Raw genomic sequence first — 56,372 nt, forward strand, 5'->3', positions numbered from 1 at the left:
TGTGGAACGAATAACCAAACGAGGAGACACCGGTATGATTCCGCGATCTTTGGAGCTTCTCCATCAGCTGGAAAATAAAGAGAAAAACGCGCCTCATTTGTATGATACGACCAATAAGGAACCGAATGTCATTATAGAAGAAATCGCGAATAACATTACGCGTTATTCTTCTTGACAGACCCCTTAAAAATTCTTACCATAAAAGAAAGAGATGAACGGAAGGGGAATCGAAAGTCTAACAATGTGGAATAACCTTTAATGAAAATTGAGTAACTGGATAGTGTCAGCAGTTCCGACCAAGGAATCAGTCTGTCCGTCCATCATTTCATTAAAGGGATACACATGTTGTGGAGTCGATACCCCACTTGAAACAGGTGCCTTTGGTGCACCTGTTTTTTTATTTTGGAAAAACATCTCTTTTATCGGACCATACTTGTTTCTACCCTAAAAATTGGAGGGTTATTTTATGAATAGAATTGCAGTAGTAACTGGCGCGAGTCGTTTAAAAGGAATTGGAGCAGCGGTGTGCAGGGAGTTGGCAAAAGCGGGACACCCTATATTTTTTACGTACTGGACGCCTTATGATGAGGAGATGCCGTGGGGTTCTGAAGCTAGAGAACCGCAACTTTTAAAAGAAGAGCTGGAGAGATTTGGCGTGTCAGTGGGCATGATGGAGCTTGACCTCACAAGTGTGGAAGCGGCTGATGTGTTGTTTCAAAATGTGAGGGAGGACCTTGGTGAGCCTAGTATTCTGGTGAATAACGCGGCCTACTCCACCAATGATGATTATAGCAAGATAACAGCGGAGGATCTGGATAAGCACTATCTTGTAAACATCCGGGCTACTGTGCTGTTGAGCAGTAGATTTGCTCAGCAGTTCACCTTTGGCAGCGGTGGACGGATTGTTAATCTCACATCCGGTCAATTTCGTGGGCCGATGCCAGGCGAGCTGTCGTATGCGACGACAAAAGGTGCGATTGACGCCATGACGATAACGTTAGCGGCAGAGGTTGGCAAGCTTGGAATCACAGTCAATGCAATTAACCCGGGTCCGACTGACACAGGGTGGATGACAGAGGACATTAAGCTAGGTCTTTCTGGCATGTTCCCATCCGGACGTGTAGGGTTGCCAAGTGATGTGGCACGGACCATAAAGTTTCTTGTCAGTGAAGAAGCAGAGTGGGTGACAGGACAGATTATCCATTCAGAAGGTGGATTTAGGAGGTAGGATTATGGGAGAGACGAGAGTACGATTAGAGTTGGTTGAGAGTTCGGGTCGCTTGAAGTACTTGCCGTATTTGATAATGGCGGATGAGAGCGAGACCGTGGTGAAGGAGTATATTGCGGAGGGGCAAATGTTTGTGATTATTTTGGGAGGCGGCATGGTGGGTGGTGTGGCCTTGTTTGTAGAAGAGTTGGCAGATGTGGTTGAGCTGAAAAACATCGCGTTGGATCCACAGTTTCGCGGGCTCGGACTAGGGAAGCAGGTCATTGATTTGTCTTTCGAGATTTTCAGAGAACAGGGTTTCCGCAAAATGATGGTCGGCACCGCCAACTCCAGCATTGCCAACCTTGCATTCTATCAGAAAGCTGGATTTAGAATGGCGGAAATAAGGAAGGATTTCTTTTTGAAGTATCCGGAACCGATATTTGAGGATGGGATTCAGGCGGTGGATATGGTGGTGTTTGAGCGGGTGTTGCAGTAGGGGGATAGCTGGGTAGGTGCTCTATTTGCCCGAAGTGGTAGTGAAATAGGTGAAAAGGTCATATAGAACGGGTCTATATGCCCGAAGCGATGACGAGATAGGTGAAAAGGTCAAATAGAACGCGTCTATACGCCCGAAGCGATGATGAAATAGGTGGAAAGGTCAAATAGAACACGTCTATACGCCCGAAGTGGTAGTGAAATAGGTGGAAAGGTCAAATAGAACGCGTCTATACGCCTGAAGCGGTGCCGAAACAGGTGAAAAGGTCAAATAGAACGCGTCTATACGACCGAAGCGATGATGAAATAGGTGGAAAGGTCAAATAGAACACGTCTATATTCCCAAAGCCCCGTTTACAGCACTACAATAGTACAATAAAACATGTTATAAGTAACACTCCATTATTTTGGAGTGTTTTTAGTTGTTCTCCTTAAATGTGATGAATTGTAAACAACCTCTAATTCGCTTTAACAAAATTTTCAAAAATCAATTGAGTATTACGAACTATTTTGAAATAATTGGAGATAGACAAAGGTAAAAGACTGAATGTTAAAAAAAGGGGGATCCAATGGAACTAAAGAAAGAATCAATTAAGTTGTCTGTTTCCGTTATTTTAGCTTTAATTTTCACTATTTTGCTCATTTTTTTCCCAAGAGGGGGGTACTATGGGGAAATCCCTATGAGTCTAGAAGATGGTGCATTTCAAGGGTTTCAACTTTCTCTGTTTTTTGAAGTGTACAAATCAAACATCGTACAGTTCTTTCAGCATATATGGGAGCACCAGAGTCTCGGCGGAACAATGTTCTCGCAGACTTCGGTGGAAAAAGAACTAATCCGATACTATCCGAAGAGTTTGCTAATCATAATGATTGGATTTGTGGTCAGCATAATTTTCGGCGTATTAAAGGGGATCTTTGATTATCGCAATACATACACGAAAAAGAATCTGCTTGGGAACGGAACGACGTGGCTTTTTCAGTCGATTCCTGACTTTTTCGTCGTGATTATCGCTTTTTATCTAGCATTCTATTATTTGCCGATGGGGATGATCTTCAGTAATAAAAACTGGTACAGCTTTGCCGCGCCGGCCTTGCTGGTTTCCATTTATCCAACGATGTACGTCGCGCGTATGACATGTGTGTCGCTCCTGAATCAAGATGGTCAGGACTATATCCGAACGGCTTTTGCGAAAGGATTTAAAGCCAGGCAGGTTATTAACCGTCATATAATGAGGAACAGCGCGCTTGATTTAATTGCCCACCTGCCGACCATCATGATGGTGGTGATCTCGAATATGCTGATGGTGGAGTACTTGACCGGCTATGCTGGGGCAGGGAATCGGATGTTTGTGGCATTAGGTGGACGACAGAACACAGTTGGATTCGGCACTTCCGACATTGAAGCGGGACTGGTTTTTGGGTTCGCGCTTTGTTTTATAGCAACCGTGCTGGTTGTTCATATTGTAAAAATGATTATGCTGACAAAGCTCAGCCAGAAGGGAGCGTAGGGGATGCGGAAAAATACAGCGCTTTGGACCGGAGGATTTTTTCTAATTCTGTTAATTCTAGTGGCTGCATTCGGATCCTCTTTCTCCTATGTAAAAGAGGGATTAGAAGGCAAACGATTGATCTTTCCAGAGGCTGGGGGTATTGTTTCAGCACCTTTCCCTCCATCAGCAGACTTTCCGCTGGGCTCTGACCATGAAGGCAGAAACATGGTAAGTCTTCTTGTCATGGGTGCAAAAGATACATTGTTGCTTATTTTTTTAATTACTAGCATTCGTTATGTTGTAGGTGTAGTCCTTGGTGCAATTGCATCGCTCGGGGGACGTGTTATCTCCAATTTCCTTAACGTGTGGGATCAGATTTTTTCTAGTATGCCAGTCATTTTCTTTGCCATTTTAGCGTTTAATCTACCACTTTTGATTTATGCAGAAAATAGGTTCTGGATTGTTATTTTCAGCATAGCATTGGTGGAAGTGGGACGTGTTGGCGTGACAATTCGGGATCAATTGATTCATGTGAAAAATAAACCGTATGTTGATGCGGCTCGCACGGTTGGGTTATCGAATTTTGGCATTGCCAAGAATCACTTCTTGCCAACGTTACTGCCAACCATGTTGGTTAATTTTTGCTTTGATATCGGAAGAGTGGCGCTGATTATCGGCCAGCTTGGGATCTTCTCGATTTTTATTACGATGCAATTTGTGGAAGTTCCGCCTGGTGGTATGTATGACCTAGTCAATACAAGCTTCAACTGGCCGACGATTTTAGGAGACGCCCGCAAAGATATTTACACAGCTGTGTGGATTCCAGCCGCTGCAGCGTTTGCGATTATGTATGTTATTTTGACTTTCAATATTTTAGGTGAGGGATTGAGAAGGCACTTTAGCCGGTTTGGGATGTGATGTAAGTGAAGAAATATAGTTTATTGTTTTTGGTGTTTACCTTGCTGGTGGTTGCTGTACTCACAAACCCCAGCGAGGAAGAGTACCTAGAGATGACAGGGGAGCCAACTTATGAAAAGCTTCCTGAAGGATTGGAAATGGAAGTGGAACGTGTGAACTTCTTGCTCTTTTCAGCCTACACCCCTGTAGTGGCGGGGGAGCACGGTATTACCCACTTAGGGGCATATGGAAGGTTCTTTCAAATATCTAGCGGACAATTCGATTATCCAGGTTGGTTAGAGTTGTTCAATTAGTCCTTTGAGGAAGGGGGATGTCATTGGATTACAATGATTATAACTACAAACAACCACATTTTGATAGCCGCGACCACACTCCACCTCGCCACAGCTGGGATACGAGTGAAGTAACCATTGGGACTTGGATTGTTGTTTTAATTCTTATCGCAATCCCATTTGTCGGGTTCATCGTTCTACTGGTACTAGCATTTGGTGATCACAACGAAAGCTTGAAGAACTTTGCTAAGGCAACACTGATTTTATTGGTGATAGGATTTTTCCTTACTATGCTGGGGGTAGGGTGTAGTATTTGAGGATTTTACTTAATCGAGCGTGTTCCTCTGTTACTAAACTTGGATGTTAAAAGGGAAAACGGTAACAGAGAACGCCTCTCTAAGCCCGAAACCAACATATGAGAAGAAAAACGGTAACAGAGAACCGTATCCACATAATCCCATCAACAATTACCTCCAAAAAGGGACAAGCATGGAACTTTTTCTTAATCATTTTCGTATTATTACTAGAGATATAAATCACAAGAGGTGAAGTTTAGTAGGAGTGTGATGAAGTGGGTTTGTTTTTTGAAAAAATAAAACGGACGAAAAGTTCGAAGCCGATAGTGGCGATTAGGATTATATTATCTATAGCAATGATTGCTCTATTTATTTTGGGATACAGGGATGATTTTAATGGCACGTATTTAGGATATGCCTTTTTGATAGTTGGACTCTTGAATGTTATGAATGGTGTAGAATCGCATTATCATCGAGATGAAAAGAAGGTCTATGTGATGGATTACTTACTAGGGATTTTGTTTATATTTATAGCAATCACAGAGTTGGGAATAGGTTAATGTGATGTGAATGAACGGATAAAACTCCGGGATTTCATTAGCGAAAATGCAGTGTCTGGGAAGGTGGAGCTAAAGAAGGCGTGAGATCAGGCAAAAATAAATCATGAAATCAGGCATGGAGATATCTGGAATAGGGAAAAGGATACTAGAAAAGTAGTGGCGTGTTGTAGCTGAGGAGAGCTATAATGCAGTAAGAGTCTAAATAATTTATCTTCTAACATTCAGTGGATTAGAATGGTAGGTGCAAAAAATGAATGAATCTGTTTCACATTCCGAGACGGGAAAGCTTAATAGTAATGCTATTCTTTCTTTAGTACTTGGTATCATATCGATAGTATGTTGTGTTATTAGTTTTTTAAGCATGCTTTTTGCAGTTCCAGGATTTGTCCTTGCTGTGATTGGGTTGAATGAGATTCACAAAACGGATCAATCGGGTCGAGGTTATGCAAAGGCAGGATTAGTTTGTAGCTTGGTCGGAATCATTCTGCCTCTCATAATAATTTTAATTAGCCTATTAATCTTTGAGTCGACGGATTTCATTATGGACGTGAGTTAAGTAGAAAGAAAAGGACGGCCTTTTTGTTAAAAGGGATTGTCCTTTTCTTTTTTCTATTATAGTAATTTTTAAACCAACGTTTGATTAAGAAAATCTCAAAGCTTTGGGGCTGTAGGGAGGAAATGGATTTTTCGAAATTAACTTTTCAAAAAGGTGTAGTGATATAATTCACAAACCTGCCCTCGTTCCTGTTAAAACGACAAATTTCCCGGGAAACCTTTATTTTAAAATAGATCTTTTTAAACAAACGTTTGTTAAAGAAAAAATGAACCCCTTGTGAGAGAAGGGGTTCAGCGAAAAAATCAAAATTAACTTTTGAAAAAGGTATGCTGGGAAATTGTTCGTTTTCCAATTAGGGTGATTCCGCGTTTCTTTGTCGAATACGAAGGTGCTTGAAAAGCGATATCGCTACAGAGAGTAATAGTGCCCTTAATGCTAACGGCGGAAAAAAATGGTGGATCAAGGTGCCCGTCCCCATAACCTGCTAAGCCCGCAAGATTTTCTCCATCTTTTTTCCTTTTGCTAGTTCATCTATGAGTTTATCAAGGTAACGGATTTCTCGCATGGTGGGTTCTTCGATGTTTTCAACTCGTACTCCGCAAACGACCCCTTTAACCAGGTTCCGGGAAGGGTTCATTTGGGGCGCTTCCTCAAAGAAGGTTTCGAAGTCTGTTTTCTTTTCTAGCACCATTCCTAACTCATCTTGGCTATAGCCTGTCAACCAGCGAATGATTTCATCGACTTCTTCTTTTGTTCTGCCTTTTTTCTCTGCCTTTGTAACGTAATGGGGGTATACACTTGCAAAACTCATCGTATAGATTTTGTGCTTTTCCATCATTCATCCTCCTATAGAGATTCTTTCTTTTATTGTATCATGCAAAGTTTAGAATGATGTACAAACCATTATCAGTATATATAACATGTGAAGATTAAAGAAAGGTGGAGATGTTTTGTTTTTTCATATGAAGGAATTACAATATGAAGCAAAGCCGGATAAGCCTGATCCCATATTTGCCGCAAGGTTGCAGGAAATTTTGGGAGGGCAGTTTGGAGAGATTTCAGTTGCTGTACAATACTTGTTTCAAGGGTGGGGTACAAGGAGGCATGATAAGTACCGTGATTTATTAATGGATACTGGGACAGAAGAGCTTGCCCATATTGAAATGCTTGCCACAATGATTGCACGACTGCTCGATAATGCACCGGTAAAAGCTCAGGAAGAAGCGGCTCAAAATAATCCTGTAATGGCTGCAATTATGGGTGGGATGAACCCGCAACATGCTATTGTCTCAGGACTTGGAGCTTTACCTGTCAATAGTGTTGGTGTACCGTGGACCGGAGGATATGTCATTGCCAGTGGGAATCTGCTCGCCGACTTTAGGGCAAACCTAAACGCCGAAACACAAGGGCGTCTGCAGGCAGTCAGATTATATGAACAGACGACAGACCGTGGAGTAAGAGATATGTTGTCGTTCCTCATTGCCAGAGATAGAATGCACCAAAATCAGTGGCTGGCAGCGATTCAAGAATTAGAAGCACAAGAAGGAGTAATCGTTCCAAGTACATTCCCTACGACAAAGGAAAAATCGGAAGTTTCACATACGTTTATTGCTTTATCGGAAGGAGAAGAAAGCAGCAAAGGCAATTGGGCAAGTGGCCCTGCGCCGGATGGTTTAGCAAATTTCCAATACTTAAGTATGCCAGGTGCATGGGGTGGCAAACCAATACTTAGTCCTGCACCTCCAGCGTTGCATGATACACCGCCCTCTGTAAAATAAACAAGGAATGCTCGGTTGCGATAGTTGCAATCCCGAGCATCCCCTTTTATCTAACCTTTAGATATCTCCACAATTCCTTCTTCTTTTAAAGATACTTCACCTTGCTTGTTCAACTTCACCTTTTCATCATCCTTCAAGTTGGTGAACACAATCGGTGTCATCAATGAAGGAGCATTCTTCCCAATGAAGTCCAAATCAAACTTTAGAAGTTCTTGCCCCTTCGTTACGGAATCACCTTGGGCAACTAATGCTTCAAATCCTTCCCCTTTTAAATTGACGGTATCAATACCTACGTGGATCAGAATTTCATGTCCTTCATTGGACTCAATCCCAATCGCATGCTTGGTTGGGAACAGGTTGACTATTTTTCCGTCAACAGGAGAGACGACAAGTCCTTCTGAAGGTTCAATCGCAAATCCATCCCCCATCATTTTTCCGGAGAAAACTTGATCTGGCACATCGTCTAGCGGTTTGATTTCTCCTTTGATAGGAGCGATAAATCCGCCTTCAGTTGATTTGGTCTGCATCGCATCTGGATTGATCTCTTCAATTTGCTGCTCAATTTCTTTGTTGGAGTCGGTTTTAGCAGGACGAGGAGTTTTGCCATCCATAATGTCCTTGATTTGTGATTTTAGCGTATCTGATTTTGGACCAAAAATTGCTTGGATATTGTTGCCGACTTCTAAAACGCCAGAGGCACCAAGTTTTTTCAAGCGAGCTTTATCGACCATTGAAATTTCGTTCACCGACACGCGAAGTCTTGTGATACAAGCATCTAAATGGGAGATGTTCTGTTTGCCACCCATGGCCTCCAATACATCATGTGGGAGGTCGCCTGCTGTTGTTGGAGAGGCTCCGTCTTCATCCTCGTCCACATCCTCACGACCTGGTGTTGCAAGGTTGAATTTTGTGATAGCAAAACGGAAACCGAAATAGTAAATCACCGAGAACACAAGCCCAACAGGTATCACCAGCCACCAAGCGGTTCGGTTTGGCACAACCCCGAACAGCAGGTAGTCGATGACCCCACCGGAGAAGGTCATCCCTATTTTCACATCTAAAATATGCATCACCATGAACGAAAGTCCAGCAAACACAGTGTGAATCGCAAATAACACTGGTGCGACAAACAAGAACGAGAACTCAATTGGTTCCGTTATACCTGTTAAAAATGAGGTAAGGGCAGCAGACGCCATGATTCCGCCAACCACTTTTTTCTTTTCAGGACGCGCCGTGTGGTAGATCGCGAGCGCCGCAGCAGGAAGTCCAAACATCATAAACGGGAATTTACCTGTCATGAATGTACCGGCAGTAGGTTCGACCCCATCACGAAGCTGCGCAAAGAACATAGCCTGGTCCCCACGGACAATGTTTCCGGCTTCGTTCGTATAGGAGCCGAACTCAAACCAGAAAGGTGAGTAGAAAATATGGTGTAGTCCGAATGGAATTAAAGCACGTTCAATCACACCGAAAATAAAGGCAGATAACGTTAAGTTTGTGTTAATCATACTTTCTGAAAGGGTGTTCAATCCGCCTTGAATGGGCGGCCATACAAAGGACATCAGGATTCCAAGCACAACTGCAGAGGCAGCTGTTGCAATCGGAACGAATCGCTTACCCGCAAAGAATCCAAGATAGGATGGAAGCTCGATATTGTAGTACTTGTTGTACATAAAAGCCCCGAGGATTCCGACGATGACCCCGCCGAAAACTCCACTCTGAAGCGTGTTAATCCCAAGCACATTCGCGTATGCCGGATCATCAAGCATCCCGTCATCCACGCCAAGCACAACACCCATGGTCGCATTCATGATGAGGTAACCAATGATTGCCGCCAGTGCAGCAACCCCTTCACCACCGGCTAGTCCAACTGCAACCCCAACAGCAAAAAGTACAGGGAGGTTACTAAATACAATACCCCCGGCAGCATCCATCACGCTTGCCACTAACTGAAGCCAATCCGCACCAAGGAACGGCATCAACTCTAACAAATTTTCCTCTTTCAACGCAGCTCCAAGTGCAAGCAAAATCCCCGCCGCCGGTAGGAGCGCCACCGGAAGCATTAACGCCTTCCCGACTTTCTGCAACACACCAAATAACTTCTTCAAAGGCAGTACCTCCTAAATATGTAATAGTTCAAAGTGGTTTTAATTTCCCCTAAATAATAAGTTTTAAACAAGGGCGGGTCCCCGTGCCTGTCCCTGAACGGAATCGTGTCTTCGCACGAACTAAGGGCTTTTTGGCACGAACTTGGCTGGTTTTGGCACGAACTTTATATAAATGTATAAAAAACAGCATATTATTTTGTTTATCCTGCTGATATTTACATATATTGGCATATTTTTTTAACGAGGAGGAGATATAGGTGGACATCGCAACGTTGTTTATTGATTTATATCGGGATATTAAAGGTTTTTTCTTTAACGAATACAGAGTTCTTGATAGAAAGAGATTTATTAGTTCTGGGGTTAAGTATCCATAATGAAAAATGACATTTTGTTATTTTATAGAAATCGGTGCAAGTTTAAATTGTTAAGTGTTAAACTATTAAAGAGCGTAAATAATTATTAAAAGGGGGGAGAACATGCCCGATAAATTGGATATTCTTTTAACGGCATTAACGGAATTCAGAAGTGATTTTGAGGAGTACAAGAAAGAAAATAAAGTGCAGTTTGAGGAGTACAAGAAAGAAAATAAAGTGCAGTTTGAGGAGTACAAGAAAGAAAATAAAGCGCAGTTTGAGGAGTACAAGAAAGAAAATAAAGTGCAGTTTGAGGAGTACAAGAAAGAAAATAAAGTGCAGTTTGAGGAGTACAAGAAAGAAAATAAAGCGCAGTTTGAGGAGTACAAGAAAGAAAATAAAGTGCAGTTTGAGAAATACAAGAAAGAAAACAAAGAACAGTTTGATCAGTTCAAAACTCAGTTAACAAGGGTGGAGGCTACATTAATTCGTTTAGAGGAAAATCAATCGCAAGACATTGTGGCAGTTCTGAAACAGATCGATAAGAAGCTAGATGATCGTGATAATGAACTGCAAGTTTTAAATAAGAGATTGTTCAAGAACGAAAGTGATGTGGAGAGATTAACTCGTCAGTTGGAGTACTAAAATAAGAACAAACCTCACACTCTACGCTTGCTTTTTTTATTGCATACCTGGACAGAATTAAAGTTAAACTAGCATAGAAAAAGTAGAATGGAGCCACACCAATGACAAAACTCCTTTTATTCAGCCTGCTAATGTTAGCGCCTTTTCAACCTCTACACAACGAAGTCGATTCTATAACCTCGAGCTATTTAGAATCTGGATTTACTACCATCGAAAAAGCCACAACTCAATATGAGAAACAGACCAATCTAGACGCCACGCCCCCTGATAACTTTCCTTTCAAACCGACACATTCTTTTGGGAGATATAATGACAGAGGTTATTTTAAAGGGAGTTTAGAACTCGAATATGTTGATTCAAGCAATATGGATGTTTTGGTAGTCTGGGTTACGGAAAAAGAGCAGGAAGTGCTTCCCCAAAATATTGCTAAACAAGTTACTCTTAAGGATGGCATTAACGGTTCATACGTTGAAGGAAAAGAACACGCGTCAATCTCAAAACTAAAGTTTGAATACGAAGGGAATTACTACATGATTGAATATATTCGCGAACTTTCAAAGCCATATGTAAAAGAAGAATTGCTTGTGAAAGTTGCAAATTCTATCATTCATTAAACTGTAGAAATTATTACCATCTCCACAACCGTATGATAATATGGAATAAAGACGGAATATTCCTTCATTAAAGAGTGGGGAGATGGGAAAATGGAGTTATTTCAAAGTCAGTACGATTGGATCAAACGAACAAGGGAGACGTTATTTCAGTATTGTGAAGGTATATCACAACCAGACTATGTCAAGGAATTGGAGAGTTTCGGCGGGGATTCCATCCGAAATCTTCACGTACATATTGCCACCTGCTTTCATTTTTGGCTGGGGACGCATGGTCTTGGAAAAACAGTCGATAATACAGAACCGGAAGATATCAAAACTGTTAAAGATATGAGAGAACTTTTCCGAAAAACAGACGAGCTTGTTGAGGAATTTTTGCTGAAATATGAAGGCAATTGGGAGCATACCATTCCATACACATTCAAAAGCGGTGAAACATCGGACTTCAGCACACTTTGGCTTTTCACACACACCACCACCCATGAATTTCACCATAAAGGGCAGATTGTAAAAATTGGCCGCCAGCTAGGTTACACTCCGCCGGATACGGATTTGATCGCGCCGGAGGTAAACACATGTCAAATTTAATGAAAAATCAATGGTGTATTGTGGAACAGTCAGAAATAGATGTGCTGGAAGATAGATTGAATAGAATTGCAACCCTTAACGAAAATGCTATGGGCGTAGAGCTAAAGCGGTTTGGTAACGCTGTGGCATTCTCTGTGAAAAGTATCCCGGGACCATCTTTCAATACGGTGAAGGGAATAAGCGGAGAGAATATCGATGATTTGGATGAAATAGTAGATTTTTATACCAGTAGAGGTATGCCGGCGCGATTCGAAGTAACACCAGGCAATGCTTCAACCGACCTTTTTAGGAAGCTCAGTACGTTGGGCTTTTTTCAAAGTGGTTTTCATACGGCGCTTTACCGCCCGTTGTCGCCGGTAGAGCCGGTGATGGGTGGTGCGGATACCGCTGTCCAGATTGAAAAAATCAGTCTTGAGGACTTTGATATTTTTGGTGAATTATATACAAGCGGGTTCGGGATGCCTGTAGCATTTAAGGACTATGTGACGGCTAATAATAAGGTGCTTGCGGAGAGCAAACCTTGGACATTTTATTTGGCGAGTGTAGGCGGCGAGCCAGCCGGAATAGGTGTTTTGTATGTGAAAAATGATGTCGCAACATTGGCTGCGTCGGCGACTGTGCCTGAATTCAGGAACAAAGGGGTGCAGACGGCGTTGATACAAAAGCGTATGCAGCATGCGGTTGATGAAGGTTGCAGATACTTGGTTGGACAAGCGGCTTTTGGCAGCGTGAGCCAGAAGAATATGGAGCGAGCTGGGTTGAAGATTGCTTATACGAATGCGGTTTGGGATAAGCTTTGATGTGGAACGCCGGGGTAGGTGTGGACCTTCTCGGCGTTTGTCGTTCTGTGTCGAATGAAGGATATATTGGCCAAAGTCGCGGATAAAATGAAAAGTTAGCGGATAAAACGAAAAGTTAGCGGATAAAACGGAAACTTGGCGGATAAAACGGAAACTTGGCGGATAAAACGGAAACTTGGCGGATAAAATGAAAACTTTACTGATATATATTGCGCGGAGGATGGGAAGTGTGTAGATTACCAGAAATTTAAGCAGATTGGCCGCATTTAAATTACACAAAATATTGCTCTTTCCTATGCCTCGTCCCCATCTTCAGTATAAAATGTACTCATCCAGAAGTGAAAGGAAGAAATTAATTATGTCCATAGCTGTAATATACGGGGGAACCCGTCCACATGGAAATACAGAAACCCTTACCAAACATGCTACCCAAGGCGTTGAGGTGGAAGAAATATACCTGAACAACCACAACATCCTTCCAATCATCGATATGCGCCACGATGTCGAGGGGGTTCAAAATAGAAATGATGATTATAACGCCATTATAGAACGTGTACTGCAGCATGATACGTTAATTTTTGCCACGCCTATCTATTGGTACAGTATGTCAGGCACTATGAAGAATTTCATTGATCGCTGGTCCCATTCGATTCGTGACAATAACTTTCCGGATTTCAAAGCCGACATGTCAAACAAAAAAGCGTACGTCATTGCAGTTGGAGGAGATAATCCCTCTATCAAAGGATTGCCAATGATAGAGCAGTTCAAATACATTTTTGAGTTCATGGGATTGGAATTTAAGGGGTACGTGATTGGGAAAGGAAACCAGCCTGGGGACATCCATGCGGATAAGGTTGCATTGTTTCAAGCGGAAGCACTAAGGGAAGAACTACGTGTAAAATAGAATCTAATACAAAGAAAAACTTCCTTTTCTATATAGATAGAGAGGGAAGTTTTTTCAATTTGAGAATAGGCTGAATTTGTAGTTCTCCTAATTACTTGTGAATATCGACCGATTAAAGCTAAAGGAAGCCCCCCTGCCTTTACTTCACTCTAAGAATGGTTGCTAACTTGAGCAGGAGAGCGGTTCTCCTGTATTTTTCTTAAATAAATAATCCACCATACCACAATATATAAGTGTCCAGCAGCAACGAAAATAGCCCATGTCTCTCCTTGACCAATACTGAAAAGTAAATGTTCTAGTTCATTATGATCAGAAGCTCTATCAATGCCATTCAATATCGAAACTACTGGAACCGAGAATAAAAGTACAATGGTGAATACGGATGCAATTACTATTCTCATCCTGATGATGCAGGTAGTTGCTATAACAAAGGTTGTTAAGAAGAGCAAATAGTAGATTAACAGTATCCATGTAGGAAGATTTTCCCCGTACATTGAATCAACTCCCTTTATTTATGTTTAAGCAGCGATTAAAAAGCTAGAGTAACAAACCAAAGGTAGCGCAATTTTGTTACCTTTTTTAATGCAATCTCCCCCTATCAACATTAATTTTACCACAATAATCCAATTTATTTAGCGGAATTAAAAGGGATTACCCCAACAAAAATAGAAAAAGTTAGTAGGTAGATAATTTTATAAAGTATGTGAACTTGTTTGACGGGAGTGGAGGATAATTAAAAGAATAAGCAAGTTTTTAGTGTTCTCGATTGCGGGTACGTTATTGGGGCTATTAGGATATATGATATTCTTTAGCGGAGAAGTGAGTTTTGGGCTTGGCGTCTCTATATTAATTGGGAACCTAATTGGGGCATATATTGGATATAAATTAAGAGGTGAATAAAATGTATATAGCCACTGATATCTGATTGGAGGAAAACTTTAAATGGAGTTTTTGCTTATCTTCGGCGTTCATTTTTTTATCATGGGTTCTGCATCAATGTTGTTAAGTTTAGTTGTTAGTTCTGTGGCGAAGAAGATTCCTTTTTTAGTTACGATCTTGGGTTGTATGCTCTTAGGTGTCATGTATGCGAGTACGATTGGCTTTTCAGAGCTTTTATGGTTGACCGCTTTGTTTAATGGTGTGCTTTCAGCTGTTGCAGTGGGATTAGTGAAATTGAGTGATTATGCTGGGGAGAAGGCGGAAAGGTTTGATGGATGAAGAAAAGCAATAATAGTAGGAGAGTGAAAATGAGAAAGTCATTTTGGGTACCACTTTCAATAGCTTTTGGGTCTATGGTTTTCCTGTACTTGTTGGGGTTTTTAGCTGATATAAATTTTCTTATTTTTAAAGTATCTTCTACTTACTTAGAGATAGCATTTCTACCTATATGTGTTGGGTTGATTCTGGGGGTTGTTAGTGAGCAAATTATTAAGCATAGAACAAAAAGCAATATATAAAAATAATCTGGTAGTTTACCTCTTAAATCGTTTTTGGCCACTACCGTAGCAAGGGGATATAAAATTGGAGAAACAGAGTGTTTTGCAACCATTTTTAGGTACTGTTTTAATTTATTTTGCATTTTTGTACTTATATTTGTTTGATCATCTCACTGGGATGGATTTTGCTTTATTGTTGTTATTGCTGACAGTAACTAACATAATGTTCGTTTTTGTTACCTTAAAATTAAAAGAGTTGAGACGTGCATTTATATATTCGGCTTTATTGACCTTTATACTTTTTAACTATGAATTTTCTACATTTATCCTCGATGAAACAGAGTCAATTGTAACTTTTTATCAACCGTCAGAAGAAGTGGTACCTAACACCGGCATATATGTTTTGGGAGTTGGAAGTGCAGAGTTGGGGAAGGGAGCAACCTTACACTTTTATAATGAAGCAGACAGATTTGAAAATATTACTGCTACTAATATTATTCGCTATCGAAGTAAGAATACTGGGATTTTTGAGCTTTTAAACTTGAAGCTGAATCCAGTGGAGGATATGAGGAACAGTGTACAACATTACTTAAGTGACACTTCCCCAAAAATAAAAGAGTTCTTAAATAAAGAGGGACTTGACGGTAATAGTGCTGGATTAGCGTTGGTGTTGTCATCCATTCTACATGAGAAAACAGAGACTAATAATCTTGCGATAGGTGTGACGGGCGCTATTAACAAAAGAGGTAAAGTGAAAGAGATAGGTCTTGTAAAAGAAAAAATACAAACCGCATTCAGGGATGGGCACACGCACGTGATTGTTCCTCAAGGAAATTTGAAGGAAGCGTTGAAGGCGAAGAAAGATTTAAATCTTGATATTGAGATTGAAGGAGTAAGAAGTGTAGAGGAGGCACTTAGGGTTATTGAGAGTTGGAATGCTCCAAGAAGTTAAAGTAAGTGTAATTCTGTTGCACAAGATAAATGAGAAACCTAACTAGGAAGAGTGTATTTTGCATGTGTAGGAAAAAAGGAGCTGCTATAAAGACCTCTGAGCCGTGAAATCTAGAGTGGAGAAGTCATTAGAAGGGTTATAAGGACCCTCTTGAGATGAAATGTAGTAAAGAGTGGTCTTTATAAGCACTCTAAAGACCTTCTTCCTAGTGGAAAATTAAAAAAGAAGTCATAAGAACGCCTGTAAAGACCACTGCAGCGGAAAAATTATCAGACTTTGGTCTTTAACCTAAAAACTAGTTGCACGAGGAGGAGAGTTCCCTAGCCACCCAAAACAAAAGCGGGTCGCGGTGCCTGCCCCTCCAACGCCCCTCCAAGCAAAAAATGGGCCACGGTGCCTGTCCCCACGACCCACCCCATCAACTATACTTCAACTTCTTCCCGCCGCCTTTTTTCCATTTCCGTTGCATGATAAGGGTAACGATTCCAATCAACGCTACAAAGAGAATGCTGATAAAGAAGCCATTCCGGACGGTCTTTTCGACGACGGTTCCGCTTATGGCTAAGAGCAACAGCAGCAGCCCCACAACGGAGACCACTTTCCCTTTTTTCTCCAATTTAAAGGACGACAGCAAGATGAATATCCAGTTATACAACAATAATAATCCGGCAGCGGTGGTGATGTATTCGAACACCTTGCCTGGCAGCGCAAAGGCACAAAGTACGGAGGCTGCCAATCCCACCACTCCAAGTAACAGAGAGGGAAGAGGTAGCTCTCTAAACTGTAATTTTTTCTGAAATAGTTTTGGTGCGTCTCCATCTTTAGCCAGTGTAACTAAAAGAGTCGTTACTCCAAACAATGCGGCGGTCATGGTAGAGAAACCGGCGATGATGATGGCCCCGTTGAACACATGTGGAAAAAACGAAAGATCGTAATTGGTTAGGGCGGTCACAAACGGACTTTCCTTTTCATTAAATTTTTCAAAGGCAGCAAGGCTAACGGCAAGTCCAAGGGAGCCTACATAGAGAATCATTAAAAAGAACATCATGATAGTTCCGGCTTTTAATGTGTCTTCTTTCTTTTTCAGCTGCATGGCCATGAGTCCGATGACTTCGATGCCGCCGTATGCGTAGAAGGCATAAATAAGCGAAGACCAAACCCCTTTCAAACCTAGAGGCATCCATTCTTTGATAGTGTTCGGCATATTGCCCCCGCTACCGCCATCTCCCTTAATCCAGCCAAAATAAATACCCAACGCAATAGCGATAAACATCACAATGGCTGCGACCTTAATAATAGCGAAAAGGTCTTCCATTTTATCAAAGCCTTTGGTCCCAAGCATCACTACGAAAAACGACAAAACGGCGTAGCCTGCTGAGAAGATCCAAAGCGGCACGTCTGGAAACCAAAATTGAGATAACAAGCCTAGGGCAGTCAGCTGACTACCCATGATTAGGATGTTGGAGCACCAGTAATTCCAGCCACAGCTGAATCCAGCCCATTTACCAAATGCTTTCCCAGCGTAATAGCAAAACGAACCTTCCTGTGGATCTTTAACGGTCATTTTGGCTAATCTGCTGTACACGATATAGGTACCGGCGGCTCCAATTAAAAAGGAAAAGATGATGGAAGCGCCAGCAAGTTTGACTCCAAGAGAAGATCCTAGGAAAAAGCCGATGCCAATTGTGCATCCGATTCCTATTAGTGACAGTTGCCACCAGGCTAGATCACCTGTTGTTTGTTTGGAACTGCAAGAGGCTTTTGACATGTGATTCTCCTTCTAACCAGCTACCAGAGTGTGCTTTTCTTTGGCTTTACATTTTGGACGAAAATAAAAACTAGAATCCCAATAATGATTGCCAACGCACTAGACAGATAAAGACTTATTAGTAGATGGTTTTTCATTACGACTGACATGATTGGTGGACCTGCAGCGACTCCAATGAACCTGGAAGAGCTATAAAGGGATGAGATGGTGCCTTTCTCTTCCTTTTCTACATTTTCAGTAATCAATGCATCAAGCGTGGGCAACATTGCCCCTATGCTAATACCGATAAAACTCGAGATGGTGAGCAATAAAAAAATCTTTTCATTTTGATATTCAACAAAAACAATGGTTAATGCGATGACCCCAAGGGATACCAAAAGAATTTTTCTCATCAATTCGATATTCCCTTTGATGACTTTTCCTGTGATATAGGAAGAGACGCAGAGGGTAAACAAAGGAACCGCTAAATATAATCCTTTTTTCACACCATGCAGGTCATGCGTTTTTTCAAGAATATCTGATAGATAAAATAATAAGCCAAATAGAATCAGCATGGCATATATACCGATAACAAAGGTGGTATAAAGCCATTTTCCTTCTTTTTGAAAAATCTTTTTGGTGTTCTGAATAAATATATTCAGGGCGAGTGGCTTATCTTTTTTCTTAGGTACTTTGATAAAAACAAGGACCATTAAGATGGAAATCAAACTGAAAATAGATATTGAAAAGAAAGGAAGGTACCATAGGACAGCCGCCAATAGCGAACCTAAGATGGGACTAAGAACCTTCCCAAATGTATTGGACGTTTCAATGATTCCGAGACAAGAACTGGTCTTCTCGTCGTCATCCTGATATAGATCTCCGACAAGCGGCAAAATGATTGGGGTCGCGCCTGCTGCCCCAACGCCTTGTATGATCCTACCGATGATAATCCAAGTATATGGATCATCTATTTTCCAAGAAGCAAATCCGGAAATTAATCCCCCGATAAGCGCCAGTATTAAACTGGGCAATATAATCATTTTCCTGCCAAACCGGTCAGATAAATAACCCGCAATAGGTATTAAAAAAATAGAAGCAACAGAGTAAGAAGTGATGATCATACTCGATTGGAAGGAGGAGATGTCCAATTCTTTTTCGAGCATTGGCAAAACAGGAATAAGCATAGAATTGCCCAGCGTCATAATAAGAGGGATGGAAGCCATGCTTATTATGCACCAAGCACTGACTTGTCCGATTTTCTTGTTTGTCACCTCTACCCCTCCATCGTTTGGTCTACAATTAATAAGTTCAAATGCTTAAAGCTTAAATGAAAACCCATCAATGGAATCAATTCTTCCACGCCACCATGCATGACTTTTGATAGGAGATTGCGTGTTCGCAGAGATATACGCAGCATCTTTTAAATGAATAAAAGTAGCGATCATATCCTGCTTTTTTTTCTCTTCTTCCTCTTGACGTTCACTAATATAGGCCTCTTTAAGATCCGTGAATTTTTTATGTAGAACGTGCTTGAGGGTGCTATTTTCCACCTCATCTGCCGAGGCAATGATACCTTCATAATAAGTATGCGGTCCTACAAGCGTTCCCGCTACCACTGTTCCACTAATATTTAACGTGATTCCTATCTCTACACCATCTTTGTCCGTTAAATCAAGCAACATTTGCATTACCGCATCATCGGTGGATACGTTTTCCTCTTTTTTCGCCAAGTTAACCCCTCACTTTTTAATCCTTTTTGACGCGCACATAGTTAGTATAGGTTAATGGGGGGAGGTTATTCTGGAAGTTTGTGCAAGTGGTTTTACATAAACAACAACCTAAATGCCTCCACTCCAAAATAAATGCCGAAACCAATCATCGACAAAGAGGAAATAATAGATATCACGACAAGGAAATTAGTATGCAACAGGTTCCTCGCAATACTTGATATCGTAGCCATGAACAAATCCCAAAGTAGAATCCCGCAGATGATGGCCGCACTATAAATTGCCAGCTGGTTACTTGAAAAAGAGGAGGCTGTTTTTGCAAGAACGGATCCATAAATACCAAGCCAAAACAGGATCGTAAGTGGGTTAGAGATGGAAAGCAGGAAGCCGGAAGTCCAAGATCCAAGCAATGTCGTCTTTCCTTTTGGTCCATCCACAAACGTGGATTTCCCGCTTTTCACCAAGCTTTCTATCCCGGTGTAGGTAAGCACGAAAAAGCCGAAAAGCCAGAGAAACGCCTGCATCATCGGCTGTTCAATGAAATGGATCATCCCCATATAAACAAGCAACATATAGCATATATCAGCGACAAGTGCCCCGACACCAAAAATCCAAGCATGTCCAAAACCGAGTCGCAATCCTTTATCCAACTGCGCAGCATTGACCGGTCCAATCGGTGCTGCGAGTGACACTCCTAAAAATATGTAAGTAAAAATGGAATTCATTTAATAGCCCTCCCCATCGTCTCCTTACATTTCTATTCACAGAGGGAGGGTTGTACCACATTTTTTCATCTAAAAAAGAGCCCCGAACTTGGAGCCCTCGTTAGTCATTCTGTATCGCATTTACAGCTGCTTGCGTCTCTTTCAAACGCCTTAACATATCTTTTGCATGTTGCTCATCAGACGTGGGCGAGGAATTTTCAGGTGCACCTTTTAGCGCTTGTTCCACGCGTTCAATCGCCTGATGAGAGTATCCTATGTTATCCGAATTGCTTTCCAGTTGTGAAGCATAAACAGCCTTATCTGCTTCTTCTAAAGCTTTTTTTAATGTTTCATCTTGGTGCTGATTCATGTTGTGTCTCCTTACTACTTTTAATGTAAAGTTATTCTATGCAATTTACCCTAAAATTAAAAACGTTCCTGAGGCAAATTAAAAATCCTTCTACTAGGTAACAATATAAACATTATTTTGTGATGGGGGTATTTATTATCATGTCGTTATTTTCTAAAAGCCCAATGAGGCCGCATGCAAGCAGTGAGTATGATGTGTTGCAAAAAGTGATTCTGTGCAAACCAGAATATATGACGATTCGTGAAGTCATCAATGAAACACAGAAAAAGTTTAAGAATGAAGGAATTCACATTGAAATCGCCATGGCACAACATAAAAAATTCGTAGAAACATTGGAGGACCATGGGGTGGAGGTCATTCTTTTGCCTGCCATCAAAATGTTTCCAGAGCAAGTTTTTACCCGTGATATCGGCTTCACACTTGGAAATATTCTGTTTGTCGCGGAAATGGCCAATAAAATCAGACAAGGCGAAGAAGAGGTCCTAAAGAGCATGTTGGAGGAAAAGGACATTTCCTATTTGAATTTAAAAGGGGACATGATTGAAGGAGGCGATGTCATCATCAATGGAGAAACGGTGTATGTCGGCGTGAGTAACCGGACAAACGAGGTCGCCATCGAACATCTACAAAGCATCCTGCCCCATTATGAAGTAGTGAAAGTTCCATTCGAAGAAAAATACTTACATCTCGATTGCGTGTTCAATATCATTTCACCAACCGAAGCGCTATACTATCCAGGAGCATTCACACAAAAAGAACTAGACATCATCTCCTCGCGGTTTGAACTAATCGCAGTAACAGAAGACGAACAGTTCACCCTTGGCACAAACGTACTCAACATTGGCAACAAAAAAATCTTCAGCCTCCCCGTAAACCCAAAAGTGAACGCCGAACTCACCAAAAGGGGATTCGAAGTAATAGAAGTCGACATCATCGAAATCATCAAATCCGGAGGGTCTTTCCGCTGTTGTACCCTGCCTATACTACGTGGGTAGAGGGGACATGCACCGTGGCCCACGGTGTTCCAGTGGGTTGAAGGGACAGCGTATAATGGCAAATAAGTCAAACGGTTAATATCATTAAAAAAATCCAACTTTAAGTAAACTTGCTTAATTTCCATTTTTTTCAGGTTCAACTATCACAGAAATGTATAAAGGGCTTTTCTAGGGCGTGAAAGGATCCTGCTTTTTCATCCTACAGGGATACCGCCTAGCGAATATAAACTAAGAATTTCACGTATTATTCGTATTTATAGGACAAGATCCATAACGCTGTCCCGCGAGGTCTAATAGCCTCATGCACGAAATACAATGTAATCTAACGTCCTAGAAAAGCCCCATTTTATAGCTCCTTTAACTAGTCTTGCTAACCATTTTATTAATTCTTATCTAGCGCAATTACTGGATGGATAAAACATGAGCTTTAAAGAATTTCTCTACATTTGCTTTCCGTATTTTCTTGCTTATTTCATCAAAGAGAGTGTAATTCTCTGCCTTGGTTTGGTAAAGCGTTTGGTTGCGGATCATAGAGAATGCAAGTCTAACCATTCTATTGCCTAAGGCAATATAGGCTTGACGCGAATGCTTTCCTCTTTCTTTCAATGCTAGGTAGCGTTGATGCATCTCAGGGTTATTAACAGCTAGCGATTTTCCTACTTGATAGACAATATTCCTGAAAGGCCTCCTGCCTTGTCTAGAAACCCCATAATAAGCAGGTTGGTTTCCACCAGATTGTTTTACGATTGGATTCGTTCCAGCGAGCTTAATAAGTTGACCAGCTTGATCAAAATCAGAAATGTCTCCCATTTCTGCAGCCAGTTCCGCACCAGTTACTAACCCAATCCCTTGAACGGAAAGGATAACGGCTCCGTCCGTAGTAACAAATAACTCCTCTATTTTCATCTCTAACCTTTTGATTTGCTTCTCTAAGAACTCCAATCTATCTAACTTCTGGTTTAGTAAATAAATATCTGCTTCTACTTGTTCCTTTGGTAAAGTGATGGAATCCTTGGCAAATTCAATCAAGGTTTGAATTGTCTTATCACGAATTTTTAAATTTTCTCGTTGAGAAATCTCTCTCAACCCTTTTACGCCTAACTCTAAGATGTCAGAAGGATGGGGATGATGCCTCATCAAGTAAATAGAGCCTTTCCCAAATACTTTTGAGAAGGGTTTGGATAGATATCTTTTTCCTTTCATCCACACCGTTTTCCCCTGAAATTCACGGAAAATATGATCCATATGCATAAGAATTAAGTTCTTCGTTTTCGTACGCTCCGAGACTAATTCCCGTCTAGCTCTAGTCAACTTCCGAAGGTTATGAATATCACCGGATGGTAGCTCGTTAGAGGTACCCCTACCATGGATGACAGATTGTATGATGGCCATCAAATCTAAATTATCAGTCTTAGACCAGTTTAATAATGTTTCCCTTTCTTTTGCGGTAGTGGCCGCATTAACAGTTCGAACGTGATACCCTTCTAAATGGCATTTATAGACGAGATGTTCGTAATAGTGTCCTGTAGTCTCAATACCAATAACCACTTTCGTCAAATTGTGACTACTCTTTGTACTCTCTATTAGCGATTTAAGCTTATGAAATCCTGACATAGAGGAATCTATATCAAATGGTTTTACCAATATATCCCCGTAGAACGAAGTTATAATAACTTTAGGTGTATATTTGGCTGCATCGATCGCCACTAACAATAAGTTTTCAGGTCCAGTCTCTCTCACCAGTTGCGCCCATCGACTTCCAATCTTTCCTTGAATATGATTAAATGTTGAATATACCACTGTTTTCATCTCCTTTGGTCGGGAATGTAATTTGGAAGTTCTGTGATAGGTCCTTCTATTTTACAATGAAAACGGTGGTTTTTTTATTGTTGTATGACTATTTACTATACTAGGCACGATGCCCCACTTTTAACAGTGGGTCTCTGCCATACCCGCATCCAAAATTGGAAAATGTATTTTTCGTATAAAGCGTGATAGTTATCCTTTTACCCACTATAATGAAAAGAGGAGGTGATAACATGGAAAAGCGAATTTTGGAGCTGCTAATAGGTTTGGACTCGGAAGTAAAAGACTTAAAGTCGGAAATTGGCAGTATGAAGTCGGAAATGGCAGGCATGAAGTCAGAAATGCATGAACGATTTAATACTGTAGAAAAGCGATTTAATACTGTTGACGAGCGATTTAATATTGTTGATGAACGTTTCAATTCTGTTGACGCACGTTTTGATACTATGGAAGCAAAGCTTGATGGAATTGGAAATCAATTTGAATTAACGAACGAGTCCAGGAAAAATGTGGTAGACTTCCTAGACAATAAAGTAAACAGACTTGAAAAAGAGATTTTCATCATGAAAAGTAAAAGTAAAAATTAAGGTGGCCCCTGCATAATCCTCTAATAAAACCTCTAAGTGCGTACTTCCATCTTGCTTGCCTCAGGAAAAAAATACTCAAAGTGAAAAGACGCTTCCTCTTACAACAGAAGGAAAGCGTCTTTTCCAATGTCTTAATTATTTTTAAACACCGTCAATTTGCTCTCTGCGGACTTTCGTTCACGTTGTGGTGGCATTTGTTCAAAGTATCCCATATGCAAGAAACCGGCTATTTTTTCACCAGGCTGTACGCCTAAAATCTTATGAACCTTAGGGTCGTATATATGCGGATTGGTTTTCCAGACAACGCCAAGCTTTTTCTCCCAAGCTAGCAGCTGGAAGTTCTGTATAAGGCAGCTCACAGCCCCGAAGTTTTCCTCCCATTGCTTTTGCCTCGGATCTTCCTCCATCACCACGATCAAGATAGCGGCTGGTTGATTAAAATAATTTCTTCTGTTCTCTTGCATCTCTTGGGGGAATGTCTTCACCAGTTTTTCCACAAAACCATTCTTCTCACTTGAAGAAACAAAAATAAACCTCCAAGGTTCGCGCAATCCATGATTGGGTGCCCAGACTGCATCGTCCAGGAGTTCTAGCACGGTTTCCTGTGTCACTTCTTTGTTGGAATAACCAGCTTTTATAGAACGTCGCTCCCGTATGATTTGAGCTAAACTTGATATGTTAGATTCCATTAGATCGTCCCCTTTGTTATTACTGAAGTTGTTATTGTATGTGATTATCATTCTCAATTACATTGTAGTATAGATTCTTATTTAATTCCATATCTATGGGTGAAAAGAGAAAGTGTAATTTATATTAGAGTGATTTTATTTAGAAAGTTGTAACATTTTCTAAGTCTATTCGTAATTATTAATATAGGAAGGGGATTTTCTCATGTCTAAAAACATATACATAGTCAGGCATTGTGAAGCTGAAGGGCAACCGGCGGAATCAAGGCTTACAGAAAAGGGAAATGAGCAAGCACAAGAGTTAGCGGGTATTTTCTCCAACACGCCAATAGCCCGTATCGTTTCAAGTCCTTTTATGCGCGCCATTCAATCTATTGAACCATTAAGCAAGGAAACGAATATAAAAATAGAAGTGGATGATCGCTTGGCTGAACGCACACTAAGTTCCATAGATTTACCAGACTGGATGGAAAAACTGGAAGCGACCTACGAAGATTTAGACCTGAAATATGAGGGTGGCGAATCAAGCAGAGAGGCGATGGACCGGATTGTACAAGTGGTAGAAGAAGCTCTAGAAACTGACGCCGAAAATACTATAATAGTGACACATGGAAATATCATGTCGCTGCTTATTAGAAATTACCAAACTAACTTTGGATTTGAGGACTGGAAGAACCTTAGGAATCCTGATGTGTACCTTTTGCGGAGAGTCGATGAGAGTGGTGGGGGTGACCACTGCCTGTCCCCTCACCCCCGCTCCAACACCCTAACAAGCATACGATGAACAACCTCATGATCCCGCAAATCGTGAAGGCGGTACTCTTCTCCAGGAAGCGTGTACCATTCTGCCGCACCTACATAAGTTATTTTGAGTGAAAGCACGCCATCTTCATGACATGTAGTGCGCAATTCTAGTTCACCGCTAATGACACCAACCTCGGCTGTCATCACTCCGTGTGATGCAGTAAATGTAGATGATAGTTTTTCCATAGATTTGACTCCTTTTTATATAGCGAGACTGCAAGGCACTAAACCTTGCAGTCCCACGAGTATTTAGTAAACACAGCCGTTAAGCATTGTTTGCAATGCAGTTTTTTCTGATGATTGAAGGTGTAAGTCCCAACGATATTTCGTATTTATCCACCACTTCGCATATGCGCAGCGAGCTCCAGTACGAGGTGGCTGCCATGTAGATGGATCTTGGTCCCCTTTGGACCGATTGACGCTTGCTGTCACGGCAATTAACTGAGGTCCGTTGAGATCGTTGGCAAAAGCACGGCGCTGTTCTGTGGTCCAGCTGCTAGCCCCGGAACGCCAAGCTTCAGCCATTGGGACAACGTGATCAATATCAATTTCCGATGGAGAATACACAATAACACCATCAAAGTAACTATACCATTTTCCAGAAGTGACTGGACAATCGCCACTGTAATAGTCGGCATCGCGTTGCAGGACAATTTGGCGTGTGTCGCATCCATTTCCTTGACCTATCCAATGTGGGAATTCATCTCGTGAGTACCCGGTCATTGGGCCTTCTGATTTCACTGTCAATGAGTTCAATTGAGATTGAGCTTCTGATTTGGACGGTGTACCAGGTGGAAGGGCTGACACGGATGGTGGATCAAGCTGTAGAGCTGTGAACGACAGGATAAATGCAAAAACAATCAACATGGACTTCTTAATCTTCAGCATATGTATGCCTCCTACTATTAATTTTTTATATCAAAATCTCGATGGTGTACGAGATTTTAATAGTGCACTATGTATCTACTTGAAATAATAATATATAAAAGTGCTTTAATAAGTTAAAATATTGTAAATGTTAAGAAAAGGTACTATTCGCCTGCGTCTTGAGTCGAGGGGGCAGGCCCGTTGACCCGGATGTTTAGTGGGTCGTGCTGCCCAAGCACCCAATTATGCAAAAAACGGTGCGAATTATACAAAAAAGCACATGAAATAAACGAAAAACAACTAAAAGTATGCAAAAAACTAATTGAAATTATCGACAATCCATATTTTGTAAGGCTGAGCAGCTAGATTCAACTAATTGGGTCGCCGTGCCTGTCCCTACAACACAAAAGGAGAATGCCGATGTTAAAAAGAAGACACGGAGACCGCTCAGAATGGAAGCGGATCTTTAAACGGCAGTACACACAGAAGTTTATGGATACAGATGACTTCAAAGGGTACGTCACCTTACTTCAAATACATAAAGTGACGGAGCCGTTATTCGTAAACTATGAAGAAAAGAGTCTATGCATTGTAGATGATGGGTATATGTGGCTTCAGCATTTTCCAAGCAATGAACATTACTCTTTAACGACTATGTTTGATGCTAATGGCGAAGTTGTTCAATGGTACATAGATATAACGAATGAAAACGGAGTAGAGAACAATCTTCCGTACACAGACGATCTTTTCTTGGACATCATTGTGCTTTCGACAGGGGAAGTCATCCAGAAAGATGCGGACGAATTGGAGGAAGCACTCATTAGAGGGACGATTAATCAGGCCCAATATCAACTCGCCTGGGCAGAATCAAACAAAATTAATCAACAGATTGAAAATAATGAATTTAATCTGATGGAACTGGCAAAATCACATTTGAAGATTTTATTGGAGGATTAGATGGATATAGTTATCAGGCAAGAAAGACAAGAAGATTATAGAATCACAGAACATGTTGTTCGACGTGCTTTTGAGCAAGCTGAATATAGCGACAAAAAGGAACACTTCCTTGTACAGCGGCTTAGGAAATCAGATGCATTTATCCCAAAGCTTTCTTTGGTAGCGTTAGATGAGAAGAAGGAAATTGTGGGCCATATTCTACTGACTAGCGTAAAAATAGTAAATCAAAATGAAGAGAATGAATCTCTTGCTCTAGCTCCTGTTTCAGTTGCTCCAGAGTATCAAAGTAAAGGAGTTGGAAAAACCCTTATTCGTGAGGCCATTCAAAGAGCAATTGCACTTAGACATACCTCCATCATTGTTCTCGGACACAAAGACTACTATCCCAAATTCGGTTTCAAACGTGCAGATTTATGGAACATTTCTGCACCATTCCCAGTGCCAGCTGAATCTTTTATGGCGCTAGAGTTAACTGAAGGTTCACTACAACATGTACAAGGAACGGTTGTTTATCCGAAGGAATTTATGGAGTGAAAAAGATAGTCGCTATATAAACACAAACTATAGAGGTGTAAAACATGCTAACTAAAGAACAGCTACAACAAGTTAAAGAACTTCAAACCGTTTGCGAAAAAGTAGGTGGGTTCCAGCTGAAACTGAATGAAGATATGCTCGAAACCCGCAATGAGGAAAGTAAAGAGGACTTCTTTCATTATGAAGATGGACGTCTTGTCGGATTCCTTGGCTGCTATGGTTTTGGAAATAAAGTAGAGATGACAGGAATGGTTCACCCGGACTACCCCAGGAAAGGAATTTTTAAAAAATTATTTAGTGCAGCGGTGGCAGAGGTGAAAAAGCAGGAGAATACGACAATATTATTGAATGCGCCAAGCACCTCTCAAAGCGCAAAGAAATTCTTAAACCGTATTCCGTGTACATTCGAGGTGGCAGAGTACCAGATGAAATGGGAAGCAGGCGAGTTGCATGACGATCCTGCTGTGACCATTAGACCATCAACGTCCCAAGAGGATTTTGAAGCGGAAATTCAACTGGAAGTGGCTTGCTTTGGTTTTACAGAACAAGAAGCCCGAAACTTTAATCAGCGGATGAAGGAACTCAACAGTGAGGACATGTTCATCATTGAAGCGGAAGGCCAAACTGCTGGAAAAATTCGTGTATCTGAAACAAACGGAGAAGCTTGGATATATGGGTTTGCCGTTTCTCGTGAGCTGCAAGGAAAAGGAATAGGACGAAAAGCTCTATCCAAAGTGGTGAAAATAGAGTCGGAAAAAGGGCTGCCAGTCTTTTTGGAAGTAGAAGCGAGGAATGCCCATGCGCTGAAACTCTATGAATCTTGTGGATTTAGGAGTTATCATTCTCAGGATTATTATAAGTATGAAAGTTAGAAAGGAAATTAGGAAAGAATTAGAGGTGTTAGAGACACTAAATTGGGGAGGGTATTTCCGCAAATCTTGGGAATATAATTTCGCTGGTCATTTGTCTAAAGAAGAAAAGAATGCTATTTACCTAGACAGTTTCTTATGGCACTTATGTAGTTGGGAAGCGGTAAAATGTTCTACTAAAGGGGAAGCTGTTAGGTTTTTTCATGCACAGGAAAAAGATAAATGTTTAATTTTTTATCAGCACCTGGATACAGTCTATAAGGTGGAAAATGCGAAAAGTTTGATTGTCCGGGATCTTCTTTATAATCCTTCTCATTTGCTCTATGGCGATATATATGTGATGGACTGGGAGAAGAAATGGACATTTATGATGACGCACGAAAGAGAATGTGGCCCATATTTTATTTGTACTTGAACATGCCCTTAGTAGGATACCTATGATAAAACGCCTCACTATTATTGAAGTTATACTAGTAATAGTCGCCTACAATACTAGATTTTACTATGCGACACTACCAATAGAGTCCGTAAATAAAAAGGAAGTATTGCAGTCCATCAATGAATCCCCAGAACCGATCGTAAAAATTGTAAATGAAGATGGATATGATTGGTTTATTACACGATCGAATCAAGGAGAATACAGGGAGACCTTTAAAGAAATGATGGGTGAAAATGGATGGGAGTTTGAATATCAAGACGGTAGTGGTTACTTCTTTGAAAAAGAGGGTGAGACACTAATTGTTACCACGCAAATGTGGACAGGGGAGTATGTGATTGTGCAGGTGCCTGAGAATTGGGAGGGGTAACAATCACAAACATTTATAAAATGGGGCAAGTGGGAGTGCATAGCAAAACCGGGTCATAGTGCCTGTCCCCTCAATCCAAAAAAGAAAGGAGTTCAACCAATGGGAAAATTGCTATTCCTCTTTATCATAGGAACAATTGGCATGACTCTACGATTCTTCATTATGGGAGAGTTTGATTGGAATCAGGTATTTATTTTATTCATGTTTCCATTGGGAGCTGCCGTGGTTTGGTATATACATAGATGGATGGTACGAAGAGATGTTAATTATACACCTGCGAATACGGATGAAACCTGGAATACTCACATAGGTGAAAGGTATTCAACTGGCGTGAAGCAGCTCTTTAAAGGAAGTGAGAAAGTTGCAAGGTACCACCGGTTCTATCAACATCGTTGGCAGCATTGGGTCAACGAAGTGGTGGAAGGGGACGGTAGTTGGTATATGAATCTTTCCTTCGAGGTGGCTGCCGGGGGTAAAGTCAAATTTGTGGAGCAGCGAAGCAGTTTAATCAAAAATAACACTAACTGGAAAATCATGCAGGATGGAGAGCCGATTGGAGAAGTGAAAACCGAATACTCCATGAAGAATGCTGTTAAGCTTAAAGAAGCATTAAAGGTAGAAATAGACGAGAAAGTGATAAACTATCAATCTTTTGGAATCGGATCCGCAACAGAAGTTCGAATAGACAATCATGTAGTTGCAAAAGGAAAACGGTCTGAAGTATTACGGTCAAAATACAGTTTTGAGTTAGTGGATGACCAGTATGCGGAACTGGAACAGATATTGGTGATGGGCTTTATTTTGTTTAATTATGTGCATAAACAATAGAGGGAGAGTAAAAATGACCAACACAAAACCAATCTAAAAAATTTCCCATCAGAATTCACCACAGATAGACTATTAATCCGAATGCCGCTGCCAGGAGACGGTCCGGCGGTACATGATGCTATCATTCATTCTCTTCCTGAGCTTAAGCCGTGGATGATCTTCGCGCAACATGACCAGGCAGTGGAGGATGTGGAAGCGAATATTAGGGAGAGTCATGCAGAGTTTCTACAGCGAAAAGATTTGAGACTCTTAGTTTTCTTAAAAGAAACCGGTGAATTCGTGGCGTCGTCAGGCTTGCATCGGATCGACTGGTCCATCCCGAAGTTTGAGATCGGTTATTGGATCGATTCCAGGCATAGTGGCAAGGGCTACATAACAGAAGCGGTGGAAGGAATCAGCCAGTTCGCATTTGAACAATTGGAAGCAAATCGCGTGGAGATTCGCTGCGATTCTAATAATGTGAAGAGTAGGGCGGTTGCAGAAAGAGCGGGATATACGCTGGAAGGAATTCTTAGGAATAGTGAGCGCAATGTGAATGGGGAATTACGGGATACGTGTGTGTTTGCTAAAGTAAAGTGATGCTTTAGTTTGAGGAGACAAGAGAGTAAGGTGCTTGTCTTTTTTTGTGTAGAATTGGGTCGCGGTGCCTGTTCCCTCTGCCTTTATATCATTAATAAATATATTTTTATTGAAAAACAATAAATATAATGGTAAATTTTATTTATCACGATGAAGCGAGGTGCTTTTGATGAAGCATGGTTCTACACTTTTTTTGAAAATAGCGGTATTCCTTATTGGGACACCAGTTTTTATTTTAACTATAGTCGGCTTGTTTTCGCTGATAAGAAACCCGGCAAGCCCTGAATACGCGTATATTCTCTATCCCATCGTAACTGGGATGTTTTTGACCACCATTCCGTTTTACTTTGCATTGTATCAGGCGCTGAAACTTTTGGGGTATATTGATAAAAATGAGGCTTTCTCGCAATTTTCGGTGGAAGCGTTGAAGAAAATAAAAGTTTGTGCCCTTACTATCAGTGGAGTGTATGTTGTCATCATGCCATTTATCTTTCTTTTAGCAGATAAAGATGATGCGCCTGGAGCGATCATCATAGGCGGAGTTCCTATCTTTGCCTCTATTGTAATTGCCGTATTTGCTGCGGTCCTTCAAAGGCTTTTGCAAGTAGCCATCGACATAAAATCCGAAAATGACTTAACAGTGTGAGGTGAAAACAATGGCCATAATTATAAATATTGATGTCATGTTGGCAAAAAGAAAAATGAGCGTCACCGAACTCTCCGAAAGAGTAGGAATAACCATGGCAAACCTTTCCATTCTCAAAAATGGCAAGGCCAAAGCCATCCGTTTCTCCACGCTCGAGGCAGTCTGCAAGGCTCTTGACTGCCAACCGGGAGATATCTTGGAGTATAGGCCGGATGAGGAGTAGTTTGGAACGTATGGTGAGAGTTATTGCGATGCCGTTGATTGTTGTACACCTTTTAATAGCATACTTTTGGATTTTCAATTGGGAGAAGTTAACGACAGATGTAGGTTTGATTAGCTGGATGGGGTCGATAATCTTAGGACTTGTTATTTTTACCATGAATCGAAAATCAAAAACCTCTAACCAGAAGCTAAGCTATAAAATAGTCACTGCAACAACTTTTATGACCATATTATTGGGAGTTTTTGCACTGATGATTGAGTTTATTACTAGTTCGATGCCTTAGCATTGGATGTGACTCAATAATGAAGGTTTCTATCGCTTGAGCGGAGCGGTAGAAACCTCTTTTTTTATAAAAGTGTAGAAAGTCTTCGCAAAAAGGTCGAAGTTCGTTTGGGAAATGTAGTAGCTGACCGTAAAGAGGTACGGTAGAGAGGCTAAATCGTAGAAACCTTAGAAACCATTCTTATCCTGCTATCCTAAATATCAAACGGATATTGCCCCCGGAAAAATAAAATCAAATCTCCAATAACACCGATGCAAAAGAATATAAAGTAGTAGCTAGCATTGGAAACTTCCTTATTGAACAGTTCTTTTAATGCTTGCACAAACAGGCGATTAAAACCGAACCAGCTTAGTACCCAGGCGATAATTAAAAATGCAACAATGGTCATTTGGCAACCTCTCCTCCATAAAACTACTTTAATTTTAACATATTCAACCAGCACTATCCCACTACCCCAACTGGTAACCCAAACATCCATGTGGTACAATCGGAACAGCGATTTTAACGTGAAGGAAGAGAAAATACATGACTGTACCCGTTCAAAAAAATGAATACTACGATGTCACCGTCCAGGACTTAACCCATGATGGCGCCGGCGTAGCAAAAATAGATGGCTTTCCGATTTTCGTTCAAAATGCCCTGCCTGATGAGGAAATCAAAGTCAAAATTATAAAAGTAAAAAAAGGCTATGCATTCGGCCGACTGGAGGAAATCCACAAGACAAGCCCTTTTCGCGTGGATGCACCGTGTCCGATCTATAAGCAGTGCGGAGGTTGCCAACTTCAGCATTTGAGCTATGAAGGTCAGCTTGTGGCGAAGCAAAAGCAGGTCAAGGATGTTCTCGAACGCATTGGACACTTAAAAGACGTACCGGTTCATCCGGTGCTCGGCATGGACCACAACCCTTGGCGCTACCGCAATAAAGCGCAGGTTCCGATTGGGGAGCGCGAAGGAGGCCTGATTGCAGGCTTCTATCAACAGCGCAGCCACGAAATCATCGACATGAAGGAGTGCCTCATACAGCAGGAAATTAACGACCGTGTGGTTCAAACGGTCCGCGAAATCTGCGACAAGCATGGGGTTCGTGCTTATAACGAAAAAACGCATAAAGGTGTGCTTCGTCATGTGATGGCCCGCTATGGTCTAGTTACTGGTGAAGTGATGATTGTCCTTATCACCCGCACACCAGACATTCCGAACCGCAGAGCGATTGTCGACGAAATAACCGAAGCTTTACCGGAAGTGAAATCCGTTGTGCAGAACGTGAACACCAAGAAAACGAATGTGATTTTCGGAGACGAAACGCGTGTGCTTTGGGGCAATGAGTATATCTATGATTTTATCGGTGACATCAAATTCGCCATTTCTGCCAGATCCTTTTATCAGGTCAACCCGGAGCAAACGAAGGTTCTTTATGATAAGGCGCTCGAGTATGCGGATCTTACTGGCGAAGAGTCGGTCATTGATGCCTACTGCGGTATCGGAACGATTTCGTTGTTTCTCGCTCAAAAGGCGAGGAAAGTGTTCGGAGTTGAAATCGTGCCAGAAGCAATTGAAGATGCAAAACGCAACGCAGAACTCAATGAAATTACCAATGCCGAATTTGCAGTGGGTGAAGCAGAAGTCGTAATTCCAAAGTGGTATAAAGAAGGTAACAAAGCCGACGTGTTAGTGGTGGACCCACCGCGCAAAGGCTGTGATGAAGCTCTGCTTAAAACCATTCTGGAAATGAAGCCGAAGAAGGTTGTCTATGTATCCTGTAACCCGGCGACACTTGCGAGAGATTTGAGAGTGTTGGAGGATGGGGGATACAAAACGGTTGAGGTGCAGCCTGTGGATATGTTTCCGCATACATCTCACGTTGAGTGCGTATCGCAGATAGTTTTAAAAGAAGCAGCAGACCTTAAATAGGGAAATCCTGCTGCTTTTTATTCTAATTATTGTGGTTTAGCAAAGCTGTAGATGATATTTGGTATTCCATCCTCCATGACCTCGATTCGAATAACAAACCGGTGTAAGAGTTCAGGTGTTAACTCTTCGAATTTTAAGAAATGGAGTAGCTCTTGCTTTAACTCTTCAATATTAACGACAGTTTGTTCATTTTCTAACTCTGATAGTAACTCGTTTTTCTTTTCGACTAATTTATTTTTCTCAATATTATTAAACTCAACACTTTCACGATAATCCTCATGTGAAATGATTTCCTCGGCTAACATATTGATGTACTTTCGCTTTCTGCCTTTTATGATATCGAGTTGCTTATCAATCTTTACAAGTTGTTTCTCCATGTTTTGCTTTGCTTTTTTGGATTGAGCTTCAACTTTCTTCATATATGGTTCTTTGTCGATTTGCTTTACTATTGCTTGAATATCAGAAAGAATTGTAACCTTAAGTGATTCCTCACTGATAAGATGGCTACTGCAAGCCTTTTTGCCATGACGTGCATAATTCCCACAAATGTATCCTTTTCGGTTACTTCGATACCACAACCCTTTTCCACAATCAGCGCAGAAAAGAACGTTTGTAAAAAGGTGTTTCTTAGGTGCCGTAATATACTTAGTTCTAATCTTTATTTGCTTTTGAACGGCATCGAACATCTCACGGGGGATTATTGCTTCATGTGTATCCTTAACAATTATTTGATCTTCGTGGGCAATTTTTTTTCTTTTCTTACTAGTAACACTAACTGTTGTTGTTCGACCTTGTACTAAATCACCGCAGTAATGCTGGTTTGTTAGAATTACTTTAATGGTTGAGTCGTTCCACTTGTCTCCAGCATTCTTCTTCCCTGCTATTTCAGCAGGTGTTGGAATACCTTCATTGTACAACCTTCTAGCAATGCTTTCCCTACCACTTCCTGCTAAATATTCTTCAAAAATTCTTCTAACTATATCAGGTGTATTGTCATCTCTAATGTGCAACTTCCCATCAATAGCATCATATCCATATGGGGGATTAGAACCTTTGAAAAGTCCTTTATTTGCTCTCGTTCTTAATGTCTCTTTCACACGATTGCTAGTGTTTTGGGACTCTTGTTCATACATCCATGCATATAAGCCAAACATGTTAGTGTTACCTGTTAAGGTATTGATCGCATTGTCTAATGTGATAATGTGAATCCCTTGATTTTCGCAAAGGTTTTTTATTTTATAGGATAATTCACCATTACGAGCCAAGCGAGAAAGTTCTTTTGCTAAGATGATATCAAATTTTTTCTCTTGAGCATCCTGAATCAGTTTTTGTAAATTCTTTCTCTTTGCAGTAGTTCCAGTTTGGACATCTACATAAATTTCAAAGATATCCCATCCTTGCTCTTGAACGTATCTGTAAAACAATTCTTTCTGGTACTTTAGGGAAGCTTTTTGTTCTTCTTTATCTGTCGAAACTCGAATATATATTGCACATCTCATTCTTCTAACCATTCCTTCTGTAGAATATAGAGATGTAGCAGTGTTTACCTGTCTTTCATTATTAGCAATTTCTTCAATTTTATAATCAATCTTTTCTTTGCCAATTACATTATTGTAGCTTTTTGTAAGGCTTACACTCTCATAAATGTCATTTTTATTATGCATAATCTATTCCCTACGGCCAAGTTCAATTAGTTTAATGTTGTTTTGCTTCAACAAGCTAATAAAATCTATTAGCTGTTCTCCTTTACGACTAACTCTGGAGAGTGAGTCTACAATAACAGTGTCAATCGCTCTTTCCTCTATTAATAGAAAGAGCTTTTGCATACCAGTACGTTTGTTAAGTGGTAACATTCCAGATGTTTTTGCATCTACAATAATATTAAGCGAGTGGGCAAGGTGTTCAGCATACTTCTCTGCTGCAACTTTTTGTGAATTTAGAGATTCTTCATGATTTGCACAAATATAGAACACAGATTGATTATTTTTACCCTGTGTATGTTTCATAATTATTCAAACTCCCTTGTTACATATTTAGTTGCAGCATCAGTTGGCTTGCTATTAGCAGAATTAATTAGTTCCTCAATCTTTCCGTTAATAAATGGATCTAATATATCTGTAAATGATATTTTGTTTTTAGAATAAACTCTGTTTGCTTTCATGTTTTTCCCCCTTAAGTTCATCAATAGGTTTTGTGTTTAATAGATTGTTATTTGTTATATCATTATTTGGTGTAATGCCTCCTTTTAGACCAATAGAAAAACCCCGCAGAAGTAAAAGAAGGCACACTGCTCCCAAGGGAATAAGATAGTTTTTGATCTATCTTATTGCTCTTGAGATTGCAGGTCCTTCCTCCAATCTACGGGGTTTCCCCAATGATTCTATTATTATTTGATTTTTAAGTTTGATAGGGAAATTGATAAGAATTCTTCTAGACTACTAAGCAAATCAATTTATGACACTTAGTTTAATTATATATTTTTAGTATGTCAAGCATTTTTTAAAGAACGTTTCATGAACTAGATAAGTTTCCTATAGTGAGTTTGAAGATGATTTACTAGAAATAAAATAAGAGATTTAATTTAAAAAAGTTAACATTATGATTGACAGCGGCCTTAAAAGTTTATTAACATAGGTGCTAATAACAAAAATATAAGGGAATAAACCCGCAGATAGATGACGGAAGCACCGTATCTAATGAGTTAAGCACGCCTTTTGGTGTGGTTAAATCTTGATACACGTGCGTCCGTTTTTCTTGTTTGCGGGTTTTTCATATTTCCTAATTTGTAGGAGGGGACATGATGCATCAAAGGACTTTCAATGAAGGTGATAGGCTCTTTCAATCTAAGAGTTTGCAATTAAATAGAGTGGAAGACAAGAAGCACACAGCAAGACAGTACAGTAAAAAACACCTTTTCTTTCTTAAGCTTCAATATCATCAAGTTAGGAACATGAACTAATATAACTCTTACTTACTAAGGGGATGAGAGGATAAGATGTCGCAAATAGAGAAAATGAATGGCAAGGTTAGTGGTAAAAAGTTAAAGGTATTAGCTGTAAATTATAATATCTCAACCGAAATCTTAAAGATGTACGACTTGATTATTAGGGGGAATAAGATGTGAATGAGATCATAAAAGAGTATAAGATTCCAGGGCATAAAACATTTACTGTAATTGTCCCAAGGTCCGGGAGCAGAAAGCAAAAAGCAACCAATGCACTGCAGCTAGAACTTAACTTTAAATCTGATCTTTAGAGAATAAGGGAATAAATTGCTAAACTCCAGTCGATAATGGAAAAAAATCGATTGGAGGTAAATGTGATGCAGAGGAAAATTGTAAGTGTAAGCTACTGTCATGATAAACAGAAGGAATCTTCAATCTGGTTATACAGGATAATTGAAAGAATCTTACTAGATCAGCTATTAAACGCTGATCCTTGTATAACTAGTATCCTTCTGTCTGAATCTCTTACAGAATTTGAAGAAGAAAATACTAATGTGGAGGACTTTTATGACGATGTTTCTAACTAAGGACTTTCTTGCGGAATATCTCCGTGTTTCTACTGGTAATCAAGACTTACAAATGCAAATAGATGCAAATAAGGAATATCTTAAAAAGTATGAAGTAGAACAAGTGATGCAATTTAAGGATTATGATGTTTCTGCTACAAAACTTAAGATGAATGAAAGGCCAGCACTTAGAAGGTTACTGAAGTTAATCCAGGGAGGAAAGTTGAAAAAGATATTTGTTTACGACCGAGATCGATTTGCTCGTGACGTTTATGAATATGTTTATATTGTGAAGTTGTGCTACAAATATGATGTTGAGTTGATTTTCACAGCTGATGGAGCGGCACCATTCTCCAAAGATATTGTACAGGAAACTTGGTATGGATTATTTGCTCAGATGGAGGGACAAAAGATAAATACGAGACTTCATGATGTAAGAAGTCGCTATCCCCAAAGTCTAATAGGATATAAAAAAGTACTAGACAAAAAGTCTAGTACATATAAGGCTGATAAAGATGTATCGAAGCATATAAGTGAACTTTTCAAAGAAGTTTCTAAGACAAGTTCATTAGAAGCATTGATAGATATAGTTGTACGCTATTGTAAGATTCTAAACAGGGATGCAAAGCGAATAGTTGGTATTTTAAATACAGCTTTTTTTTCTGCGCATGGAAGGACGAGAGATGGCGACTATTTTGAGTTAGCGCATGTGGATGCAATCATCTCGCTTTCTTTGTTTCAAGAAGTGCAAGTGGTGTTAAAAAGATATGGACAAGCTTATGAGGATGTTGTCAGAAATACTTTGAGAGAGTCCTTTATTATTCCTACGTGTGGCAAGTGTGGTGAGCAAATGATATTTAAAAAGGGGCGACTTGGAAACTTTGGTGAATACATTTGCAAACACCATAAAAAGATTCGGATAAGTAGTGAAGATGTTGACATAACCCTTAGAAAAACAGTGCAAAGTATAATAAAAAAGATGAATGTTAAAAAGTTAGAGAACGTATGCCGAAAAAACATTACTAAACAAGAGAAAGTGTTAAAGGGAGAGCACATTTTTCTATCTGAGAAGGTTGAAGAATTGTGTGTTAACGTGTGTGCGAACCTTACTCCTTATACGGACCCTATTTTAATAAACAAACCTGTGAAACAGATTGTAAAGAAGAAAGAGGAATTATTCTTAGTGGAGCACAAGTTGAACAAGTTAAAAGTGCTGACAGACGAAGTTAAAAGAATTGCTAGATATGTAAAGTATTCACTTCAAAATAGTTTGTCTTTAGAAGAACTAAGCGAGTTGGTCGATCTTATGGTAGCAGGCATGGAGATAAATGTGGATTACGTCCAAGTAACCTTATACTTTGAGGATTTCTTTGAATCTAAGGAGGTGAATTTCACATGACAATTAAAACTGACCCTGCCTTAGCTACAGTTAGAACATCTGATATTAAACAAGAGGATAATTTGTCATTCGAAACGCAAAAACAGGAAATTATTCTAAGGGCACAACAAGAAGGGTATCACATTGTAGAGTTTATTGAAGAGCCATCACAAAGTGCATACAAGAAAAGGACTTTACAAAGAAAAGGTATGCAAAAATTGTTATCGAAAGCGTTGGATAATAGCTTAAACATTAAAGCAATTTTCTTTTATGATGAGTCAAGGGTCTCTCGACAGTTCGAAGACTTCAAGCTAGAAATCTATAATACCATTATCGATGCAAAACCATACTTCAAATTTTTTTCAACTAGTTCACCTGGAGAATGGAATCCGAGTGATATTGCATCAATAATAAACTTTGTTAATGCATCACAAGAGTCTGTTAAGAAATCCCAAAGGGCAAAATCAGCTCAAATCACTAAATTGAATAGAGAGGAAAGACCAGGAGCAGATGCACCTTTTGGCTATAATCTTGACGGTACAGGTAACTTAGTTGTTGTAAATGAACACGCAAGAATTGTTATCTTGATCTTCTTCCTAACTTCATGGGGGCATAGTCAGAACAAAATCTCTGAACTCTTAAACGAACATAAGATACTTTCACCTCGTGGGAAAAAGTGGACCGGTAAAACAATTGAATACATTCTGAATAATGACTCTTACTTAGGGCATCTGCCTTGGAATATCAATGAAAGTAGGAATAGCAGCCGGAAAAAGCAACGCGGTGAATATGATTTAATTCTTAATAAACATAAACCGATTGTCAATCCGTTACTATGGCACCTAGCTCATCAAACGATAGAAATCCATAAAAAGAACGGCGGAAATAACGACACGCCTTTTGTATTTCGGAACTTACTTTATTGCTCAAACTGCCAAACGCAACTGCATACGAAAGATTATTCTACAAAGTTGAAAGAATATCGTTACTACATCTGTAAAGGATGTAGTTGCAAGGTTACTGTCCAGGAAGTTCATGAGGAATTATTTAAACAACTTGGACAGAGCATTTCCATGAAAGCTAACAGTATTAAAGACCAGGTTCAAAAAACATTCAAAAAGCGAGAAGAGCTAATTTTAAATCATTTACAGCACCTTAAGGCAAAGCTTACTAATTCAAACTTTAACTTAGAGAAACTTCAACAAAGCCCAGACTTAGTAAAAAATCCAGAGTGGGACTTTATTATCTCCACTGCCATATCGAGATTGAAAAGAGATATTCACAACACCAACCGCTTTGCAGAACTAGTAAAGCTACTAATAGAAGATAAGAGCTTAGAGGCTACCTTTTCTAGATTGGCACGGATAAACCAATCAAACTTGTGTGATGCAGAACTAAGAACTCTAGCATTGGTATACTTTAAAGAAGTGAAGATTGACTTTGAAGAAAAGAAATTTAAGTTCGTTAAGTATAAATTATCTCCTTTTGCTGGTCTAGAAGAGTATCTCGACCAGATCGGATAAGACTATGTTGACTTGGCTAACGTAAAGTTAGTCAGGTTCTTTTTTTAACTATAGAACGGCTTCGTACATTACCGAAGTGAACAATTATGTAATTCGTATGTTACCGAAAATTAAAATATATCCCTAATAACGAATTACATTGAAATCGTGAAAAGCCTAGTAAACAAGCTTGTTCAGGGTAATTTATTCGGTAACGTTAGAAAATAAGGATACTATTTTTCGAATGATACCGAATGCCTTATTTACTGTATTCCCAGATTACCGAAAAAATATAACATCATAAATGAAAAATTATCCCTAATAGGGTAGGCTGCCGATGTGTAAAAACAAACATGTAAAACAAACCGAACTAAGTACCCATATTTGTCTTCGGAGGTTCACACCCTGGTAATTGGATGAAACCTTTAGAAGCTTATAATAAGGGATTAGGAGACCATATTATTGTAACGGGTGGAGGTAGTTTGTCGAATATGCGGCATCCTGAATGGAATAATAGCGGAATGTCAGAAGCTGAAGTAATAGTTAAAAACTTAGTTGAAAATGGCGTTCCTAGAGATGTTATTAGCTATGAAACTTCATCTATGTTCTCAATTGCTAATGTAATTGAAGCTAAGAAAATATTTGATTTTACAACAATAGACAGCTTGTTATTTGTTTGTAAAAGTATTGCCACAGGAAGGCAGTACCGTACTTTAACAAAACATCTACCATCTAATATTGAAATTAGAGCTTCTTTTATTGAACTATAGGTGCAGAGAGTTGAAGAAGGAAATTACGTTATTTAACCCATAATTATTGTTAAGCATGATACGATTAGGTAAATGACTTTTAGGAGGTTGAGATGAGAAAGTTACTAATTGGTATTGCGATAATTACAATCTCTTTTTGCGTATTTCTAATCTTTAATCACAAACAACTCCCCACTAAAGAAGATGTGTTTAAAATTTCAGGTGATTGGTCTCCAAAAACTGAGGAAGTTTATTTGGTTAGGAAAATAGACGAGGAGTGGTTAACCATTTTTAGGAGTAGTAACGCCACTATTGTCAGTCGTTTAGAACAAAACTGGATGGGGTTTTGGGAGTTTAAGGATGACTTAGGAAGAGGAACCTCATTAGTATCTACTTATTATCCTCCTGAAACAGACATAGACTTCACATGGAATGCTGAAGGTAGAGACAATATCCCAATATCATACTACTTTGGTCAAATTAACAATCCTAAAATACAAGAAATCAAGGTTGAAATAGAAAAAGACATCTTTGAAAATGCGATAATAATTGATATAGGAGAGACTCGTTTCTTCTTTTTAAAATCAGAAGCACCAACGTTATTACCTATTAACATTAAAGGGAATTCTGAATCTGGCGATTTAATATACTCAACACTAAAAGATTGAATGTTGAATTAACGGGGTGCTTATGTGGAATAAGATGATAAATACTAGTTATTGATCCTAGCGCTTAATTGTAGTCATGATTTAGTTTAAAAATCGTTATATTCCGTTCTGTTTTTCTAAAAGAGGGGACCTTGTTTAAAAGAGAAGATGAAATTCACGAGATATAACTATTCGTTTAATATAAATTAACGCTTTACTAAAAACGGTTATAAAATGTCCAAACCCCTGGTATATATGAGTTTGGGCATTTTTTTAATTATACCCTTGTTTGCATTAGGAAGGATTAACGCTTTTTTTATAGAACTAAACACAAAAGGAATGAGATTTTCTGTTAAATAAGATTAGACGTATTAATGTTCAATAAAAAAGTTATGTAGAAATCAAGGTTATGCACATTAGTATAAAAGTCCGAAGAATAATACACAAACAAGTAGTAATTTATGGAGGAGAAAACAATGAATAATTTCGAAGTTACTTTTGATGATTATAAAGGGTGGTTTGAAAAGTATAAAAAAAATAACGATGTAAGAGAAATAAATTTTCAGAACGAAGTAGTTAAAAAATTTATAAGTGCCATTTGTGCCGACCTTGATGTTGAAAATAGTGAAAAAAAAGGACCAGACACGGCTAAACATGATTATTTGCAATATTGTGGAACATACATCGATAAGACGGGAAAGGAAAAGGCTTTTACACCTGATTTGGTAATAGCTAAAAATTGGAACTGGATGAATAAGGAATATGAAGTTGAATATCGTGCCATTGTAGAGGTTAAATCACCGTATCAGCAACCTATTTATAATAAGAATTATGAAAAATATGGGGAAAACTTAAAAAATGAACTAAGGCGTCATTTGTCTGCCAAGAATAATGATAAAGTAATTTTAACAGATGCGATGAAATGGGAATTCTATAAAAAAAATGAAGAAGATAACGAATTAGTGCCAATACGAACAATCAGATTATATGATTTATCTGGTGGAGGGGGAAAATGGGAATGGAAAAAAGGCGAACAAGGCATTGTGGAAAATGATGTTATTAAAGGATTTGGAGATAACCTTCCATATACGAAGCCGATAGAAGAGTTTGTGGAACTCAAGAACTTTTTAAAAGAATTTCTTAATAATGAAGAATAGCAAATTTCAATTTATCTGACTGAATAAAATGAGCATAATGTATGATTAATTTAAACTTTAAAAGCAAGTTTGTGAAACAATGCACTTAAACTATAAGGTGCGTTAGTTTAATGAAGAAACAGAAATAGAAAAAGGTTTAGAGAAACTTCATCTCTAAGCCTTTTTAACTGTGAATATATAGTGTAAATTGTGGTGTGGAAGTCCTGGTGAGTATTGTCTTTTGAGATTTAACCTGTAATGTGTAGCTTGGCACCTCATAAGTAAACCCCGCTTAATTTTAGAACTGAAAGTTTTACTCATTTTATTTATATTCCATGTACTACACAGTCACCAAAAAGTTCAGCTTGACGTTCATCACTTAACCTACATTGAATTGGAATTCCTATTACTAATTGCCATCTTGGGCGTGACATTGCTACATACAACAAACGCTTTTTCTCATCGGGCATTTCGCTAGGTCTAATAAAGTCACTGATAGATAAATTCTGTCCTGAGCTATTCTTGCTGAGTGTAATTAGGATTGAATCGTAGGTTTCCCCTTTTACGCTATGTATGGTACTAACATTTATTGAATTATAATTTCTTTCGAATAGATCATTAACCAACTTTGAATGCTTAGGTCTGTGGATACCAGCTTTTAAAGTAAAAGCTGGAGACGAATCTAAATCAAAAATACTTTTACAGACTTCCTTTAATTCATCAGTCCACTCAATTAAAGTTTTATTATAGTCAGGTATATTTTTCAATAAAATCAATAATTTAGCTGTAAAATAGTAATCGTTTTTATTTTTTTCTATAAAATTTTTCTTTAGCTTGGGGTCGGTAAAGCTTGAGTCAATTAGTAATGGGATGCAATAAAATAACCTTTTTATTGCATTCTTTAGATTTCCAGATTGTAAATCTTCCTTAGCATATATAAATTGTATCGGGGAGAAAGGTGATTCTTTCCACAAATCATCAAAGGAGTTTATGCCGCTCAACTCTCTAAATAGAGAAGAACCTCTTACCAAAATATTTTTGTTACTATGATCTGCCGATACTTCCTCATACTTATTAATTAGTTGGTCATAAGTATTAAAGTAAATAACATGAAGTGGAGTTTCATTATTATTTCTAAGCTCTTGCCCGACTAAATTATTATGTTCTTGAACACGAAATAAACTATATGCCTTAACTATAGGTTCTAGAGATCTTTTACAACTGGAAAATTCTATTGAAGTCCATTCTTCAGAAGAGAATTTATCCAAAAAAAGGTCAGGTCTAGCGTCTCTCCATTCATAAAGAGATTGATAGGGATCCCCAATTAACTCAATGTTTTCAAGTCCATTCTCCACTAATTGGTCTATTATTAAATGTTGTATTTCTGAAGTGTCTTGAGCTTCATCTATGATAATATAATTAAACCTCTTGGCTAAAAAAGTTGAGATACTAGGGTTATTTAATAATATTTGATACGCTGCATATAGTGAATCAGAGTTTTTTAATATACCCTTTGAAAACTGGAAGTTCTTGAGTGTTCTACAATATTTAATGAAAATTTCATTCTCTTTCTCATTTAAACTTACTGATTTACCGTTGACTAAAAAAGTTCCATCTACACTTATATCAATTTTAGAAGGGGGGTACATATACTGAATTGGTCTTTTGTTAATTTTAAACTTCTGTAGTGGTAATGAATCAAGTATAGCTTCATCATCTAATATCATTGGTCTCCCCTGACAATTGTACTTAGTTTTAAAATGAGGTAATGTAATATACCTATTTATAAAACTATCAATAGTAGATACAAGATGGGGATAATTAAGAGGTGCATTATTGAATTCAAGAAATTTATCATTAATCTCATCCTTGGCAACATTTGTGAAAGATAAACAAGCTATACCAGAATATTTATCATCCCAGTCTCTAGCTAGGTTCATCAATTTGAAACCTACAGAAGTAGTTTTACCACTACCCGGACAAGCATTAACTATAATTTTTCCTCTTCTAGATATGTATTGTTTCCTCTCTTCATTCATATCAAAATTCATTATTAATCACCTACCTTAAATGATTGAAAGATTCACGGATGTAACCAGGTGTATTAAAGTGATATCTCTCATCATTTTTGTTTTGTAATATAAAGTAAGAAAAATCCTGAGCAAAATCAGCCTTTCTGGGAAGTGCTTTCCATATTAGAATTGCTATATTGGTTTTATCATTATCAGTTAAAGTATCAGGGCACTGATCAACATAAGCACGAATCTGAGTCAATTTGTTGTTCCCGTTTGATTCTAAGTATAAATACAATAGATTGGAAAAAATGTCTTCTTTGTTGTCGGGAATATTTGATAATGCTATCTCAAATTCAAATGTTTTATATGCTGTAAAGATTTCGATGTTTTCTTGTCTATTTTTAAATACATTTAGATTATTAATTCGTGAGCTTATTTGAGAAAGAGTTATATTTTCTCGTAACTCGTTCAGCTTACTATAGTTATCTGGTACCAAATTATCAAATGAATATTCTGCTTTTTTAGAGTCAGTAAAACGATCATCATCAGTCACTACTGCCACTCTTTTTAATATCTTCTTATTTTCATCTGTTGAATTAAATAAAAGTAGAAATGGATAGAAAGAAGTTCCGGTTTGAACTAATTCAATATCTTTCTCCTCAAATTTAAAACCTTCAATTTCAGCAAAAATTGATAATAATAATTCTTCTGAAATTCCTTCAACTAAAATTAATGACTTGGCGTACAGCATTTGAGATTTTGTTACATCCAAATACCTCTCTAACATTTTTTTTCTGCTTAAAAAGTCATCATTAGTCAAAATTCTATTATTCTGGACTAAATTTTCATTTGCTCTTTCCATAAATAAATTTCCTACACATTTAAAAGAATCTTTATCAACTAAAAATAAGTTATCTAAATCAGTCTTAGAAGTTAAAGTAGGAGAGTGGGATGTAACAAACAGTTGACAATTATCATTACAAACTTGGTTTTTTAAAAAATTATATAAATTTAGTTGCAATTGTGGATGTAAATGTGCTTCTGGTTCTTCAATTAGCAGAGCATGATGTATTGTTTCATCCTTATTGACTCGATCGTTCATATCACTTAAAACTGTTGCAATGTATATTAAATTATTGTATCCAAGGCTATTTTGGAATAAGCTTAAACCCGTATTACTCTCCAAAGGATTTGAAAAAGGAAGAAAAGGTTTGATTGCATTAACGATTGCTTCAATTTTTGATTGTTCAATATGTAGACCGATCTTTGGGATAGATGAATACATTTCATTTAGATTGCCATTAATATTTTCTTTTGTAGAACTTACTTCCCTTCTTCCTAATAACTCACTATTTGCATGGGTCATGATATCTTTGAATTCTTGTTCTGAGTTATTAGTTTCGATACTTCTTTTGATTACTTTCGCAAGAAGATTCTTTTGAGGAGAAAGTAAGTCACTTGTACTGTCCCTTAAAGCTCCTAAGAAATAATGTTGGAAAATTTCAAATGTACCTGGATTAGCTCTTTGTCCTGGGTTTCCTCCAGTAAAGTAAATAAATTTAGGGTGTTTATCCTGTCTTCTCTCATAACTTATTGTTATTGTTGCATAATCTTCTATGGAGTCAAAAATTATATACTCATATAAGGCTCCTTTTTGAACTTCAGTTAATCCTCTGAATTCATAAGTTATTGAAATAGTATCTTCCGATTCACCGGTTTCACTGTTAGTGAAAAAATCTTCGTTTTTAATATAGATTTGCTTATATGGTTCCCCTAAGTTGTATAGCAATCGAATTGCATCGATAATTGTTGATTTATGAGCACCATTTTCACCAATTATAATATTGATGTCATTTTTAAACGATAGACTCATTGATGATATGCCTCGAAAATTCTCTATAGTCATAATTGATAAATACATAGTATCACCTACTAAAATGGATTTATTTAAAATAATCTTTATTGCTGTTAATACTCTTCAGGCTGATATACCAAGCAGTCATACTTCTGTTTTAATAGTTATAATTATATTGTAAGTGATTATGGGGATTTTTGGTAGTTGGGTATGGGAAACTAATTCATTTGTGTGAACTCTGGATAATTACTTGAAGAAGAACCTAGGTAATTCTTAAGAGAAGAAGGTAATCGAAAATGCAGTTAAAGGCAGGATACTTTCTATATAAACTCTAATACTTATACATAATTTTAAAGTTGTGCTTATTCAACAAACGGGCCAGATTGTGGGTGCGAAATGTTCCTGACTCAAATGAAATGTGGACACACAATTTCGGTAAAGGTCAGGCAGTTTTAAAGTTCTAAAACTGAAGGGTTATGTCGAGGAGTCTAATGAGGAGGTAACGCTCCAAAAGGCTCCCCCTGCGTCGAATAGCATGCTGTTTAGTAAGAAGAAGTGTGTTATAAGCTCGGCTAATAGGCGTGAGAATTTACCGTAACAGTAAGGCTGACGAAAGCCTACCCGATGGGGTGGTGTAAATCATGGTGCTTGGGTTGAACAGATATGGTGAGAATGCGACGAAATAAAATATGAAAGTATATTGCTGACGAACTTCTGAATGTACGGGTCTAGACTGGCATTATATAGAAATGTATTTACTACTAAATGTAGGGTTAGCTTTGGATGAGTAAGAATCAACAATATAAAAATCCATCTTGTGTTACAGGCACATGCGATGCTAACAGGCTCATAGGAAGCACCTAAGTTTGTTCCATAATAGACATAATTCAACGTTGTAAGCTGATAACGTGGAGAGCTTACTCTCTATGAAGCGTTGAAAAGGAAACTAGTCGTGAGATTAGCGACTATATAACTTTTCTTTATATCAGTGAAAGTAGTGGCACAGTACCATTGAAGCGTGTAATGAACGTGGAGGGATAGCCACCAGACTAATAAAAGATTCATTCAGCCATGCAAGGCAGTTCTTCAACGATTAATAAGGTTCTTGTAAGACTAATAGAGGTTCAGCTCCTAAAGGAGTCACCAACTTGTTAAAACGAAAGAAACTGAGACACAATGAGTATTATGATATGCAGTATTATTTTGATTCTTTATATGCTCAAAGTGCTAATGGTCAGAATTTTTATGGATTACTAGACTTAATGCAATCCGATGAAAATATACGGTTAGCTTATCGAAATATTAAACGAAACACTGGCAGTAAAACTGCTGGAGATGACGGATTAACGATTGAAGATATAAACCGATTATCTGTATCTGAGGTTGTATCGACGATACAAAGAATGTTTGAATACTATACACCCCAAGCCGTCCGGAGAGTATTCATTCCTAAGGCAAATGGAAAAACTCGACCTCTAGGGATTCCGACTATCTGGGATAGATTGTTCCAACAGTGTATCTTGCAAGTACTTGAGCCGATTTGTGAAGCGAAATTCTATAAACATAGTTATGGTTTTAGGCCAAACCGCAATACACATCATGCGAAAGCTAGGTTTGAAACGCTCATTAATCGCGCATGCCTATATCACTGTGTTGACGTTGATATAAAAGGATTTTTTGACAATGTAAATCATGCCAAATTAATAAAACAGATGTGGTCTTTAGGCATTCGAGACAAGGCATTGCTTTCCATTATTTCACGTCTTTTAAAGGCTGAAATTATTGGGGAAGGTTTCCCAAAGAAAGGTACACCCCAAGGGGGGATCTTATCACCACTTTTATCTAATATCGTATTAAATGAACTAGACTGGTGGGTTAGTAATCAATGGGAAAGCTTTGAAACACATAAGTTATATAAATCAAATCTTGGCAGATATAATGCGTTGAAACAATCTAATTTAAAACATTGTTACATCGTGAGATATGCAGATGACTTTAAAATTCTTTGTCGCACTCGTTCACAAGCAATTAAAATGTATTATGCAGTGAATGATTTTCTTCATACAAGGCTTCGCCTTGAAATTAGCGAACAAAAATCAAAGGTGGTCAACCTAAAGAAAAACTCATCAGAGTTTTTAGGTTTTCGTTTTAAAGCCCATATAAAAAAGACGAAGAAAAGAACTCTTTATGTCGCTCGCTCACACATGACAAAGAATGCGCTCAAAAATGCACAGATAAAAATAAAACAAACAATCAAAGAGATTCAGAAACACCAATCGGTTGAGAATGTTTGGCGCTTTAATACAGTTATAATGGGAATCCAAAATTATTATTCAGCAGCTTCACACATCACTGATGATTTAACTGAGCTGAACTATCGTCTTCATAAAGCGTTATATAATCGTTTAAAAGAATCGAGAAAAGAAGCTACGTTTCAGGACTTTCCAAAATCCTTACAAAAACGGTACAAGGGATATGAGTGTAAGCTCTTCAAAATAAAAGAAATGGTACTTATTCCAATTCATGCCCAACGTTGTAAGATAAATCTGAACTTCTCTCAAAATATTTGTAACTACACTACCGTAGGTAGGGACAAAATACATCAAAACTTGCGAGCAATCAATAAACAAACGCTTACTCGTGTGATGAAACAGTTCATACCGAGCCGTTCCATCGAATACAACGATAACCGGATTAGTAGATTTATTGCACAATATGGAAAATGTGCTGTTACAGGGGTTGAATTGGGACTGGAGGAATGGCATTGTCACCATAAGACACCGTACCATCTCACCAAAGATGATTCATACGGAAACTTAATGATATTGCATAAATCTGTCCATCTTCTTATACATTTGAGAGATTTAGAGAAAATAAAAGTGCTTTTAAACTCACTCAAGTTAAATGAAAAGCAACTTACAGAAGTCAATAAATTGCGTAAGCAATGTCTGAACGAAGCTATCTGATTTTCCTTTGCATAATCATAAAAATCTTGAATGAATTGGATTAGTTGGAACGCCGTATGCTGGGAAACTCGCCTGTACGGTGTGAAGTGGGGGAAAAGCTGGAGATAACGTCAAAAGCTTACCTATCACTATAATACCATTCTGAAATTCTTAACTGTACTTTGTAAATTAATCTATAGATATAACTTTATTGTTATTCAACATTTTAATTGCTTGTTTCAAACAGGTTAATAAATGTCTGAAAAACTTTAAGAATGGATTTCTCTTTTCTATAGAGTAATTGACTGTAAAAATTTAGATTCTTATCATGTAAAGGAATCGCTTTTATCGACCGATTATTTACGTTTTTTTCTACTGAAAAAAGTGGTAAAAAACTAATCCCCCACTTATTTTCCACGGCTTTCTTAATTGTTTCCACGCTACTAAGCTCCATTGATATGTTGTGAGAAATGTTTTCCATCTTAAATCTTTCAAGCAAAAAAGCACGATACGTACACCCTTCATCGGTTAAGATGAAAGTTTCATTTTCTAAATCATTTATTGCAACTTCAGTTTTACTTGCAAAGACATGATCATGAGGCACAACAATCATCATATCCTGTTTTTTTATGTTAAGGCTTTCTATTCCAGTAACTTGACATGGAAAATCCAAGATAAGTCCAAAATCTATCTCTTTTTCTTTAACCATTCTAATAATGTTTTTCTCAGAATCCGGAATAATACGTATATGAATGTTGGGATAGATTCTTTTAAATTTTTCTAGTAGTTCAGGGAGAAAATAGATGGCTAATGTCTCAATTGTTCCTATAGAAAGTGTTTTGATTTCTTGTTCTTTTAGGGCCAGATGCGATTCTTGGTGTAGGGCTAGTATTTTTTTTGCGTAATCAAAAAGAAGTTCACCAGAAGAAGTAGGCTTCATGTATTTTCCTTTTCTTTCTAGTAAAACATTTCCTCCGTACAGTTCCTCAAGCTTTTGGATATGATTTGTAACGCTAGACTGGGCATAATCTAATTCAATAGCAGCACGAGTATAACTTCCGCTATTCACTACTTGAACAAAAGTTTTGAGATATAAAAATTCGATATAAATCAACCCCTTTTTTATCAATAATATTGATACTTATTATCTATAATTATCTAAAACTGTGAAGTTGTAAACAAGATATAATTTAATTAGAAAGAAAATTCAATATTAAAGGAGATCATAATATGACTATAAAACCAAAATTTTCCCTTTCTTTACAAATTGAACCTGCTAGTCCAAGTATTGCTTATCGATATTTCATGAATAAATTGTCTTATGAAACAGATATAGCTGATCTATCAGTAGACATAAAAAAAGGATATGAAGGTATTATTGTAATAGACGTAAGAGATCCTAAATCATATGAAGAGTGTCATATTCCAACAGCCCTATCATTACCGAGTAATAAGATTAGTGAAGAAACCACGCAAAGTTTTTCAAAAGATAAGGTCATTATTACATATTGTTGGGGTCCTGCATGTAATGGAGCTACTCGAGCTGCTGTTAAATTTGCTAATTTAGGTTTTAGAGTAAAAGAATTAATAGGGGGAATTGAATACTGGCGAAAAGAAGGTGGAGATGTTGAAGGAACATTGGGAGATAAAGCTAATATTTATTGGCAAATGAAGTCTTAATCTTAATCGTTTCAGTTAAATCCAAGGGTAATACTCTAATCTATTGCCCGGCAATTTTTGATCAATCTTTCAAATCAACATGAGGAAATTGAAATCAATATATAGCTATCAAAATAATTATTATGTAACTAACAAGTTTGTGTTCAATAAAATAATACTGATTGTTTCTAATTAAGTTCTTCAACAATCGGGCGCTATCCTGGAACAAGGATAAGCGCTCATTTTCCATTTTAGGGCCATATAATGGAACAACACTTAGTAGGTGTTTTGGATATATATGTTAAAATATATTTGAGGGAAAATCTAACTAAAAGATATGAAAAGAAATAAGCAATCCGTAAATACATTTATGATTTTCATAGGCGTAGAATTGAATTCTTTATTATAGATATAACAATTTTTGATAAACAGATGGAATTTAAACTAAGTTAATGTACTAAATAGAAGTGATTGAAACGAGGGGAAAAGAATGAAACTTAATAATCTATACAATTTTAAAAATTCAGTAAAGCACTTTCTTGATTTTGACAGTCTGAAATTTCCAGAAGATATATCTGAAATAGATATAAGTAAGTTGAGCTGGGTTGAGCCCTTTAATTTTAGAGTGAAAAAGCAAGAGGATAAGCATCGTACTCTAAAAATGCCAAATGTTTTAAATTTCATGGCTGCTTATGAGCATTTCAAAGATATACGCTACTTTGATTCTATTCAAGAAATGGATCCTTTACATAAACGATTATCTGCAAGTATAAATACTGGAGATTTTGTATCAGGCGAGTATGATAGGCATTTAGAGGAAGATTTTAATAAATTGTGTGTATATGACCACTTGCTAAAAGTGGATATAAAGGAGTATTACGGAAGAGTATATACGCATTTAATAGACTTTCAAGGACATCAGGAACGGTTCCTTTCAAATATGAATTTTGGAAAAACAAATGGACTAATAATGGGGAATTACTTGTCGTTATTTTTCGCAGAGTCCAACTTAAAAAATATTAGTAATGATATAGAAAATGAAATTAGTGCATTAGATATTGACTGTGAGTTCTCTTATTTTTCGGATGACTTTTACTTCTTTTGCAATAAGACCGATGATGATGAAGTAATAAAGATTTTTGATAAAGTATTAGAAAAATATGAACTTGAAAGAAACGATAATAAAAAGGAAGTTTGGACTTATGAAACTTTTAACAATTATAACTTGGTTGCAAGGTATTGGAAGAAATTAATAGCCCACTGTAATATCAGATTTAATAAGGAAAAGGATGATAACAAGCTCTATTTTATTAATCAGCTTGTTTTTAGACTTTCAAAATTGGATGACGAAAAACTTAAAAAAGTCTTTATTAATAATTTTTTTAAGACAAAATATTTCGGAGAATTGGACTTAGAGAAATATCAGGTTAAGGACTATGATTACCACCAATTATGCTTTCTGCTAAAATTATCTCCTGAGTCACTGTTATATACAGCTGATAGATTTAGTGACATGAGTGATTTTGATAACAATAAGTTACAAAAATTTTTACAAGTTAGATATAAAGAGTCCCTTCAAAAATTATTTAATGAAGAGCAACTCTATTTTTATTATGCAATAAAAATCTTTGGTTTTACGGATATATTTACAGAAACAACAGGTGCTGTAATTGAAACAAATAATCAAATATTGATTTCTTATTACCTAAAAGATGGATTATTTGGTCAAGAAGAACTAAATACATTAAAGGAAAAGGATGACGAGCAATTCTGGTTTAGAAATTATCATCTAATTTTATATACCCCTAATTTAATGGCTAATTTAGAAGAGAGTATTAAAAAATATTTAATCCCTAAAAAAGCGAACAAAGAAATTCAAAAGAACACCTATATGGAGTTCTACAAGGATAATTTACAATCACAAATCCCAATACTCAGAGACATACCTGACGTGCTTGATGAAATTAATGATTACTTAGAATTAAGAATAGAGGAAATCGAAGCAGATTTTGAACCGGATGATATAGATGAGTAATGTAATTAAAGTATTTTGATTTTTAAAATCACAAAAGTGTGGCTTCTCTTTTTAACATCACTATTTTGAACAGTCAATGATAAAAAAATTTGTATTTGGTTGTTTAACTATAGGTGCTGTAGGTTTTAGGTAGCAGATTTTTGGTTTTTTCAATTATCAGGCAGAGGAGTTTAAGAGACTATTAAGAAAGGAATTGAAAAAATGTCTTACCACATAAGGGTTAGAGCAGGAGCGATTATAATTGAAAATGGGAGAATTTTATTAACGGAATATAACGATCCAGGCAGAGGTGTGGTTTATGATTTACCAGCTGGAGGGGTTGAACCTAAGGAGTCCATTATTGATACCGTAAAAAGAGAAGCTAGGGAAGAAGCGAGTGTTGATGTTGAAGTTGGTCCATTAGCCTTTGTTTATGAGTATGCACCACACTTGAATTGTGAAAAATTTGGGCCAACCCATACTTTAGTTATGATGTTTGAGTGTACATTACAAAGTGGATCAGTTGCAAGAATGCCAGAAAAACCAGACTCTAATCAAACTGCTATAAAATGGTTACCATTATCACAACTTGAAGATATTCAACTATACGCAAATATTGGAAAGCAAATTCAGGATTATACTTTAAATAAGAGAAATATTGATTTAATCGAAGAGTACAACCTTTAAGACTCTAAAGTTATAATGCTTATTGAACTAAAGGAGGCGATAGCTGAAAATCGGACAGCTTATCTTTAGCTTTTCGTTATTCAACAAAAGGGCGCAAATATAGAGCAACTTAGGGCTTTTCTAGCTGCACTTAAAGGGAGCTTATTATTACAAGATACTCTTCTTTTTTTTATGTTAAAAAAATATTGAGTAAAAGGTCAACATTTGAAATAATTGGTATTAAGTAAACGGGATAGTTGAATAAGTTTTTAAAGGGAATTAAGTTACTTTGTTGATTTTACATATTAAGATTTAAAGAAGTATTTAACTACATAAGAGGTGCGAAAATGATAATACGAAAAGCAAAATTAAATGATGCATCAGGTATTGCAAAGGTTCACGTTGATAGTTGGAGAACGACTTATAAGGTCATTATTCAAGATGACTTTTTAAAGAATTTATCTTATGAAAAACGAACAGAATTATGGAAAAGAAATATTGCAAAAGAAAATAATTATGTAGTTGTTGCGGAGAATAGTGAAAGTCAAATCGTAGGTTTTGCAGATGCTTGGAAAAGAGAAACCAATGTAGTGGGAAAGCTCAAGTGATTTAACCTCAATTTACCTACTTGAAGAATACCAAGGACAAGGAATAGGGAAGAAGCTGTTCAAAGAATTATTTGAGCATTTTAAACAATTGGGTTATGGAAAAATATTTGTTGAAGTCCTTGAGGAAAATAAAACTCGTTATTTTTATGAATATTACGGTGCGAAATTAGTTAAAACAGTTCAAATTAAAATTGGTGAAAAAATACTAAATGAACTAATTTATGAATGGGATAATATTGACGATGTTATTGAGAAATTATAACCCTTTGTTAACTTGTGAAATTAGGTATTTGACATGTTCGGAGTATTATACGATCTTGTATTCTGGGATACAAATTAGATGCTTTGAAGTTGGCAATGGGTATATAAGTGTGGCGTTAAAAAAGTCAATTATTGTTATTTTTACTGAATATGATTTACATAGAATTGAAGCACCCGTAATGCCTAAAAATGAGCGGTCAATTAAAGTTTTAGAAAAATTAGGATTTATGAATGAGGGAATAACAAAGAAAATGATGAAGGTAAACGGGGTTTGGGAAGACCATATAAGGTGGTCATTATTAAATCCCGACAACATATTACAATCTGGAGCAAGAGTTGAATAAGGATGACATAATTATATATCAGTTGAGGAGATTTTAATGGAGCATAACATGGTTTGCCTTTCAAACGAAATAATATCATTAAGAGAATTCACCAAAGATGATTGGATCGATGTTCACAAATACGCATCACAACATATTGTTTGTATATATCAACCTTGGGGACCTAATACAGAAGAGGAATCACAAGGTTTTGTTAATCAGATAATCAGAGATGCAAGCCATGCAGAGAGAACCAGGTTTGCATTTGCGGTAATATATAATGAAAAAATGATAGGATCTGGGGAAATTAACATTAGAGACCTCACTAACAAAGTTGGGGAAGTTGCATATATCGTCAATCCTGATTTTTGGGGAAAGGGTATTGCAACGGATATTGCTAAACTACTAATTAATTTTGGATTTAAAGAACTTAACCTCCATCGCATATATGCAACTTGTGACCCTAGAAACGTAGGCTCATCAAAAGTATTGGAAAAAGTAGGAATGATTAAGGAAGGTAGAATTCGTGAGGATTTGTTAATAAAAGATGGTTGGCGGGATTCTTTATTATATAGTGTTCTAGAACAAGAATGGGAAAAATAATCTATCAATATTTCCTTAAGGATATATTCCTTAAGGATGATATATTCTATATATATCTTGAATTCAAGTCTTCGGCAATCGGGCGCTATCCAGGAACAGGATTAGCGCTCATTTTTATTGGGACTGGATGAAGAATACCTTATTGTAGGAATTTATATATTATGAAATAATTGGTATTAAGATAAAAGTCTGTTATGGATAGATCGAAAATAAAAATGGGGTGAAAAGTTGGGTGATAATGAAGATGTCTGGAAACCTCTTTCTATTACTGAAATTCAAAATATCTTCAGCATAATTCCTGTCCAATGGTGGATTGCTGGTGGGTGGGCTTTAGATATTTATTTACAGAAAATCACTAGGGCTCACGATGATATTGACATTGTTATATTAAGACCAGACCATTTAATTTTACAAAGACATCTGGGTAGGGATTGGGAAATGTTTATAGCATATAAAGGTCAGTTAATACCTTGGAACAAAAATCAATTGCTAGACTCTCATTTTGATAATATCTGGGTAAAGAAAAAAGATGAATCAACATGGGCTTTTCAAGTAATGTTATTGGATACAGAGGTGAAGGATTGGATTTACAAACGA

Annotated in this window: 66 protein-coding genes and 2 pseudogenes (2 of these 68 only partly in view); 48 read left to right on the top strand and 20 right to left on the bottom strand. The window is 37.9% G+C overall.

What is annotated here, in order from left to right; all coding sequences use genetic code 11:
• Window positions 1–175, top strand: the 3' portion of a protein-coding gene (locus B4U37_RS02730; RefSeq protein ID WP_088016960.1) for a P-loop nucleotide/nucleoside kinase family protein. Its footprint begins 338 nt before the window's first position; only the last 175 of its 513 coding nucleotides appear in the window; the start codon falls outside the window, past its left edge; the stop codon is at window positions 173–175.
• Window positions 176–255: 80 nt separating this feature from the next.
• On the opposite strand, the gene B4U37_RS21790 is transcribed toward B4U37_RS02730, so the two are convergent.
• Window positions 256–414: a hypothetical protein gene (locus B4U37_RS21790; RefSeq protein WP_157663689.1), complete on the bottom strand. Its 159-nt coding sequence runs from the start codon at window positions 412–414 to the stop codon at window positions 256–258.
• 52 nt (window positions 415–466) lie between these two features.
• Between B4U37_RS21790 and B4U37_RS02735 the strand changes: the two genes are divergently transcribed.
• The 8 genes from B4U37_RS02735 to B4U37_RS22675 all read left to right on the top strand — a co-directional run bounded on the left by B4U37_RS02735 (window position 467) and on the right by B4U37_RS22675 (window position 5,797).
• The gene (locus B4U37_RS02735) at window positions 467–1,228 is read left to right on the top strand and encodes an SDR family oxidoreductase (RefSeq protein WP_088016961.1); all 762 of its coding nucleotides are present in this window, start codon (window positions 467–469) and stop codon (window positions 1,226–1,228) included.
• Between the two features lie 4 nt (window positions 1,229–1,232).
• Window positions 1,233–1,706, top strand: coding sequence for a GNAT family N-acetyltransferase (locus tag B4U37_RS02740; protein ID WP_088016962.1), 474 nt, complete (start codon window positions 1,233–1,235; stop codon window positions 1,704–1,706).
• 568 nt (window positions 1,707–2,274) lie between these two features.
• Entirely contained in the window at window positions 2,275–3,213 is a 939-nt protein-coding gene (locus B4U37_RS02745; RefSeq protein ID WP_088016963.1) for an ABC transporter permease subunit, read from the top strand.
• A gap of 3 nt (window positions 3,214–3,216) precedes the next feature.
• A complete protein-coding gene (locus B4U37_RS02750) occupies window positions 3,217–4,113 on the top strand; it encodes an ABC transporter permease (protein ID WP_088016964.1) in 897 nt (298 codons plus the stop codon).
• Between the two features lie 5 nt (window positions 4,114–4,118).
• Entirely contained in the window at window positions 4,119–4,406 is a 288-nt protein-coding gene (locus B4U37_RS02755) for a hypothetical protein (RefSeq protein ID WP_245840040.1), read from the top strand.
• A 23-nt stretch (window positions 4,407–4,429) separates the two neighbouring features.
• Complete coding sequence (locus B4U37_RS02760; protein WP_198317071.1) at window positions 4,430–4,702, top strand: hypothetical protein; 273 nt, start codon at window positions 4,430–4,432, stop codon at window positions 4,700–4,702.
• 254 nt (window positions 4,703–4,956) lie between these two features.
• Entirely contained in the window at window positions 4,957–5,241 is a 285-nt protein-coding gene (locus tag B4U37_RS02765; RefSeq protein ID WP_088016965.1) for a hypothetical protein, read from the top strand.
• Window positions 5,242–5,491: 250 nt separating this feature from the next.
• On the top strand, window positions 5,492–5,797 hold the full coding sequence (locus tag B4U37_RS22675; protein WP_088016966.1) for a DUF4190 domain-containing protein: 306 nt from the start codon (window positions 5,492–5,494) through the stop codon (window positions 5,795–5,797).
• Between the two features lie 484 nt (window positions 5,798–6,281).
• On the opposite strand, the gene B4U37_RS02775 is transcribed toward B4U37_RS22675, so the two are convergent.
• Window positions 6,282–6,632: a DUF2200 domain-containing protein gene (locus B4U37_RS02775; RefSeq protein WP_088016967.1), complete on the bottom strand. Its 351-nt coding sequence runs from the start codon at window positions 6,630–6,632 to the stop codon at window positions 6,282–6,284.
• 115 nt (window positions 6,633–6,747) lie between these two features.
• Here B4U37_RS02775 and B4U37_RS02780 point away from each other — a divergent pair, with 115 nt between their 5' ends.
• A complete protein-coding gene (locus B4U37_RS02780; RefSeq protein ID WP_088016968.1) occupies window positions 6,748–7,575 on the top strand; it encodes a manganese catalase in 828 nt (275 codons plus the stop codon).
• Between the two features lie 50 nt (window positions 7,576–7,625).
• Here B4U37_RS02780 and ptsG read toward each other — a convergent pair whose 3' ends face one another.
• Entirely contained in the window at window positions 7,626–9,683 is a 2,058-nt protein-coding gene (gene ptsG / locus B4U37_RS02785) for a glucose-specific PTS transporter subunit IIBC (protein ID WP_088016969.1), read from the bottom strand.
• A gap of 476 nt (window positions 9,684–10,159) precedes the next feature.
• Here ptsG and B4U37_RS02790 point away from each other — a divergent pair, with 476 nt between their 5' ends.
• From B4U37_RS02790 to B4U37_RS02810, 5 genes are all read left to right on the top strand, one after another.
• Complete coding sequence (locus B4U37_RS02790; protein WP_088016970.1) at window positions 10,160–10,681, top strand: hypothetical protein; 522 nt, start codon at window positions 10,160–10,162, stop codon at window positions 10,679–10,681.
• A 101-nt stretch (window positions 10,682–10,782) separates the two neighbouring features.
• Entirely contained in the window at window positions 10,783–11,295 is a 513-nt protein-coding gene (locus B4U37_RS02795) for a hypothetical protein (RefSeq protein ID WP_088016971.1), read from the top strand.
• A 90-nt stretch (window positions 11,296–11,385) separates the two neighbouring features.
• Window positions 11,386–11,880 carry a DinB family protein gene (locus B4U37_RS02800; protein WP_088016972.1) on the top strand — a complete coding sequence of 165 codons (495 nt, stop codon included), beginning with the start codon at window positions 11,386–11,388 and terminating at the stop codon, window positions 11,878–11,880.
• Window positions 11,868–12,680 (top strand): GNAT family N-acetyltransferase, encoded by an 813-nt coding sequence (locus B4U37_RS02805; protein ID WP_088016973.1) that lies wholly within the window; start codon window positions 11,868–11,870, stop codon window positions 12,678–12,680. The genes B4U37_RS02800 and B4U37_RS02805 overlap by 13 nt, the downstream gene beginning before the upstream one ends.
• Window positions 12,681–13,038: 358 nt before the next feature.
• Window positions 13,039–13,584: a flavodoxin family protein gene (locus B4U37_RS02810; RefSeq protein ID WP_088016974.1), complete on the top strand. Its 546-nt coding sequence runs from the start codon at window positions 13,039–13,041 to the stop codon at window positions 13,582–13,584.
• A gap of 149 nt (window positions 13,585–13,733) precedes the next feature.
• Here the strand turns inward: B4U37_RS02810 and B4U37_RS02815 are convergent, their stop codons facing one another.
• On the bottom strand, window positions 13,734–14,078 hold the full coding sequence (locus tag B4U37_RS02815) for a hypothetical protein (RefSeq protein ID WP_088016975.1): 345 nt from the start codon (window positions 14,076–14,078) through the stop codon (window positions 13,734–13,736).
• A 448-nt stretch (window positions 14,079–14,526) separates the two neighbouring features.
• Between B4U37_RS02815 and B4U37_RS02820 the strand changes: the two genes are divergently transcribed.
• From B4U37_RS02820 to B4U37_RS02830, 3 genes are all read left to right on the top strand, one after another.
• Window positions 14,527–14,802: a hypothetical protein gene (locus B4U37_RS02820; protein ID WP_088016976.1), complete on the top strand. Its 276-nt coding sequence runs from the start codon at window positions 14,527–14,529 to the stop codon at window positions 14,800–14,802.
• Window positions 14,799–15,041, top strand: a complete 243-nt coding sequence (locus B4U37_RS22165; protein WP_198317072.1) for an ATPase — start codon at window positions 14,799–14,801, stop codon at window positions 15,039–15,041. The genes B4U37_RS02820 and B4U37_RS22165 overlap by 4 nt, the downstream gene beginning before the upstream one ends.
• Window positions 15,042–15,105: 64 nt before the next feature.
• Window positions 15,106–15,972: a S16 family serine protease gene (locus B4U37_RS02830; protein WP_088016978.1), complete on the top strand. Its 867-nt coding sequence runs from the start codon at window positions 15,106–15,108 to the stop codon at window positions 15,970–15,972.
• Between the two features lie 418 nt (window positions 15,973–16,390).
• Here B4U37_RS02830 and B4U37_RS02835 read toward each other — a convergent pair whose 3' ends face one another.
• From B4U37_RS02835 to B4U37_RS02855, 5 genes are all read right to left on the bottom strand, one after another.
• Complete coding sequence (locus tag B4U37_RS02835) at window positions 16,391–17,740, bottom strand: amino acid permease (protein WP_088016979.1); 1,350 nt, start codon at window positions 17,738–17,740, stop codon at window positions 16,391–16,393.
• 20 nt (window positions 17,741–17,760) lie between these two features.
• Window positions 17,761–18,945: an MFS transporter gene (locus tag B4U37_RS02840; protein ID WP_088020108.1), complete on the bottom strand. Its 1,185-nt coding sequence runs from the start codon at window positions 18,943–18,945 to the stop codon at window positions 17,761–17,763.
• A gap of 93 nt (window positions 18,946–19,038) precedes the next feature.
• Entirely contained in the window at window positions 19,039–19,452 is a 414-nt protein-coding gene (gene gvpU, locus B4U37_RS02845) for a gas vesicle accessory protein GvpU (RefSeq protein WP_088016980.1), read from the bottom strand.
• 92 nt (window positions 19,453–19,544) lie between these two features.
• The gene (locus B4U37_RS02850; RefSeq protein ID WP_088016981.1) at window positions 19,545–20,174 is read right to left on the bottom strand and encodes a LysE family transporter; all 630 of its coding nucleotides are present in this window, start codon (window positions 20,172–20,174) and stop codon (window positions 19,545–19,547) included.
• Between the two features lie 100 nt (window positions 20,175–20,274).
• On the bottom strand, window positions 20,275–20,523 hold the full coding sequence (locus B4U37_RS02855; protein WP_088016982.1) for a hypothetical protein: 249 nt from the start codon (window positions 20,521–20,523) through the stop codon (window positions 20,275–20,277).
• A gap of 140 nt (window positions 20,524–20,663) precedes the next feature.
• Here B4U37_RS02855 and B4U37_RS02860 point away from each other — a divergent pair, with 140 nt between their 5' ends.
• Complete coding sequence (locus B4U37_RS02860) at window positions 20,664–21,518, top strand: dimethylarginine dimethylaminohydrolase family protein (RefSeq protein WP_088016983.1); 855 nt, start codon at window positions 20,664–20,666, stop codon at window positions 21,516–21,518.
• 402 nt (window positions 21,519–21,920) lie between these two features.
• On the opposite strand, the gene B4U37_RS02865 is transcribed toward B4U37_RS02860, so the two are convergent.
• Window positions 21,921–23,318 (bottom strand): IS110 family RNA-guided transposase, encoded by a 1,398-nt coding sequence (locus B4U37_RS02865; protein ID WP_088016984.1) that lies wholly within the window; start codon window positions 23,316–23,318, stop codon window positions 21,921–21,923.
• Between the two features lie 239 nt (window positions 23,319–23,557).
• Here B4U37_RS02865 and B4U37_RS02870 point away from each other — a divergent pair, with 239 nt between their 5' ends.
• Window positions 23,558–23,911 (top strand): hypothetical protein, encoded by a 354-nt coding sequence (locus B4U37_RS02870; protein ID WP_088016985.1) that lies wholly within the window; start codon window positions 23,558–23,560, stop codon window positions 23,909–23,911.
• 131 nt (window positions 23,912–24,042) lie between these two features.
• On the opposite strand, the gene B4U37_RS02875 is transcribed toward B4U37_RS02870, so the two are convergent.
• Window positions 24,043–24,600, bottom strand: a complete 558-nt coding sequence (locus tag B4U37_RS02875) for a nitroreductase family protein (RefSeq protein ID WP_088016986.1) — start codon at window positions 24,598–24,600, stop codon at window positions 24,043–24,045.
• Between the two features lie 202 nt (window positions 24,601–24,802).
• On the opposite strand from B4U37_RS02875, the gene B4U37_RS02880 reads away from it, so the two are divergent.
• A complete protein-coding gene (locus tag B4U37_RS02880; protein ID WP_088016987.1) occupies window positions 24,803–25,381 on the top strand; it encodes a histidine phosphatase family protein in 579 nt (192 codons plus the stop codon).
• Here B4U37_RS02880 and B4U37_RS02885 read toward each other — a convergent pair.
• Both B4U37_RS02885 and B4U37_RS02890 read right to left on the bottom strand, forming a co-directional pair.
• The gene (locus B4U37_RS02885; RefSeq protein ID WP_088016988.1) at window positions 25,345–25,587 is read right to left on the bottom strand and encodes a hypothetical protein; all 243 of its coding nucleotides are present in this window, start codon (window positions 25,585–25,587) and stop codon (window positions 25,345–25,347) included. The genes B4U37_RS02880 and B4U37_RS02885 overlap by 37 nt on opposite strands.
• A 63-nt stretch (window positions 25,588–25,650) precedes the next feature.
• Window positions 25,651–26,289, bottom strand: coding sequence for an HNH endonuclease family protein (locus tag B4U37_RS02890; protein ID WP_088016989.1), 639 nt, complete (start codon window positions 26,287–26,289; stop codon window positions 25,651–25,653).
• Window positions 26,290–26,688: 399 nt separating this feature from the next.
• Between B4U37_RS02890 and B4U37_RS02895 the strand changes: the two genes are divergently transcribed.
• From B4U37_RS02895 to B4U37_RS02940, 10 genes are all read left to right on the top strand, one after another.
• Window positions 26,689–27,225, top strand: a complete 537-nt coding sequence (locus tag B4U37_RS02895) for a ribonuclease FAU-1 family protein (RefSeq protein WP_088016990.1) — start codon at window positions 26,689–26,691, stop codon at window positions 27,223–27,225.
• On the top strand, window positions 27,226–27,759 hold the full coding sequence (locus B4U37_RS02900) for a GNAT family N-acetyltransferase (protein WP_088016991.1): 534 nt from the start codon (window positions 27,226–27,228) through the stop codon (window positions 27,757–27,759).
• A 44-nt stretch (window positions 27,760–27,803) separates the two neighbouring features.
• A complete protein-coding gene (locus B4U37_RS02905; RefSeq protein ID WP_088016992.1) occupies window positions 27,804–28,631 on the top strand; it encodes a GNAT family N-acetyltransferase in 828 nt (275 codons plus the stop codon).
• Window positions 28,621–29,043: a DUF4275 family protein gene (locus B4U37_RS02910; protein ID WP_088016993.1), complete on the top strand. Its 423-nt coding sequence runs from the start codon at window positions 28,621–28,623 to the stop codon at window positions 29,041–29,043. Before B4U37_RS02905 ends, B4U37_RS02910 begins: the two co-directional genes overlap by 11 nt.
• A gap of 22 nt (window positions 29,044–29,065) precedes the next feature.
• The gene (locus B4U37_RS02915; RefSeq protein WP_088016994.1) at window positions 29,066–29,434 is read left to right on the top strand and encodes a hypothetical protein; all 369 of its coding nucleotides are present in this window, start codon (window positions 29,066–29,068) and stop codon (window positions 29,432–29,434) included.
• A gap of 99 nt (window positions 29,435–29,533) precedes the next feature.
• Window positions 29,534–30,262 carry a hypothetical protein gene (locus B4U37_RS02920; RefSeq protein ID WP_088016995.1) on the top strand — a complete coding sequence of 243 codons (729 nt, stop codon included), beginning with the start codon at window positions 29,534–29,536 and terminating at the stop codon, window positions 30,260–30,262.
• 81 nt (window positions 30,263–30,343) lie between these two features.
• Window positions 30,344–30,841: a GNAT family N-acetyltransferase gene (locus B4U37_RS02925; RefSeq protein WP_088016996.1), complete on the top strand. Its 498-nt coding sequence runs from the start codon at window positions 30,344–30,346 to the stop codon at window positions 30,839–30,841.
• 169 nt (window positions 30,842–31,010) lie between these two features.
• Window positions 31,011–31,487: a DUF2975 domain-containing protein gene (locus B4U37_RS02930; protein ID WP_088016997.1), complete on the top strand. Its 477-nt coding sequence runs from the start codon at window positions 31,011–31,013 to the stop codon at window positions 31,485–31,487.
• Between the two features lie 10 nt (window positions 31,488–31,497).
• Complete coding sequence (locus B4U37_RS02935) at window positions 31,498–31,710, top strand: helix-turn-helix domain-containing protein (RefSeq protein WP_010199743.1); 213 nt, start codon at window positions 31,498–31,500, stop codon at window positions 31,708–31,710.
• 10 nt (window positions 31,711–31,720) lie between these two features.
• Window positions 31,721–31,993, top strand: a complete 273-nt coding sequence (locus B4U37_RS02940) for a hypothetical protein (RefSeq protein WP_245840041.1) — start codon at window positions 31,721–31,723, stop codon at window positions 31,991–31,993.
• A gap of 193 nt (window positions 31,994–32,186) precedes the next feature.
• Here B4U37_RS02940 and B4U37_RS02945 read toward each other — a convergent pair whose 3' ends face one another.
• Window positions 32,187–32,381, bottom strand: a complete 195-nt coding sequence (locus tag B4U37_RS02945; RefSeq protein ID WP_088016999.1) for a hypothetical protein — start codon at window positions 32,379–32,381, stop codon at window positions 32,187–32,189.
• A 137-nt stretch (window positions 32,382–32,518) separates the two neighbouring features.
• Between B4U37_RS02945 and rlmD the strand changes: the two genes are divergently transcribed.
• Window positions 32,519–33,904, top strand: a complete 1,386-nt coding sequence (gene rlmD, locus B4U37_RS02950) for a 23S rRNA (uracil(1939)-C(5))-methyltransferase RlmD (protein WP_088017000.1) — start codon at window positions 32,519–32,521, stop codon at window positions 33,902–33,904.
• A gap of 26 nt (window positions 33,905–33,930) precedes the next feature.
• On the opposite strand, the gene B4U37_RS02955 is transcribed toward rlmD, so the two are convergent.
• Genes B4U37_RS02955 through B4U37_RS21795 form a run of 3 tightly spaced genes read right to left on the bottom strand, consistent with a single transcriptional unit; the run spans window position 33,931 to window position 36,065 of the window.
• On the bottom strand, window positions 33,931–35,568 hold the full coding sequence (locus B4U37_RS02955; RefSeq protein WP_245840042.1) for a recombinase family protein: 1,638 nt from the start codon (window positions 35,566–35,568) through the stop codon (window positions 33,931–33,933).
• 3 nt (window positions 35,569–35,571) lie between these two features.
• Window positions 35,572–35,910 (bottom strand): recombinase family protein, encoded by a 339-nt coding sequence (locus tag B4U37_RS02960; protein ID WP_088017001.1) that lies wholly within the window; start codon window positions 35,908–35,910, stop codon window positions 35,572–35,574.
• A 2-nt stretch (window positions 35,911–35,912) separates the two neighbouring features.
• Entirely contained in the window at window positions 35,913–36,065 is a 153-nt protein-coding gene (locus B4U37_RS21795) for a hypothetical protein (RefSeq protein WP_157663690.1), read from the bottom strand.
• 636 nt (window positions 36,066–36,701) lie between these two features.
• On the opposite strand from B4U37_RS21795, the gene B4U37_RS21800 reads away from it, so the two are divergent.
• The 8 genes and pseudogenes from B4U37_RS21800 to B4U37_RS02990 all read left to right on the top strand — a co-directional run bounded on the left by B4U37_RS21800 (window position 36,702) and on the right by B4U37_RS02990 (window position 42,847).
• On the top strand, window positions 36,702–36,863 hold the full coding sequence (locus tag B4U37_RS21800; RefSeq protein WP_157663691.1) for a hypothetical protein: 162 nt from the start codon (window positions 36,702–36,704) through the stop codon (window positions 36,861–36,863).
• 161 nt (window positions 36,864–37,024) lie between these two features.
• Complete coding sequence (locus tag B4U37_RS22530) at window positions 37,025–37,159, top strand: hypothetical protein (protein WP_281252776.1); 135 nt, start codon at window positions 37,025–37,027, stop codon at window positions 37,157–37,159.
• Between the two features lie 36 nt (window positions 37,160–37,195).
• Entirely contained in the window at window positions 37,196–37,435 is a 240-nt protein-coding gene (locus B4U37_RS02965; protein ID WP_157663692.1) for a hypothetical protein, read from the top strand.
• On the top strand, window positions 37,416–38,813 hold the full coding sequence (locus B4U37_RS02970; protein ID WP_157663693.1) for a recombinase family protein: 1,398 nt from the start codon (window positions 37,416–37,418) through the stop codon (window positions 38,811–38,813). The genes B4U37_RS02965 and B4U37_RS02970 overlap by 20 nt, the downstream gene beginning before the upstream one ends.
• Complete coding sequence (locus B4U37_RS02975; protein ID WP_088017004.1) at window positions 38,810–40,315, top strand: recombinase family protein; 1,506 nt, start codon at window positions 38,810–38,812, stop codon at window positions 40,313–40,315. Before B4U37_RS02970 ends, B4U37_RS02975 begins: the two co-directional genes overlap by 4 nt.
• Window positions 40,316–40,674: 359 nt before the next feature.
• Window positions 40,675–41,064: pseudogene (locus B4U37_RS02980) on the top strand (YdcF family protein); the annotation flags it as partial.
• A 92-nt stretch (window positions 41,065–41,156) separates the two neighbouring features.
• Window positions 41,157–41,711: a hypothetical protein gene (locus B4U37_RS02985; RefSeq protein WP_088017006.1), complete on the top strand. Its 555-nt coding sequence runs from the start codon at window positions 41,157–41,159 to the stop codon at window positions 41,709–41,711.
• A gap of 455 nt (window positions 41,712–42,166) precedes the next feature.
• On the top strand, window positions 42,167–42,847 hold the full coding sequence (locus B4U37_RS02990; RefSeq protein ID WP_088017007.1) for a hypothetical protein: 681 nt from the start codon (window positions 42,167–42,169) through the stop codon (window positions 42,845–42,847).
• 305 nt (window positions 42,848–43,152) lie between these two features.
• Here B4U37_RS02990 and B4U37_RS02995 read toward each other — a convergent pair whose 3' ends face one another.
• Complete coding sequence (locus tag B4U37_RS02995) at window positions 43,153–44,877, bottom strand: UvrD-helicase domain-containing protein (RefSeq protein ID WP_088017008.1); 1,725 nt, start codon at window positions 44,875–44,877, stop codon at window positions 43,153–43,155.
• A gap of 10 nt (window positions 44,878–44,887) precedes the next feature.
• A complete protein-coding gene (locus B4U37_RS03000; RefSeq protein WP_088017009.1) occupies window positions 44,888–46,762 on the bottom strand; it encodes an ATP-dependent nuclease in 1,875 nt (624 codons plus the stop codon).
• 1,082 nt (window positions 46,763–47,844) lie between these two features.
• On the opposite strand from B4U37_RS03000, the gene ltrA reads away from it, so the two are divergent.
• On the top strand, window positions 47,845–49,662 hold the full coding sequence (gene ltrA / locus B4U37_RS03005; protein WP_088017010.1) for a group II intron reverse transcriptase/maturase: 1,818 nt from the start codon (window positions 47,845–47,847) through the stop codon (window positions 49,660–49,662).
• A gap of 205 nt (window positions 49,663–49,867) precedes the next feature.
• Here the strand turns inward: ltrA and B4U37_RS03010 are convergent, their stop codons facing one another.
• Window positions 49,868–50,755: a LysR family transcriptional regulator gene (locus B4U37_RS03010; RefSeq protein WP_157663694.1), complete on the bottom strand. Its 888-nt coding sequence runs from the start codon at window positions 50,753–50,755 to the stop codon at window positions 49,868–49,870.
• Between the two features lie 116 nt (window positions 50,756–50,871).
• Here B4U37_RS03010 and B4U37_RS03015 point away from each other — a divergent pair, with 116 nt between their 5' ends.
• From B4U37_RS03015 to B4U37_RS03045, 7 genes and pseudogenes are all read left to right on the top strand, one after another.
• Complete coding sequence (locus B4U37_RS03015; protein ID WP_088017012.1) at window positions 50,872–51,321, top strand: rhodanese-like domain-containing protein; 450 nt, start codon at window positions 50,872–50,874, stop codon at window positions 51,319–51,321.
• A 469-nt stretch (window positions 51,322–51,790) separates the two neighbouring features.
• Window positions 51,791–53,335 (top strand): RNA-dependent RNA polymerase family protein, encoded by a 1,545-nt coding sequence (locus tag B4U37_RS03020; protein ID WP_088017013.1) that lies wholly within the window; start codon window positions 51,791–51,793, stop codon window positions 53,333–53,335.
• Window positions 53,336–53,536: 201 nt separating this feature from the next.
• A complete protein-coding gene (locus B4U37_RS03025; protein WP_088017014.1) occupies window positions 53,537–54,001 on the top strand; it encodes an NUDIX domain-containing protein in 465 nt (154 codons plus the stop codon).
• Window positions 54,002–54,327: 326 nt separating this feature from the next.
• Window positions 54,328–54,850 (top strand): annotated as a pseudogene (locus B4U37_RS03030) (N-acetyltransferase family protein).
• A 109-nt stretch (window positions 54,851–54,959) separates the two neighbouring features.
• The gene (locus B4U37_RS03035) at window positions 54,960–55,193 is read left to right on the top strand and encodes a GNAT family N-acetyltransferase (protein ID WP_245840043.1); all 234 of its coding nucleotides are present in this window, start codon (window positions 54,960–54,962) and stop codon (window positions 55,191–55,193) included.
• A gap of 36 nt (window positions 55,194–55,229) precedes the next feature.
• Window positions 55,230–55,775: a GNAT family N-acetyltransferase gene (locus B4U37_RS03040; protein WP_088017015.1), complete on the top strand. Its 546-nt coding sequence runs from the start codon at window positions 55,230–55,232 to the stop codon at window positions 55,773–55,775.
• Between the two features lie 228 nt (window positions 55,776–56,003).
• Window positions 56,004–56,372, top strand: partial view of a nucleotidyltransferase domain-containing protein gene (locus B4U37_RS03045; RefSeq protein ID WP_088017016.1) — the 5' portion only. It continues 255 nt past the right edge of the window; the window shows 369 of its 624 coding nt (coding positions 1–369); the start codon lies at window positions 56,004–56,006; the stop codon falls past the right edge of the window.

This window comes from Sutcliffiella horikoshii (genome assembly GCF_002157855.1).
Taxonomy (GTDB): Bacteria; Bacillota; Bacilli; order Bacillales; family Bacillaceae_I; genus Sutcliffiella_A; species Sutcliffiella_A horikoshii_C.

Coding starts and splice junctions, on each gene's coding strand:
- B4U37_RS02840 (WP_088020108.1), bottom strand. CDS start 18,945: ATGGCTTCCATCCCTCTTATTATGACGCTGGGCAATTCTATGCTTATT.
- B4U37_RS02895 (WP_088016990.1), top strand. CDS start 26,689: ATGTTAAAAAGAAGACACGGAGACCGCTCAGAATGGAAGCGGATCTTT.
- rlmD (WP_088017000.1), top strand. CDS start 32,519: ATGACTGTACCCGTTCAAAAAAATGAATACTACGATGTCACCGTCCAG.
- B4U37_RS02855 (WP_088016982.1), bottom strand. CDS start 20,523: ATGAATCAGCACCAAGATGAAACATTAAAAAAAGCTTTAGAAGAAGCA.
- B4U37_RS02880 (WP_088016987.1), top strand. CDS start 24,803: ATGTCTAAAAACATATACATAGTCAGGCATTGTGAAGCTGAAGGGCAA.
- B4U37_RS02990 (WP_088017007.1), top strand. CDS start 42,167: ATGAATAATTTCGAAGTTACTTTTGATGATTATAAAGGGTGGTTTGAA.
- B4U37_RS22675 (WP_088016966.1), top strand. CDS start 5,492: ATGAATGAATCTGTTTCACATTCCGAGACGGGAAAGCTTAATAGTAAT.
- B4U37_RS02800 (WP_088016972.1), top strand. CDS start 11,386: ATGGAGTTATTTCAAAGTCAGTACGATTGGATCAAACGAACAAGGGAG.
- B4U37_RS02790 (WP_088016970.1), top strand. CDS start 10,160: ATGCCCGATAAATTGGATATTCTTTTAACGGCATTAACGGAATTCAGA.
- B4U37_RS02940 (WP_245840041.1), top strand. CDS start 31,721: ATGGTGAGAGTTATTGCGATGCCGTTGATTGTTGTACACCTTTTAATA.
- B4U37_RS02875 (WP_088016986.1), bottom strand. CDS start 24,600: ATGGAATCTAACATATCAAGTTTAGCTCAAATCATACGGGAGCGACGT.
- B4U37_RS02975 (WP_088017004.1), top strand. CDS start 38,810: ATGACAATTAAAACTGACCCTGCCTTAGCTACAGTTAGAACATCTGAT.
- B4U37_RS02935 (WP_010199743.1), top strand. CDS start 31,498: ATGGCCATAATTATAAATATTGATGTCATGTTGGCAAAAAGAAAAATG.
- B4U37_RS22165 (WP_198317072.1), top strand. CDS start 14,799: ATGAAGAAAAGCAATAATAGTAGGAGAGTGAAAATGAGAAAGTCATTT.
- B4U37_RS02985 (WP_088017006.1), top strand. CDS start 41,157: ATGAGAAAGTTACTAATTGGTATTGCGATAATTACAATCTCTTTTTGC.
- B4U37_RS02745 (WP_088016963.1), top strand. CDS start 2,275: ATGGAACTAAAGAAAGAATCAATTAAGTTGTCTGTTTCCGTTATTTTA.
- B4U37_RS02925 (WP_088016996.1), top strand. CDS start 30,344: ATGCCGCTGCCAGGAGACGGTCCGGCGGTACATGATGCTATCATTCAT.
- B4U37_RS02815 (WP_088016975.1), bottom strand. CDS start 14,078: ATGTACGGGGAAAATCTTCCTACATGGATACTGTTAATCTACTATTTG.
- B4U37_RS02740 (WP_088016962.1), top strand. CDS start 1,233: ATGGGAGAGACGAGAGTACGATTAGAGTTGGTTGAGAGTTCGGGTCGC.
- B4U37_RS21795 (WP_157663690.1), bottom strand. CDS start 36,065: ATGAAAGCAAACAGAGTTTATTCTAAAAACAAAATATCATTTACAGAT.
- B4U37_RS03015 (WP_088017012.1), top strand. CDS start 50,872: ATGACTATAAAACCAAAATTTTCCCTTTCTTTACAAATTGAACCTGCT.
- B4U37_RS02820 (WP_088016976.1), top strand. CDS start 14,527: ATGGAGTTTTTGCTTATCTTCGGCGTTCATTTTTTTATCATGGGTTCT.
- B4U37_RS02775 (WP_088016967.1), bottom strand. CDS start 6,632: ATGGAAAAGCACAAAATCTATACGATGAGTTTTGCAAGTGTATACCCC.
- B4U37_RS02955 (WP_245840042.1), bottom strand. CDS start 35,568: ATGCATAATAAAAATGACATTTATGAGAGTGTAAGCCTTACAAAAAGC.
- B4U37_RS02905 (WP_088016992.1), top strand. CDS start 27,804: ATGCTAACTAAAGAACAGCTACAACAAGTTAAAGAACTTCAAACCGTT.
- B4U37_RS02735 (WP_088016961.1), top strand. CDS start 467: ATGAATAGAATTGCAGTAGTAACTGGCGCGAGTCGTTTAAAAGGAATT.
- B4U37_RS02910 (WP_088016993.1), top strand. CDS start 28,621: ATGAAAGTTAGAAAGGAAATTAGGAAAGAATTAGAGGTGTTAGAGACA.
- B4U37_RS02885 (WP_088016988.1), bottom strand. CDS start 25,587: ATGGAAAAACTATCATCTACATTTACTGCATCACACGGAGTGATGACA.
- B4U37_RS02965 (WP_157663692.1), top strand. CDS start 37,196: ATGGAAAAAAATCGATTGGAGGTAAATGTGATGCAGAGGAAAATTGTA.
- B4U37_RS21790 (WP_157663689.1), bottom strand. CDS start 414: ATGTTTTTCCAAAATAAAAAAACAGGTGCACCAAAGGCACCTGTTTCA.
- B4U37_RS02970 (WP_157663693.1), top strand. CDS start 37,416: ATGACGATGTTTCTAACTAAGGACTTTCTTGCGGAATATCTCCGTGTT.
- B4U37_RS03025 (WP_088017014.1), top strand. CDS start 53,537: ATGTCTTACCACATAAGGGTTAGAGCAGGAGCGATTATAATTGAAAAT.
- B4U37_RS02860 (WP_088016983.1), top strand. CDS start 20,664: ATGTCGTTATTTTCTAAAAGCCCAATGAGGCCGCATGCAAGCAGTGAG.
- B4U37_RS03040 (WP_088017015.1), top strand. CDS start 55,230: ATGGAGCATAACATGGTTTGCCTTTCAAACGAAATAATATCATTAAGA.
- B4U37_RS02890 (WP_088016989.1), bottom strand. CDS start 26,289: ATGCTGAAGATTAAGAAGTCCATGTTGATTGTTTTTGCATTTATCCTG.
- B4U37_RS02810 (WP_088016974.1), top strand. CDS start 13,039: ATGTCCATAGCTGTAATATACGGGGGAACCCGTCCACATGGAAATACA.
- B4U37_RS02850 (WP_088016981.1), bottom strand. CDS start 20,174: ATGAATTCCATTTTTACTTACATATTTTTAGGAGTGTCACTCGCAGCA.
- B4U37_RS03020 (WP_088017013.1), top strand. CDS start 51,791: ATGAAACTTAATAATCTATACAATTTTAAAAATTCAGTAAAGCACTTT.
- B4U37_RS02915 (WP_088016994.1), top strand. CDS start 29,066: ATGATAAAACGCCTCACTATTATTGAAGTTATACTAGTAATAGTCGCC.
- B4U37_RS02995 (WP_088017008.1), bottom strand. CDS start 44,877: ATGAATTTTGATATGAATGAAGAGAGGAAACAATACATATCTAGAAGA.
- B4U37_RS02870 (WP_088016985.1), top strand. CDS start 23,558: ATGGAAAAGCGAATTTTGGAGCTGCTAATAGGTTTGGACTCGGAAGTA.
- B4U37_RS02795 (WP_088016971.1), top strand. CDS start 10,783: ATGACAAAACTCCTTTTATTCAGCCTGCTAATGTTAGCGCCTTTTCAA.
- B4U37_RS02900 (WP_088016991.1), top strand. CDS start 27,226: ATGGATATAGTTATCAGGCAAGAAAGACAAGAAGATTATAGAATCACA.
- B4U37_RS02945 (WP_088016999.1), bottom strand. CDS start 32,381: ATGACCATTGTTGCATTTTTAATTATCGCCTGGGTACTAAGCTGGTTC.
- B4U37_RS02930 (WP_088016997.1), top strand. CDS start 31,011: ATGAAGCATGGTTCTACACTTTTTTTGAAAATAGCGGTATTCCTTATT.
- B4U37_RS21800 (WP_157663691.1), top strand. CDS start 36,702: ATGATGCATCAAAGGACTTTCAATGAAGGTGATAGGCTCTTTCAATCT.
- B4U37_RS02750 (WP_088016964.1), top strand. CDS start 3,217: ATGCGGAAAAATACAGCGCTTTGGACCGGAGGATTTTTTCTAATTCTG.
- B4U37_RS02835 (WP_088016979.1), bottom strand. CDS start 17,740: ATGTCAAAAGCCTCTTGCAGTTCCAAACAAACAACAGGTGATCTAGCC.
- B4U37_RS02805 (WP_088016973.1), top strand. CDS start 11,868: ATGTCAAATTTAATGAAAAATCAATGGTGTATTGTGGAACAGTCAGAA.
- B4U37_RS03000 (WP_088017009.1), bottom strand. CDS start 46,762: ATGTATTTATCAATTATGACTATAGAGAATTTTCGAGGCATATCATCA.
- B4U37_RS02960 (WP_088017001.1), bottom strand. CDS start 35,910: ATGAAACATACACAGGGTAAAAATAATCAATCTGTGTTCTATATTTGT.
- B4U37_RS02920 (WP_088016995.1), top strand. CDS start 29,534: ATGGGAAAATTGCTATTCCTCTTTATCATAGGAACAATTGGCATGACT.